This is a genomic window from Streptococcus ictaluri 707-05 (assembly GCF_000188015.2).
In the GTDB taxonomy this organism is placed as follows: domain Bacteria; phylum Bacillota; class Bacilli; order Lactobacillales; family Streptococcaceae; genus Streptococcus; species Streptococcus ictaluri.
Genome location: NZ_AEUX02000003.1, coordinates 57,672 through 114,561, shown reverse-complemented (window position 1 = coordinate 114,561; position 56,890 = coordinate 57,672). Strand labels below are relative to the sequence as shown.

Below are 56,890 nucleotides of genomic sequence, written 5' to 3'. Positions count from 1 at the left end.
TATGAACTGGTTGCACTTGACTTGACAACTTGCGAAAAAATTGAATAAATTGCTTAAAGCTAAATTTCAAGTCCAAGTTAGCCATTTTGCAAAAACACTCTAGGAGATTTGTAATCAAGTATTTTCTTAGGATAATTGTTAATCCAATTTTCAATAATGCGATTTGTTTCTGAGTCGCATTTTTACTTCCCTTTGGTAAACAACGTCGGATCAGTCTATTATGATTTTCATTGGTCCTCCTCTCCCAAGAGGAAAAAGGATGAGCGTAATAGATGTTATCAGGGTCAAAAACCTCAGATAAACGACTAAATTCAGTACCGTTATCTGCTGTAATGGAACTTGATTTGATAATATTGTAAGATGGCTCTCAAAGCGGTATTCACCGAAGAAGCCAACTTATCAGGAATGAGACGAATAATCTAATAGCGGCTCTTACGATCTGTCAGAGTCCAGAGACACTCATGTTTAACCTTTGTCTGAATGACAGTATCAATCTCAAAATCGCCGATATTTTCCCAATTATTGATGTCCCCGGGTCACTCTTGAATGGACTTACCAGAAGGCATAAAGTTGGGACTAGCTTACTTTTTGGGAGTTTTTTTCAGTCTAAGATAAAGCATAGCTTTTGCTAGTAACACCGAGGTAACCATGATGAATCCAGTAGTAGATGGACGATCTATGAGCCTCCACACCTTTGGCTTTTACCATCATCTCCGGCGAGTATTTCTGCTTCAGATAATGCAAAATCTTGTCTTTTAGGGCTTTCGTTAATTTAGCTGGTTTGACAGACCTCTTACGATTATTCTCATAAACTTTTTGAGCATAATCCGTTGAATAGACCAACTCAAACTTACCCTGACGTACTTTTTGTCTGACTTGCCCACGTTTAATCTCATTGTGAATCGTTTGAGGAGCTTTCGCTAATCTTCTTGCTATTTCACGGTTGGAGTATCCTTCTCGAAGCCAACGTTCTATATTTCTGCGGTCGGTTAGTGTTAAATGCTTCCCTTTTGGTGTATAATAGTCTTGCATTTCAGAGTCTTTCTAATTGTTCTTGTCGTGATTACAATTATATCTCTCTGAGATGTTTTTTCATACACTCAAGTGGCTAACTTCATTTTAGAACTTTCGATAAATTGTTTAAATAAAAAAACTTGAAATAAAATTATCAAATTGAAAGCCATAAAAATAGATTAAAGAGATAGGACACAAACATAATTAGAAGTGTTTTCAGATATAAAGTTATTATATTTTAAAAGAAAAATAATTAACTTCTTCCGCTTATAGGCTACCTGTAAAAACGTAAAATTATTTGATATCACTCAGTTTATCATTTAGCTTTACTAACTAAAAAAATTGAAGTCTGTCTTCTGATACACTCTAGATAATCTTTAAGGTTCATTTTAGCACTTTAGAGTCGTTTTCTGCTTAAGAACATAATAAGACTTGTTCCGTCTGTTAGTCTCCTTAAATAGGTGTTTAAACTCATTTAACTCTTCTTATTTCAGGAGTGCTTGATATATCTTTAAAGATAAAGAAGTACTCTGACGAGCCTATAGACAAGTTTTAAGAAGCATATAATCGCCTTTGACAAAATTAATCACTAAAACACCAAAAAACGCCTGCTTACGAAAAGTTTCTATGCTTTAGAGACATTTCGTAAACAAGCGTTAGCTTCATTTTTAACATGTTTAACATGATGAGTGTTACCGCTAGAGAAATTCTCTAGCGGTAGACCAGAGCTAGACTAAGAATAGGTAAAACCTACTCCATCATCATAACACTCAACAAAATTGATAAAAATTATACTAATTCAATGATTGCCATTGGAGCAGCATCTCCACGGCGTGGTTCTGTTTTAAGAATACGTGTGTATCCACCGTTACGTTCAGCATAACGAGGTGCGATTTCAGAGAATAATTTTTGAAGTGCTGAAGTTGAAGTATATTTATCAGTAGCTTCATCATAATTTTCTGATGCGATTTCATTACGTACGTAAGCTGCTGCTTGACGACGTGCGTGAAGATCACCACGTTTACCTAAAGTAATCATTTTTTCAACTGTTTTACGGATTTCTTTTGCACGTGCTTCAGTTGTAACAATTGATTCGTTGATTAAAAGATCAGTCGTTAAATCACGAAGCATTGCTTTACGTTGTGAGCTAGTGCGTCCTAGTTTACGGTAAGCCATTCTGTCCTCCTATATTATTTATCGTTTTTAAGTCCAAGTCCTAAATCAGCAAGTTTTACCTTAACTTCTTCAAGGCTCTTACGTCCAAGGTTACGGACTTTCATCATTTCAGGCTCAGATTTTTCTGTTAAATCAAATACAGTGTTAATTCCTGCACGTTTCAAACAGTTATAAGAGCGTACGGATAAATCAAGTTCCTCGATAGTTCGGTCAAGTACCTTTTCATCGTTCACTTTTTCCGTTTCTTTCATTACTTCAGTTGCTTTAGCAACTTCTGTTAAATCAGTAAAGAGATTTAAGTGTTCGATTAAAACTCGAGCAGATAGACCTAGCGCATCTTCAGGAATAATTGTTCCGTTTGTCATGATTTCAATAGTTAATTTATCAAAGCCATCATTACTACCTACACGGGCAGGTTCTACTTGATAATTAACTTTTTTCACTGGCGTATAGATTGAATCTACTGCCAATGTTCCCACAGGTGCATCATCTTTTTTGTTACCTTCTGCTGGCACATAACCACGCTTTTTAGCAACGGTCATTGTAGCTCTCAAGGAATGTCCTTCAGCAATTGTAAAAAGATAATGATCCGGGTTAACAAGTTCGATATCACTATCTGTAAGAATATCACCAGCTGTAACTTCTGCCGGTCCTTCTACTTCAAGCTCGATAATCTTTTCGTCTTCGACGTATGATTTCACAGCAAGTCCCTTAACATTAAGGATGATTTGCATGACATCTTCACGTACACCTGGGATTGTATCAAATTCGTGTAGTACTCCATCAATTTTGATTGATGTAACAGCTGCACCTGGAAGTGAAGACAAGAGTACACGACGAAGTGAATTACCTAGAGTTGTTCCGTAGCCACGTTCTAGTGGTTCGATTACAAATCTACCGTAATCTTTATTTTCATCAATTTTTGTTATTATTGGTTTTTCAAACTCAATCATCTTTTCACCCCTCGAAACGAAACTTGTGTACTATTTGTTTTATGATTATACACGACGACGTTTGGGAGGACGAGCACCATTATGCGGTACAGGAGTCACATCACGAATTGCAGTTACTTCAAGACCAGCAGCAGCTAGGGCACGAATAGCAGATTCACGACCTGAACCAGGACCTTTTACAGTGACTTCAACAGTTTTAAGTCCGTGTTCTTGTGCAGATTTCGCAGCAGCTTCAGCAGCCATTTGGGCAGCAAAAGGAGTTGATTTACGAGAACCTTTGAAACCAAGAGCACCTGCTGATGACCATGCAAGAGCGTTACCATGCACATCTGTAATCATAACAATAGTGTTGTTAAATGTAGCGTGAATATGTGCAACACCAGATTCAATGTTCTTTTTCACACGACGTTTACGTGTTGGTTTAGCCAATTTTTTTACCTCCTATTTTATTTTTTCTTACCTGCAATCGCAACAGCTTTACCTTTACGAGTGCGAGCGTTATTTTTAGTGTTTTGTCCACGGACAGGAAGTCCACGACGGTGACGGATTCCACGGTATGATCCGATTTCCATCAAACGTTTGATGTTCAAGTTTACTTCACGACGAAGGTCACCTTCAACTTTAATTGCATCAACTTCGCGACGGATTGCATCTTCTTGATCTGATGTTAAATCTTTAACACGGATATCTTCTGAGATACCAGCAGCTGCTAAGATTTTTTTAGATGTTGCAAGACCAATTCCGTACACATAAGTAAGTGAAATTACTACGCGTTTATCATTTGGAATATCAACTCCAGCAATACGAGCCATTTTGTCTCCTTTCTATATTATCCTTGACGTTGTTTGTGTTTTGGATTTGTTGGACAAATCACCATAACACGACCGTTACGACGAATTACTTTACAGTATTCGCAAATTGGTTTAACCGATGGTCTTACCTTCATGTTTTAATCCCTCCAATTATTTCGACTATTTAAAGCGGTATGTGATTCGTCCACGTGTTAAGTCATACGGACTCATCTCTACAGTAACACGATCACCCACTAAAATACGAATGTAATTTTTACGGATTTTTCCTGATACAGTTGCTAGAATCTGATGTCCGTTTTCTAATTCAACAGTAAACATTGCGTTTGGCATGGTTTCAACAACTTTGCCTTCAATTTCAATCACGTCTTCTTTTGCCACGCAAAAGTACCCCCTAAATTTCGATTTGATGTCCTCTGAGCACAGAGGTAACAATTATAAGTCAGACTAGCCTATTATATCACTTGACTTCCAGTTTCGCAAGTTATTTATGATATTTTATTTTAGGTTTTCGATGACTTTTTTGATATCTACAAAAACATCAGAAATATCTTTATTTCCGTCAATATCATTTACAATCCCTGCTTTACGATAATGATCTAAAATTGGTTGACCTTGTGCGATATTAACATCCAAACGACGTTTAACAGTTTCTGGTTTGTCGTCCTCGCGTTGGTAAAAATCATTTTCATCGTAATCACCAGCTGGTGGGTTGAAAATTTTATGGAAAGTTTCACCTGTTTTTTTGTTAATAATGCGTCCGCTTAGTCTCTCAATCAATGACTCAGGATTAACATCGATATTGATAACACCATCCAATTGAATATTTAATGCTTTTAGCGTTTCATCTAAGGCATATGCTTGTTCAATGGTTCTTGGGTAGCCATCTAATAAAAAGCCTTTTTCTTTAATATCTTCTTGTGATAAACGTTCTTTAACAATACCATTTGTCACTTCATCTGGCACTAAATCACCTTTATCGATATAAGATTTAGCAAGAACTCCCATTTCTGTTTGGTTTGTCATTGCCGCACGGAACATATCACCCGTTGAGATATGAATGAGACCAAACTTCTCAACAATCTTTGCTGCTTGAGTTCCTTTACCTGCACCTGGTAAACCCATGATTAAAAGATTCATTTCTTTCTCCTCTTTTGAAATAAATGTGATAGGAAAGTTTTCCTTTGTTTTTGTTTTCAAATAACCATAAGAATACAATAATTCTTACAGTTATCAAAAAACAAAATAGAAGGTTGACAAGGTCAACCTATATTCTATTCTGCAATATTCATAAATCCGACATATTTTCTCTTGAGTAGGTAACCTTCAAGTTGTTTCATGCCTTCAATACCTGTTGAGATCAAAATAAGCAAACTAGTACCACCTAGAGCAATACTAGAAGAAAGGTTAAGGGCTTGTTGCGCAGCAATAGGTGCTAGTGAGATAAAGGCTAGGAAAATAGCTCCAACAGTCGCTAATTTTTTAAGCAATGATGACATAAATTCTTCGGTTTCTCGTCCAGGTCGAACACTTGGAATATAAGACGAGTTCTTCTGTAGATTTTCAGCTGTTTTCTCAGGATTTACTTGTACAAAGGTATAGAAGAACGAGAATAAAATAATCAAAACTGCGTAAACAATCATTCCTACAGGTGTTTGATAATTAAACAACTCCTGTAGTCGTGATAGCCATGGAATATCTCTACCATTTTGAAGAAACGGTATGATAGTACTTGGAATCGTTGTAATCGAGCTTGCAAAGATAACGGGAATAACGCCAGCTGGATTGACTTTGAGTGGAAGGTATGAACTTGTTGGTGCTCCCTGAACAAGTTTTGTATATTGGATTGGGATTTTATATTCCGCTTGTTGCACATATGTCGTGAAGAAGATGATTGCTAACACTGCTAAGATAAGTACTCCTACAATCAAATAAGAAGTCTGTAAATCACTCGCTTTAACGTTAACAAAATAATCTTCACGGATGGTTGCGATGGCATTTGGAATTGAAGAAATGATACCTGCAAAGATAATCATTGAGACGCCATTTCCAAATCCTTTATCAGTGATTTGTTCTCCAAGCCAAGTCACAATCACACTACCAGTTGTTAACAATGCTCCAATTAACAAGTAAGTCTTAACATCAGGTGTCTTTACTAGGGCTACACTTGATAAAGCATTGAAACCTGCAGTAATACCAATCGATTGAGCAAAAGCTAGAACTAAAGAGATGTAGCGAGTCGCTTGATTTAACTTACGACGACCAACTTCACCCTGTTTACCCCACTCAACAAATTTAGGTAATATATCCATTTGCAAAAGTTGAACCACAATCGACGCTGTAATGTAGGGACTAACACCCATTGAAAAAACTGAAAAGTTTCTCATAGCATTACCACTGACAAGGTTCAACATATTTAGAAAGGGAAGTTCACTCAGTTGCTCTAAGCTTTTTGCATTTACACCTGGTACGGTGATGTGTGTTCCAATACGGAATACGAGTATAATAAAGATTGTGAAAAATATTTTATTTCGAACATTCTTTATCTTCAATGCATCTTTAAGTATTTTTAAGAACATAATGAGTTTCCCCTCATTAGATAACTTCTACTGAACCGCCTTTAGCAGTGATTGCTGCTTCAGCAGATTTTGAGAATTTAGCTGCTTTAACAGTCAATTTTTTAGTCAATTCGCCGTTACCTAATACTTTAATACCTGATTTTTCAGCATGAACAATACCAGCTTCTTTAAGAACAACCGGTGTTACTTCTGTACCATCTTCAAAGATATTTAATTGATCAAGATTAACAAGCGCATATTCTTTTGTATTGATGTTTGTAAAGCCACGTTTTGGAATACGACGGAACAATGGAGTTTGTCCACCCTCGAAACCTAGACGTACTCCGCCACCGCTACGAGCTTTTTGTCCTTTTTGTCCACGTCCAGATGTTTTACCATTACCTGATGAAGAACCACGTCCAACACGGTTACGTACTTTACGAGAGCCTTCAGCAGCTTTTAATTCATGAAGTTTCATTTTTTCTCCTTTTGTTGTAAAATGCTAGCGCCTCTATGAGAAGAAAGGACCTCCCCTAGAAACTCGCCTATACATTATTTTAATCGTTTGAAACGATTGATTACTATATGCACTAACCGACCACTGTGTGTTGTAAAGATTATCAACTCACAAAAGTCGGTTTTATGCACTAATTAGTTTTCTGAAAATAAGGTCTTTTGTTTAAAGTCTTATTTTACTTCTTCAACAGTAACTAAGTGAGAGATTGCTGTAACCATACCACGGATAGCAGCGTTATCTTCTTTAACTACTGAAGAGTTTAATTTACCAAGTCCAAGGGCAACAACTGTTTTACGTTGCTCTGGCTTACGTCCGATTGGAGACTTAGTCAAAGTAATTTTAATTTGAGCCATGATGATCCCCTTTCTTATGCTAAGTCAGAAACTGAGATGCCACGAAGTGCGGCAACTTCTTCTGCACGTTTAAGTTGTTTCAATCCTTCAACAGTTGCACGAACAATGTTGATTGGTGTGTTTGAACCAAGTGATTTTGAAGTAATATCAGCAACACCTGCTAATTCGATGACGGCACGAACTGCACCACCAGCGGCAACTCCAGAACCCTCTACAGCTGGTTTTAACAATACTTTTGCTCCACCAAAGTTAGTGAAAACTTCGTGAGGAATTGTAGTTCCAACCATAGGTACTTCGATCATGTTCTTTTTAGCAGATTCAACTGCTTTACGAATAGCTTCTGGTACTTCTTGAGCTTTACCAGTACCGAATCCAACGTGTCCATTTCCATCACCAACAACTACAAGAGCCGCAAAACGAAGACGACGTCCACCTTTTACAACTTTTGTAACGCGGTTAATCGCAACAACGCGTTCTTCAAGTTCAACTGCATTATCTTTAAATGCCATTATTTTGTGTCCTCCCTATTAGAATTTCAATCCGTTTTCACGAGCTGCATCAGCCAAAGCTTTAACACGTCCGTGATAGAGATATCCACCGCGGTCAAACACCACTTCAGAAATACCTTTAGCCACTGCACGTTCAGCAACAAGTTTGCCGACTACAACGGCTTTTTCAGTTTTTGTTCCTTTTGAAACGTCTTTATCAAGAGTTGATGCACTTGCGAGCGTTACACCCGCTACGTCATCAATAACTTGAGCGTAGATGCCTGTATTAGAACGGAAAACGTTCAAACGTGGGCGTTCTGCAGTTCCAGAGAGTTTACCGCGAACGCGACGGTGGCGTTTTTGGCGGATTTTGTTTTTATCTGGTTTCGAAATCACAATTTTCACCTCTTAATTTTATCAGTTTGTCTAGTTGACAGTTTGTAAATAGAACCAGTTAGGTAATCGGTTAAAAGACTTAACCATCACCCAACTAAGATCATTATTTACCAGTTTTTCCTTCTTTAAGGCGTACATATTCACCAACGTAACGAATACCTTTACCTTTATAAGGTTCTGGTGAACGTAAGCTACGGATGTAAGCAGCAGTTTGACCAACAACTTCTTTGTTGATTCCTTCAACTGCAATTGAAGTTGGGTTAGCCACAGTGAAAGTGATTCCTTCTGGTGCTTCAACTTCATCCTGGTGAGATTTACCTACTGAAAGGACAAGTTTTGTGCCTTGAAGTTGAGCACGGTAACCAACACCTTTCATTTCAAGGTTTTTCTTGAAACCTTCAGAAACACCAACGATCATGTTGTTCAAGTTTGCACGAGAAGTACCATGAATTGTTTTCATTTCTTTTGAATCGTTAGGACGTACAACTGTAATTTCAGTCCCTTCAACTTTGATTTCAATATTTTTGTTGAACTCACGAGTGAGTTCGCCTTTAGGGCCTTTAACAGTAACAACGTTGTTGTTATTTGTTAATTCAACACCTGCAGGCATAGTAATTACTTTATTACCAATACGTGACATGTTTATTTTCTCCTGTTAGATTGTCAAGCCGCAAAGCGACTAGTTTTCACGGGGTGAACTAAGATACTAAGGGCGAAAAAGGCAAAGTGAAAATAGGAAACTTTACTATGAAACGAAAGTTTCTAGAAAAGTTTATCTTTTTCACACAGTCTTTAGCCCGTGTTCAATTAGCTCTTTTACGTTTGCTAGATGATTGTGCCCATATCTGAACACAGCCGACGAACTGCCATCTAAAATAGACAAACTATTTTGTTTGCAAGCAAACTACAACAGTTTTCTAATTTTAGATTGTTCGTTACGGCTTTTGTATCATAATTTTACCAAACGTAGGCGATCACTTCTCCACCAACATTTTTTTGGCGAGCTTCTTTATCAGTCAAAAGACCTTCAGAAGTTGAAATGATTGCAATTCCAAGTCCGTTAAGAACTTTAGGAACGTCATCACGTTTTGCGTAAACGCGAAGACCTGGTTTTGAAATACGTTTTAAGTTAGTGATAACACGCTCACCGTTTTGTCCGTATTTAAGGAACACACGGATGATACCTTGTTTGTCATCTTCGATAACTTCAACGTTTTTCACAAAACCTTCACGTTTAAGGATTTCAGCAATCCCTTTTTTAATGTTTGAAGCAGGTACTTCTAACACTTCGTGTTTCACTTGGTTAGCGTTACGAATACGTGTTAAAAAGTCTGCAATTGGGTCAGTCATAACCATTTTTATTTTCTCCTCTTACTAGCAGTTTGATTCTATCACTTACTAGTTAATGTTGTCCTTAAAGGACTTTGGTATCAGCTTATGCTCACACCGTTTTAATTAAGCACAAGACTTAATCTGAAAGACAAATTAAGTCTTGTGTCATATTTTTACCAAGAAGCTTTAACAACACCTGGGATTTGACCTTTGTAAGCCAACTCACGGAAGCAAACACGGCAAAGTTTGAATTTGCGGTAAACTGAGTGTGGACGTCCACATTTTTCACAGCGAGTGTAAGCTTGTGTTGAGTGTTTCGCAGGACGTTTGTTCTTAGCAATCATAGATTTTTTAGCCAATTTATTTACCCCCTATTATTTTGCAAAAGGCATTCCAAGGCCTTTAAGCAATTCACGTGATTCTTCGTCAGTATTTGCAGTAGTGACGATTACGATATCAAGACCACGTACTTTATCAACATCATCAAAGTTGATTTCTGGGAAGATAAGTTGTTCTTTCACACCAAGAGTGTAGTTACCACGTCCATCAAAAGATTTTGTTGGAACACCATGGAAGTCACGAACACGAGGAAGTGAAACGCTAACCAATTTGTCTAGGAATTCGTACATACGTTCGCCACGAAGTGTCACCTTCGCACCGATCGCAACACCTTCACGAAGACGGAAGCCAGCGATTGATTTCTTAGCTTTAGTAATAAGTGGTTTTTGACCTGAAATAAGTGCTAATTCAGCAGCAGCTTTTTCAAGGTTTTTTGCGTTTGATACAGCATCACCAACACCCATGTTAAGAACGATTTTCTCAACTTTAGGCACAGCCATTACTGATGTGTAATTGAATTTCTCTGACAACGCAGGAATTACTTCGTTAGTATATTTTTCTTTTAAACGATTTGCCATTATGCTTCTCCTTTCCTTCGTGATTAATCAAGCACTTCGCCTGATTTTTTGTTGTAACGAACTTTTTTGCCGTCGACAACTTTGTAACCAACACGTCCAGCTACACCATTTTTATCAAGAACTTGTACGTTTGACACATGGATTGGAGCTTCTTTTTCGACGATAGCTCCTTGAGGGTTTTCTGTGTTAGGTTTTTGGTGTTTTTTAATCATACCAACACCTTCAACAACAACTTTGTTTACTTTTGGAAGTGCTTTAAGAACTACAGCTTCAGTGCCTTTATCCTTACCAGCAATTACGCGAACTTTGTCGCCTTTTTTTACAAACATTCTGGGTTTCTCCTATTTTTTCTTACGCCCTTAGGGGCACCCTAGGTAAACCTAGGGGACTTAGTTCGTTTAATTTTTGAAAAATTAAAGTACTTCTGGTGCAAGTGAAACGATCTTCATGTAGCCACCTTCACGCAATTCACGTGCAACAGGGCCGAAGATACGAGTTCCGCGAGGAGTTTTATCATCACGGATGATTACTGCAGCGTTGTCGTCAAATTTGATGTATGAACCGTCTGGACGGCGAGCACCAGTTTTTGTACGAACGATAACAGCTTTAACCACGTCACCTTTTTTAACCGCTCCACCAGGAGTAGCTTGTTTTACAGAAGCAACGATTACGTCGCCGATGTTAGCGAATTTACGTCCTGAACCACCAAGAACTTTGATAGTCAAGATCTCACGAGCACCGCTATTATCAGCAACTTTCAAGCGAGTTTCTTGTTGAATCATTTCAATTTTCTCCTTTTAGTTTGATTAGATAATAACAGCTTCTTCCACAACCTCTACAAGACGGAAACGTTTTGTAGCTGATAGTGGACGAGTTTCCATGATACGAACGATATCGCCTTCTTTAGCAAGGTTCTTTTCATCATGTGCTTTGTATTTTTTAGAATAGTTGATACGTTTACCATAGACTGGGTGGTTACGTTTTGTTTCAACTACAACAGTGATTGTTTTGTCCATCTTGTCAGATACTACACGTCCAACAAGGGTTTTACGTTGATTACGTTCCATTATTAGAATTGCTCCTTTCCCAATCTATTATTTCATTTCAGATTGCACAGTTTTTACACGTGCAATTTGTTTTTTAACTTCGTTCAAACGAGCAGTTTGATCAAGTTGACCTGCTGCAGCTTGAAAACGAAGGTCGAAAAGTTCTTTTTTGAGTTCGTTTTCTTTTTTAGCAAGCTCTTCTTGAGACAAGCCACGAAGCTCAGCAACAAACTTTTTGATTTCTTCAAGTTTCATGTCTTCTCCTTATTCTGCTTCACGTTTTACGAATTTGCATTTAACTGGTAATTTGTGGCTAGCAAGACGAAGTGCTTCGCGAGCGATTTCTTCAGAAACACCAGCGATTTCAAACATTACTTTACCACGTTTAACTGGTGATACCCAACCTTCAGGAGCACCTTTACCAGAACCCATACGAACCCCGATAGCTTTAGCTGTGTAAGATTTGTGAGGGAAGATTTTAATCCAAACTTTACCACCACGTTTCATGTAACGAGTCATAGCGATACGAGCAGCTTCGATTTGACGGTTAGTAATCCATGAGCTAGTTGTAGCTTGAAGACCATATTCACCAAAATCTACAGTTTTTCCACCTTTAGCTTCACCACGCATTTTCCCACGGAACTCACGACGGTGTTTAACACGTTTAGGTACTAACATATGTTATTTGCCTCCTTTAGTGTTTTTACGAGTTGGAAGAACTTCACCACGATAGATCCAAACTTTAACACCAAGTTTACCATATGTAGTGTCTGCTTCTTCCCAAGCGTAATCGATATCAGCACGAAGTGTGTGAAGTGGAACAGTTCCTTCTGAGTAACCTTCAGCACGAGCGATATCAGCACCGTTCAAACGACCAGATACTTGAGTTTTAATCCCTTTAGCACCTGCACGCATTGTACGTTGGATAGCTTGTTTTTGAGCACGACGGAAAGCAACACGTTGCTCAAGTTGACGAGCAATGTTTTCACCAACAAGGTGAGCATCAAGATCTGGTGATTTGATTTCAATGATGTTGATGTGTACTTGTTTTCCAGTTAATTTGTTAAGTTGAGCGCGAAGAGCGTCAACGTTTGCGCCACCTTTACCGATAACCATACCTGGTTTTGCAGTGTGAAGTGAAACAATAACTTTATTTACAGCACGTTCAATTTCGATAGTTGAAACTGAAGTTTCTGCCAATTCTTTGTTAATGAATTTACGGATTGCAAGATCTTCATGAAGGTAATCCGCGTATTCTTTTTCAGCATACCATTTCGCATCCCAGTCACGGATGATACCGACACGCATACCAATTGGATGTACTTTTTGACCCACGATTTTACCTCCTTATTTTTCTGATACAACTACAGTTACGTGAGTTGTACGTTTGTTGATTGGTGAAGCTGAACCTTTCGCACGTGGACGGATACGTTTCATTGTTGGTCCTTCGTTGGCGAATGTTTCAGATACTACCAAGTTAGCTTTTTCCAAACCAAAGTTGTTTTCTGCATTTGCAATAGCTGAGTTAAGAGTTTTCTCAATAACACGAGCTGCTTTGTTTGGAGTGAATTTTAAGATTGCGATTGCGTCAGCAACTTTCTTACCACGGATAAGATCAAGTACTAAACGTGTTTTACGAGGTGAAACACGCACTGTACGAGCCATTGCTTTAGCTGAAGTAATTTCTGCCATTGTGTCCTCCTCCTATTAACGACGTGTTTTCTTGTCGTCAGCTGCGTGACCTTTGTAAGTACGAGTTGGTGCAAATTCACCAAGCTTGTGACCTACCATGTCTTCTTGGATGTAAACTGGTACGTGTTTACGTCCATCATAAACTGCGATTGTATATCCGATGAAACTTGGGAAAATCGTTGAACGACGTGACCAAGTTTTGATTACTTTTTTCTTTTCGTCTTTAGCTTGAGCTTCAACTTTTTTCATCAAATGCTCATCGACGAAAGGTCCTTTTTTAAGACTACGTCCCATTTTGTAGTTTTCTCCTTTAAATAATGTACCACAACGGCTTGTCTATTAGACTACCGAGTTGGCGGAAGTTTAATAAGCTTTAAACTAAACGATTATTTTTCGTTACGACGACGAATAATAAGTTTGTCTGATTTAGCTTTCTTATTACGAGTTTTAAGACCAAGCGCTGGTTTACCCCATGGAGTTGATGGCGCTTTACGTCCAACTGGTGCTTTACCTTCACCACCACCGTGTGGGTGATCGTTAGGGTTCATTACAGAACCACGAACTGTTGGGCGGATACCTTTCCAACGGTTACGTCCTGCTTTACCAATGTTAACAAGTGATTGTTGCTCGTTACCAACAGTACCGATTGTAGCACGACACGTTCCAAGAATCATACGAACTTCGCCTGATTGAAGACGAACAAGAACGTATTTACCTTCTTGACCAAGTACTTGCGCAGAAGCACCAGCCGCACGAACAAGTTCTCCACCTTTACCAGGTTTCAACTCAATGTTGTGAACAACTGTACCAACTGGGATGTTTGCTAATGGAAGTGCGTTACCAATTTTGATATCTGCATCTGGACCAGAAACAATACGTTGACCTACTTCAAGACCTTTAGGTGCAATGATGTAAGCTTTAACCCCATCAGTATAGTGTACTAATGCGATGTTTGCTGTACGGTTTGGATCGTACTCGATAGTTTTAACAACAGCTTCAACAGCGTCTTTGTTACGTTTGAAGTCGATGACACGGTAATGACGTTTGTGTCCACCACCTTGGTGACGAACAGTGATACGTCCGTTGTTGTTACGACCCGCTTTGTTTTTAAGAGAAACAAGCAATGATTTCTCAGGTGTGCTTGTTGTGATTTCAGCAAAATCCAAAGAAGTCATGTTACGACGGCCATTTGTCGTTGGTTTATAAACTTTAATACCCACGTTATTTCCTCCTTAGATTATTCAGCTTCAGCTGCGAACAACTCGATTGCTTTAGAATCAGCTGTAAGAGTGATGATAGCTTTTTTAGTTTTTGAAGTGAAACCTGTGTAACGACCAACGCGTTTTGCTTTTGGTTTAACGTTAACAGTGCTTACGCTTGCAACTTTAACTCCGTCAAACGCAGCTTCAACAGCTTGTTTGATCAAAAGTTTGTGTGCACGTGTATCAACTTCAAATGTGTATTTGCCTGCTTCAAGAGCAATCATTGATTTTTCTGTGATTACAGGTTTTTTGATTACGTCATACAAATTCATTATGCAAGAACCTCCTCAATTGTAGAGATTGCTTCTTTAGTAACAAGAAGTTTATCGCTATTTACAATATCAAGCACACTTGCAGTTGTTGCAGTTGCAACTTTAACGTTTGGAAGGTTACGAGCAGAAAGTGCTGCAAATTCATTACCTTCTTCAACGATAACAAGTACTTTTGAATCGATGCTTAGCGCTGAAAGAACTTTTGCAAATTCAGCAGTTTTTGGTGCTGTAAATGAAAGGCTTTCTACAGCTACAAATTTTTCATCAGCAACTTTTGCTGAGTAAACTGATTTCAAAGCAAGGCGACGAACTTTTTGTGGAAGTTTGTATCCGTATGAACGTGGAGTTGGTCCAAACACCACACCACCGCCACGCCATTGTGGTGAGCGGATAGAACCTTGACGAGCACGTCCAGTTCCTTTTTGACGCCATGGCTTGCGACCACCACCTGATACTGCTGAACGGTTTTTAACCGCGTGAGTACCTTGGCGAAGGCTAGCGCGTTGGCTGATTACAACATCAAAAACAACTGATTCGTTTGGTTCAATACCGAAGATAGAATCGTTTAACTCAACTGAGCTAACTTCTTTACCAGTTTGGTCAAATAGTTTTACGTTTGCCATTTTAACTGTTTTCTCCTTTCTTATTATTTAGCAGCTTTAACTGCTGATTTGATAGTGATAAGAGATTTCTTAGCACCTGGTACGTTACCTTTGATAAGGATAACGTTCTTTTCTGGGATAACTTGTACAATTTCAAGGTTTTGAATTGTTACACGGTTGCCACCCATGCGTCCTGCCAAGTGTTTGTTTTTGAAAACACGGTTAGGCGCAACAGGTCCCATTGAACCTGGACGACGGTGGTAACGAGAACCGTGAGCCATAGGACCACGTGATTGACCATGGCGTTTGATAACCCCTTGGAAACCTTTACCTTTTGAAGTACCAGTTACATCAACAACATCTCCCGCTGCGAATGTATCTACAGTGATTTCTGCACCAACTTCTAAGCCTTCAATGTTTTTGAATTCACGAATGAAGCGCTTAGGAGCTGTGTTAGCTTTTGCTACATGGCCTTTGGCAGGTTTGTTGCTCAATACTTCACGTTTGTCATCAAAACCAACTTGAACTGCTTCATAACCGTCTGTTTCAACAGTTTTAACTTGAAGCACAACGTTTGGAGTTGCTTCAATGACAGTAACAGGGATAAATTCACCAGTTTCAGTGAAGATTTGAGTCATTCCCACTTTTTTCCCTAAGATTCCTTTTGTCATGAGAAAATATTTCCTTTTCTTATATTATTCAAAAAGTTTTTTATGAGCGTTTTTTGTGCTCAAAAAAGTTTTTAACGAGCGTTTTTTGTGCTCAAAAATCAAATTAAAGTTTGATTTCTACGTTTACACCACTTGGTAAGTCCAATTTCATAAGAGCGTCAACAGTCTTTTGAGTTGGGTTCACAATGTCGATAAGACGTTTGTGTGTACGCATTTCAAATTGTTCGCGAGAATCTTTGTATTTGTGAGTCGCACGAATAATTGTGTAAAGACTACGTTCTGTTGGAAGTGGAACTGGTCCAGCTACAGTAGCACCTGTGCGTGTTGCAGTTTCAACGATTTTTTCTGCCGCTGTGTCAAGTGTACGGTGTTCGTACGCTTTCAAACGGATACGGATTTTTTTGTTTGCCATCTTTTCTCCTCTCGTCTATTTACGATAATAGGCTAGCTCCTCGAGAAAACCAACACGTGTCGCATGGCAATGCAGCCGAGCGTGTCGCAACCTCTCGTATCATAGCTACAGCTGTAATTTTTACAGCACCATAGTATGGTAACAAAAAACATCAGCCATTGCAAGTGATTTTATAAATTTTTAGCAAAAAAGTTTCAATCCCGCGTTGTAAAATGAAGTGCAACAAAAAAGACATGTTCGTCTGATATACTAGAATTCCCCAATTCAGTATGGAAAGCAGATGAACATGTCCAACATTAATTCTACCAGAAAATCATCCTATTCTCATCTTTCAGCCACAGAACGGGGTGAAATTGCTGCTTATCTTAAAATGGGAAAGAAACCCGCTGAGATTGCTCGACTCTTGGGTCGTCACCGTTCTACAATCTGCCGAGAAATAAAACGTGGTTCAGTAGAACAGGTAAAGGATAAGAATGGAAAACAAACCTTCTTCAACGCCTATTTCGCTGATAGTGGGCAACGTGTCTATGAAACCAATCGTCAAAAGAGTTCTTATCTCAAGTTGAATGACTGCTCCGCTAGATTCATTGAACAATTAGAATCTGCCTTGACGGCTAACATTCGTCTCCATAGTGTGGATAGTTTTGTTCAGACTTACAAAGTGAACCATCCTGAAGAAGTCGTCCCCTCTACCAAAATGATTTATCGTTATATCAAAGAGGGGGTATTAGCTATTAAACCAATCGATTTGCCTAAGATGGTTAGTATCAGAAAACGTTCTAAGAAAGTCATGAAGACGAATAAGAAGACTTTAGGTAAATCTATCGAAGAACGTCCAGAATATATTAATGATCGTTCTGAATTTGGGCATTGGGAGATTGATTTGGTTCTCGGCAAGAAAACCAAAGGTGAAGCTGTTATGTTGACTTTGGTAGAGCGCCAGACACGCTATGCACTAGGAGTTAAGCTAGAAGACAAGCAGTCCCAAACCATTAACCGTGCTGTCACGCATCTCATCAGTCAGTATCCTATTGCATCCATCACAGCGGATAATGGTTCTGAGTTTAGTTTACTCTCAAACTTAGAAGCTGTTGAAGTTTACTTTGCACATCCCTATTCTTCACATGAGAGAGGAAAAAACGAGAACTTCAATGGCCTCCTCAGAGAATATGTCCCTAAAGGAGTCTCACTTAATCCACTAACCTCTGAAGAACTTGACAATTATATTACTGCCATCAATGAGCGCCCAAGACGACTTCTTCAATATCAATCCTCAAAATTCCTGTTTGAGCTATCCCGAACAGCTTAACATCTGGAACTCTAGTTATCTATGAACTGGTTGCACTTGACTTGACAACTTGCGAAAAAGTTTCAATCTTTTATTCAAATCATTTCTCGCGCTTTTTACTATATATAAAGGAAGATACTTTTTCAAAATCTTCTTAACCTATTACTTTTTCTTGACAATGGCTCATTTTTTCAACTACAATATGCTTATGTTAACCTTTTTAATTCCAACTGCAAAAGAGATGAAAATTCTCACTAATTATTTTCCTCATCACTTATCTCAGAAAAGCAAGTCTATTTTAGAGTCAATTCTTTCACTAAGTAATCAAGAATTAGCTAAAGCTTATCACATTAAGGAAGCAGCCGTTCCCAAAGAAGTGGAACGTTTTGACTGCATGATTAAAGAAAAAGCCAAAGCATATCCTGCCTATCAGTTATTCAATGGTCTCATGTACCGTTATATTAAGGATGATACTTTTTCAGATGCTTCATTAGAGTACTTTCTAAAGCATGCTTTTATTACCTCATCCTTCTATGGTATTATTCCTGCAGATGCAAAGATTGCAGAACATCGTCTAGATTTCCAAACTAAACTAAAGGTTGAGGGACAAAGTCTAAAAAACTATTGGCGATCTGATTACGATGCCTTTGCAAAAGAACAGTCTCAACTGATTTCCCTTCTTTCTAGTGAATTTGAAGAGGTCTTTTCAAAAGAAAGCCGTCAATTGTGGATAAGTATGAAATTTTTAGAAGAAAAAGATGGTCAACTCAAATCTCACTCCACCATTTCAAAGAAAGCTAGAGGTGCCTTTTTAACGGCCTGTGCCAATCATTTGGTTGAACAATTAGATGATCTTAAAGCGCTTCAATTCAATGGATTTAGCTATTCTGAACAGATGTCTTCTCCTTCTCAATATGTTTACATTAAAAAAGAGGCTTAAGCCTCTTTTTTTAGTTTTCCCCAATCTGACAACTTATTAACAAGCTGTGGATAAGTATGAGGATAATGTGGGGAAAAACAGTCAATCTGTCTATCAGGGGCTAACAATAATCCTTGATTTATCGTTTTCATCCTTCGTTTTCAACATCTCTACTGTGGATAAGTTCCTTAAAGCAAATCATCTCGTGTCACTTGTTCAAATTGTTGATGGCCATCATTGAGCTTATCCCAAATGATAACCTGCCCTGCTGCTAAAGACTTAGGGACATCAATAATCCGTTGATTACTAGACCCTCGAAATTGTAACATGAGATTCTTTTTGGTAATATCAAAACGACCATCTACAAGTATATCAATCAAACTCAACAGTTCTAGCTTGTCAGATCTTTCTTGCATCATCTCTTCCCAAGTATAACCTGTCCAAGACCAGATATCTTTTTCAGGTAATTTCCGGCGAATTCTTTTAATTAATGGTATCAGAATACCTGTATTCAAAAAAGGTTCTCCCCCTAGTAAAGTCAATCCCTGCACATATGGCTGAGCTAAATCAGTCATAATCTGCTCTTCTAACTCTTTAGTGTAGGGTACACCTGCTTTAAAAGACCAAGTTGCGGCGTTATAACATCCCTTACAATGAAACATACAGCCCGATACATAAAGAGAATTACGGACGCCTTCTCCATCTACAAAGTTAAACGCTTTATAGTCAATGATACGCCCTTGACTAAGTTGTTCAGATTGCCACTCTTTTGGTTTTGGGGAATTCCAACAGTTACTATCCATAGTTGCCTCTTAAGTTATCCAATAACGTTCTGTTTGGTGTCGAATATCTTCCAATTGTCCACCATTTGCTAAAATGACCGCTCGACTCGCCTTATTGTCTGAATGACAAGTGACCAAAATGTCTTTAATCCCTTTATTTTGGGCTATTTGAACGGCTTCTGCCAACATAGCCTTGGCATAACCTTTGCCACGCTGACTAGGACGTACAGAGTAGCCAATATGACCACCCTTTTCTTTCAACTGCTGATTTAGACGTAATCGTAGACTGACAAAACCTAGCGCTTCTTCCTTCTCGTCAAAAGCTACTAATTGGATAGACGGTACCCAAGTAACAGGAATATTAAGTCCCATCTCCATTTGTGCATTTGAATCCAGCCAGTCTTCATACACAAAGTCTTCGGGTTCCCAAAAACTACCGTCATGCGCTGAGTCAGCTTGCTCAAACTCACGCATCATTTTCAGCACAGTCTCTTTGTCAGCTATTTGAGGTTGTCTTAATGGCATATCATACTCCTATCAAACTAATGAAGGAAGCTCAAGCTCAAGTTGTCCTGCGTTCGTCTTAGAGCGAGCTATTTGATGGCAAATCCAATGACTTAAAAGAGTAGAGTCATCGGTTACTGGATTAGTTCCACTTTTAATGCCTTCTAAAAAAGCATCAATTATAGACTCAAATCCTCTTTTAAATAAGGTCGTGTCCCAAGAATTAAATCCGATAGACTCTTTCTGAGTTCCTTTATAACTTACTAACTCTTCCAAATTTTCTAGACGTTGAGTTTCAAAAGGTGTTTGCACCTCCATAATTTCTCGGCGACTACCAGACTGTAAATTCATTGCTACTGTAATCTGACTATGTTTCGTCTCTAGATTAACCATCACTTGACTAAGCAATCCCTCCTCTAAATGATAAGAAAAAGTACCACTTAATGGAGGCTCATCACTGATAAAAAGAGCCGTGTCAAGAGGATGAATGAAAAAATCAAAAAGTTTAAAACGTAATTCCCCTGGCCGATTAATATCATTTTTCTCAACAAATACTCTACGTTTCGCTTCTAAACGAGCAAGGTCTATTACTCGAGGAGCAAAGCGACGATTAAAACCCGTCATCAGAAATGTTCCTTTGGATTGCGCTAACTTAATTAAATCCAAAGTGCTGAAAAAATCCTCTGTTAAGGGTTTATCCATATAAACAGGAACCCCCTTTTCTAAAAAAAGCTTAGCCGTTTCCATATGAGCAAGGGTAGCGACGTGGATAAAAACTCCGTCTAAAGGTACCTGTGCAAGGTCACTAAGTGAGTTGTAAATACTGGATTTGGCAAACAGTTGATCAACCTCTACCAAGACATCTCTATTTCTTGTAAAAAGGTGCCAATGTATCTCTTTTAACTGTCTCATATAAGGCAAATAAGCTTTTTGAGAAATAGCTCCTAACCCTACAATAGAAATATGAAGCATGATTAGCCAACCTCCTACCTAAACTATTTTTTCTTTTGTTTGGTTGATTTTTCGATAAATTGTGCTCGCAATTCTTGAACACGGTTCTTTTTTGTTGGTTTTTGCGTAGAATGTTTCTCATGGAATCGCTCCACTTGTTGCATTCCTTTATAGTCTAATTGATATTTTCCCATTGTTTCACCTTTCTAAATAGCATTCTCCAAATAAGAGTGCTCGTCATTAATAACTAAAAGATTGCTTGCATGAAGCAACCTTTTAAGCATATCATATTTCTCCTTAAAACAAAGCTTTTACAGCTTACAATCCTGGGTATTTGATCGTTGATCCATTCATGTGTTTCACACGCGCAGAAATCTCCTTATGGCGTCCATTAACCATTGGACGTGCTTGAGGATTACCCAAGTAACCACAGGTACGTTTGACCACATCTACTGTCTTAGGATCATTATTTCCACAGTTTGGACAGGTAAAGCCTCGTTCAGTAGGCTTGAAATCCCCTTCAAACTGACACTCATAACATTTATCAATCGGTGTATTCGTTCCCAAATAGCCTACCCTATCATAGGCATAATCCCATACAGCCTCTAAAGCTTTTGGATTTTGCTGCAAGACTGGGTATTCACAATAATGAATGAACCCGCCTGAAGCACCTGAAGCTGGGTAAACCTTCTCGAAGTCTAGTTTTTCAAAAGGGGTTGGATTTTTTCGGACGTCATAGTGGAAAGAATTAGTATAGTACTCTTTATCTGTAATATCAGTAACAATTCCAAATTTTTCCGTATCTAAGCGACAAAAACGATCAGTTAAGCTTTCTGAAGGTGTGGAATAAACAGAGAAATGATAATCATACTCATTAGACCACTCTTCACAAGCATTTTTCATTGCTTTTACAATGGCTACTGTAAAATCCTTAGCCTCTTGATTATCTTCCCATTGACCACCGTAAAAAACAGAAGCAACTTCATATAAGCCAATATATCCTAAGGAAACTGTGGCACGACGATGTTTAAAGAGATCATCCACATTTCCAGTTTTAGCTAATCGTTTACCAAAAGCACCGTATTGGTATAAAATTGGCGCATTAGCAGGACTGGCTTCTTTGACCCGCTCTACGCGATAAACCAAAGCGTCTTTACCAATTTGTAACCTTTCTTGAAAAAGTTCCCAGAACTTATCCATATCACCATTTGACTCCATGGCAATACGTGGAAAATTGAGAGTAACCACACCCAAATTCATCCGACCAGAAGTCACATCACGTCCTTGCTCATCTTTCCACCCTTGAAGGAAGGAGCGACAGCCCATTGGAGACTTGAAAGACCCTGTCAGTTCAATGATTTTATCATATGATAACATGTCCGGATACATGCGTTTAGTTGCACATTCTAAGGCCAAGGTTTTAATATCATAGTTTGGCGACTCAGGTTCTAAATTCAAACCGAGTTTAACTGTAAAGATTAATTTAGGAAAAATTGCCGTACGGTGTTCACTTCCTAAACCATTAATACGAATGGTCAAAATTGCTTTTTGAATTTCCCGCTCGAACCATGACGTCCCAAGCCCAAACCCTAAAGAGGTAAAGGGAGTTTGCCCATTTGACGTAAATAGAGTATTAATTTCATACTCTAACGATTGCATAGCATCGTAAATATCTTTTTGTGTTTTTTCAAAGGCATAGTTCTCACATAAGTCTTCGACAACCCATTTTTTGGCATCTGCCATATGTTTTTTGAAATTTAACTCCGCATAAGGGGCTAAAAATTCATCTATACGATCTGCTGTGCAGCCACCATATTGACTCGAAGCTACATTAGCAATGATTTGCGAAATCTGAGCAGTTGCTGTTTGAATGGATTTTGGACTTTCAACTTCAGCATTTCCAATTTTAAAACCATTTGCCAACATGCCTTTAAAATCAATTAAACAACAATTAGTCATTGGAGTATAGGGACTATAATCCAAATCATGATAATGAATGTCACCTTTTTGATGAGCATTGGCAACATGAGGTGGTAACATTTTAAGACCAATTGATTTACCCACAATTCCTGCCGTTAAATCGCGTTGCGTATTAAAAACATCACTATCTTTGTTGGCATTCTCATTCACAACGGTTTGGTCTTTATTGATTAGTTTATCAATCGAAAAATTAATATCCGTAGCTTGGCTGCGCTCAAAATCACGTTGCGTTCTGTAATTAATATATTCTTTGGCAATAGCATACTCATTCACAGCTAGTAACTCATGCTCAACAATATTTTGAATTTCATAAATTTTGATATTATGAGGAAAACGTTCCATAATTTCAGCAATAACCCGATCAGAAATAGCTTCTAATTTTGTTTCAACAAGCGATGACATTCGGGTCACTTTCATGCTAGCTTTTAAGAGAGCACTGTAAATTTTAGTGCTATCAAAACTCACCAAACGACCATCTCGTTTAATCACTTTGATATCTGGTTGAATAAGAACCTTGTTTTCTTCTAGTGTTATCATGTCCATTCTCCTTACTCGACTATTATAACACTCTAAACAAAAAAATCAATATATTGTGTCAAGGTTCTTTATCAGACACAATATATTGATTTTATTCTCATTTTTGACGGTAAAGGCGGAAGCCCTTAGCCACTAGTTTTTGATCCTTTTTATAATGACTTCTTAGAATTTTTTTAAATTTTTCTGGGAGTTTTTCGTGATTATTAACAACAATATAAACAGCTTCATTCTCCAAAAGTTCATCTTCTAAAATATGCTGATGGCTTTGTTTCTTCAAATTAACAAAAGGTGACGGAAATTGTGAAGCAGATTTAGCTCCTGTTTCAAGATAAATTTTGGAACTAGTATCCCAAACATAGATTGCTTGATCCTTATTGAGCTCTGACTTTAAATAATTAGCAATCTGTCCACGTACCTGATTAGTCTCAGATTCTTTAACCACTCGATAAACAGAGCAAGTCAGCGCAGCTACAAGCAACACTAAAGGTAGGTAAAGGTGTTTTTTGAGATACAAAGAAATGACACACCTTGTCCCATTTTTTCCTCTTCGACGTCGATGACTAACCTTATTTAGCACCGTTTGATAACTCTTCGCAATTGGTTGTGATGTTAGAATCAAAGCAAACGGCAGTAATGGTAAGAGATGATAAGTATGTAAGTCCTGTGCAAGCATGGCAATGACTAAGTAAGTCAAAAGCACTAAAGTAATTAACCACTTCATAAAACTATCTGAAGACTCTTTACTATTTTTTAGAAAATAAACTAAACCTGTTAGTAAACCAAAACCAACTGCTAATGCTAACTGCATACCCATACCCGCTAGCAACTCCAGCGAACCAACTTTAAAGTAAGTAAATGGATAGCCAACTGCTTGTGTGAGATAAGGCGATAAAATCTGAAGGTTTAAAATAAAATAACCAGCTGTATAAAAAATCAGAATCATTCCAAAAATAGCAGCAAGTAATTGGTAAAAACCTCTAGCAAGGTGCCCATTTTTCATATTATAAGAAATAACGGTTAGACAAGCTAGTAGCCAAAAGACAAGTGTTCTTGGCTCTAGTAACATAGCTATAGCACCAAAAAAACCAAATAAAATAAAAGCTTCATCTTGAACAAGATTGACAAAGTATTTTGTCAAAAACCAGGTCGATATAAGCACAAATGGCATCGCGAACTGAATCGGATACATGCCTCCAAATCCCAGTATGAGAGAGAAAACATAATAGAGCACAGAAAAAGCCAAGGCTACTTTTTGGAAAGCCGTTACATAATTTATCAACTTATACAGATACAATCCTGTCAGGTAAAAACAAGTCATTTGAATCAGAATCAAAAAAAGAGTGGTTCCCAAATGATAACTTAAAGCTATTAAGACAAAATATAAGAATCCCCCTGTAGTAAAAACATCACTGTAAGGAATTTGCCCTCGACTTAGCATCATACCAATATACAAATTTTGTGATTGTATACTGTTAGCCATATCCGTCAAAAAAGGAAGAGCCACTGTTAATAGACCAGCAATAAGACTCAAAGCCAAAATATAGAGCTTGTGTAAGCTAGGAACTTTTGTTTCATATTTCGTTGTATGTATAGTTGGCCCATCTTGTAGGCTTGTGTCTAAACGTTCTGAGATTTCTTTTTCACTTAACTGACTCACGATTTTTCTCCTTGAAATGTCATAAAACAAGTATAACAAAATCTAGTATTTAGTCAATTTACGAACAAGCCGAGCGTAGCGTAAAATATCACGAAAACGATGACATTTTCGTGTTTGATAATATTCTAAAAACAATCTATCACTATGCCTTAAGAAATAAATAAAATCACCCCCTAACTAATAGTTCGACAAATTTCCCTAAATTAGTCTTTAAATTCTTTCTAACAATAAAAAAAAGACCTATTGGCCCTTTTCTTTATTCTTCGTCTAAAAAGCTGTTGAAGACTTCTTCAATCATATCCCATTCTGCATCAGAGTCCTCAGGAATTGGTTGAAGGTCCCCTTCTGTGCCATCTTCATTTTCAGTAAATGAATAAGCTTGGATTTCAACTTCGCCAGATTCATCTTCTTCAGAACCAGCAGGAACTAGTAAAACATAATTTTTACCAAATTCTTCGCGTCCGTCAATCGTTAATAAAATCTCAAATAAGGTTTCATTACCTTGTTCATCAACCAAAGTAATAACTTCATGCTCGTGATCGTGTGTCATATTTTCTCCTTAATAGTTACGGTCTAAATAGTTTTGTAATATTAGTTGTGCTGCTAATTTATCAATAACTTTCTTTCGTTTCCCACGGCTAACGTCAGCTTGCTCAATCAACATGCGTTCTGCTTCAACAGTTGTTAGTCGTTCATCTTGATAATAGACAGGAAGTTGAAATAATTCTTGAACTTTTTGCCCATAAGCTTGACTTGCTTCTACCCTGGGGCCACTAGTATTGTTCATGTTTTTAGGCAAGCCCACCACAAACTTATCCACTTGATATTGTTTAACTAACTCAGTTAGACGCTCAAAACCAAAATCCTTCTTGTCTTCATCAATTGTTATGATTTCTAGGCCTTGTGCCGTAAATCCTAAAGGATCACTAATGGCAACCCCAACTGTTTTTGAGCCTACATCGAGTCCCATTATTCTCATTTAACGTCTATTCCATTTCCTTGTAAATAATAACGAACAAGTTCTTCTACAATCTCATCACGCTCATACTTACGAATCTGATTGCGAGCATCATTGTAACGAGGAACATAAGCTGGGTCCCCGCTCAAAACATACCCTACGATTTGATTAATCGGATTATAGCCTTTTTCATCTAAAGAATGGTATACGGCCGTCAGTGTCTCACTGATTTCCTTTTTGTCACCATCATCCAATTTAAAGCGGACTGTTTCATCTGTAAATCCCATACTTACACCTTCTTTCTAAAATTAAATGCTATGCTTTATTATAGCCTATTTTTTAGGAATAAACAAGAATTCAAGTAATGGGAAAATAAAAAAGCTCCTAGGAGCTTTTTTATAGAGCAGCGCGTAGACGTGCTTCCGTATTTTCAATATTACGAATAGAACGTGGCAAAAAGGCGCGAATATCATCTTCTTTATAGCCTACTTGTAGTCGTTTATCATCAATTAAAATAGGACTTTTCAAAATACGTGGATTTTCCTGAATCAAATCAATCACTTCACTAACGCTCAATTCATCAATATCACAATTAAGAGCTTTAGCATAGCGATTTTTTGAAGAAACAATGCTTTCTACCCCATTTTCAGTTTTTGATAAAATAGCTAAAATTTCTTCTCGTGTAAGAGGTTCTTTTCCTAAATTTTGTTCTTTATAAGGGAGCTTGTGTGCATTAAGCCATGTTTTAGCTTTTTTACAGCTCGTACAACTTGAAATCGTATAAATTTTAATCATGTTGTTCTCACTTTCTATCTCGTGATACCTATATTGTATCATAGTCAATTCTTAATAAATATAGGTCTTTGGACCTATATTTATTTCTTATTCAGCATTTTTTTACTTAATAAAGTTATTTTTGGGACTTTTTGTCATTTTTTTCTCTTCCCGCGTTGTAAAATGAAGTGCAACAAAAAAGACATGTTCGTCTGATATACTAGAATTCCCCAATTCAGTATGGAAAGCAGATGAACATGTCCAACATTAATTCTACCAGAAAATCATCCTATTCTCATCTTTCAGCCACAGAACGGAGTGAAATTGCTGCTTATCTTAAAATGGGAAAGAAACCCGCTGAGATTGCTCGACTCTTGGGTCGTCACCGTTCTACAATCTGCCGAGAAATAAAACGTGGTTCAGTAGAACAGGTAAAGGATAAGAATGGAAAACAAACCTTCTTCAACGCCTATTTCGCTGATAGTGGGCAACGTGTCTATGAAACCAATCGTCAAAAGAGTTCTTATCTCAAGTTGAATGACTGCTCCGCTAGGTTCATTGAACAATTAGAATCTGCCTTGACGGCTAACATTCGTCTCCATAGTGTGGATAGTTTTGTTCAGACTTACAAAGTGAACCATCCTGAAGAAGTCGTCCCCTCTACCAAAACGATTTATCGTTATATCAAAGAGGGGGTATTAGCTATTAACCAATCGATTTGCCTAAGATGGTTAGTATCAGAAAACGTTCTAAGAAAGTCATGAAGACGAATAAGAAGACTTTAGGTAAATCTATCGAAGAACGTCCAGAATATATTAATGATCGTTCTGAATTTGGGCGATTGGGAGATTGATTTGGTTCTCGGCAAGAAAACCAAAGGTGAAGCTGTTATGTTGACTTTGGTAGAGCGCCAGACACGCTATGCACTAGGAGTCAAGCTAGAAGACAAGCAGTCCCAAACCATTAACCGTGCTGTCACGCATCTCATCAGTCAGTATCCTATTGCATCCATCACAGCGGATAATGGTTCTGAGTTTAGTTTACTCTCAAACTTAGAAGCTGTTGAAGTTTACTTTGCACATCCCTATTCTTCACATGAGAGAGGAAAAAACGAGAACTTCAATGGCCTCCTCAGAGAATATGTCCCTAAAGGAGTCTCACTTAATCCACTAACCTCTGAAGAACTTGACAATTATATTACTGCCATCAATGAGCGCCCAAGACGACTTCTTCAATATCAATCCTCAAAATTCCTGTTTGAGCTATCCCGAACAGCTTAACATCTGGAACTCTAGTTATCTATGAACTGGTTGCACTTGACTTGACAACTTGCGTTTTTTTCTCTTTTTAGAAGTCCAGCAAAGAACATCCATTCCACCTAACTCTTTTATATTTTTATAGCCTTTTTTGAAAATTTTCAACTGATTCTGTTGGAATTGAACCATTTTCCTTCTTGCTAGCTTAATCAAAGAAAAGCTAATCGATTTGAAAACTTACTTAGCTATTTCCGAGCTCGTGAAAAAAGAGCCACTCCTCTGGATTTTGCTTCGCTTCCTTGTTTTCGAGCTCACGAAAAAATAGCCCACTGGGTCCGAAGACTCGCTTTCGTATTTCAAGGCTCGTGAAAAAAAGACCCACTGGGTCTTTTTTTAATCTTCAATTTCAATACCATTATCCAAGTCAAGGACTAAGTCATCTGATTCGACTGCTTCTGTTTTTTCTACAATGTCATCTTCAGTTTCTTCAAGTAAACCAAATTTAACACGCACTTTATGATCAATTTCATCAAATAATTCTGGATGATCAGCTAGATAACGCTTAGCATTTTCTGAACCCTGACCAATTTTTTCACCATTGTAAGAGAACCAGGCTCCCGCTTTTTGAATGATGTCCAAATCTGAAGCAATTTTAACTAATTCTCCGGTACGTGAAATTCCTTCACCATACATGATTTCAACTTCAGCTACTTTAAATGGTGGTGCAATTTTGTTTTTAACAACTTTAATTTTTGTTTCTTTACCGATACTGCTATCTTTTTGATCACCAGTACCTTTAATTTGTGTATTACCACGAACATCTAAACGAACAGAGGCATAGAATTTCAAGGCACGTCCACCAGGAGTTGTTTCTGGATTACCAAACATAACACCAACTTTTTCACGTAATTGGTTAATGAAAATAGCAATTGTTTTAGTTTTATTGATTGATGCTGACAATTTACGCATTGCCTGACTCATCATACGTGCTTGCAAACCAACGTGACTATCACCGATGTCTCCATCAATTTCTGCACGAGGAACTAGAGCTGCTACTGAATCGACAACAACTAAGTCAACGGCACCTGAGTCAATTAATTTACCAGCAATTTCAAGACCTTGTTCACCAGAATCGGGTTGAGACAAGAGCAATTCATCAATGTTAACACCTAGAGATGCTGCATAAGCAGGATCTAAGGCATGCTCCGCATCAATAAAGGCTGCAATGCCACCTTCTTTTTGTGCTTGAGCAACAGCATGAAGAGCAACAGTTGTTTTCCCAGATGACTCTGGCCCGTAGATTTCAATAATACGGCCTTTAGGGTAGCCACCAGCTCCTAGTGCAATATCTAAGGCAAGGCTACCTGAACTCATAACTTGAACCTTTTGTTCAGCACGTTCACCTAGACGCATTACTGCACCTTTACCAAAATCTTTTTCAATATTTTTTAAGGCATCATCAAGTGCCTTACGACGTTCATCACCAAATTTTTTAGTAATTTCTTCATTTTTTTTAACTTTTTTTGCCAATATTTTCTCCTCTTTTTAGGGTCATATTTCAGCCAAATCTTCCTTAATCCCCTAAGTAACACTACCACAATTATAACAAATTTTACATTTTTAATAAAGCTTTACGGACCAGATTAAAGGCATGTAAAGTGGCTATGTGACGGACATCTGAGCGACTTCTACCACTAATCATTACTTTAACTGATTCTACCTTATTTTCACTAGCAAGGCCAATGAAAACTGTTCCTGGTTGGTGACCTTCTAAAGAATCTGGCCCCGCTACTCCTGTAAGCCCTACTCCCAAATCAGCCCCTGTCAATTGACGTGATTTCTCCGCCATTTGCTCTGCAGTAAAAGCGCTAACCACTCCATTTTTTTCTAAATCCGATAAGGGAATACCTAACATTTTTGATTTTTCTTCCATACTATAGGTGACAAAGCCACCTGCAAAGACTTGTGAAACTCCTGAAAAATCACCCAAAGTTGCTTGGAATAAACCCGCTGTAAGACTTTCTGCTGCCGTCACTGATTTTCCTTTTTCTCGCAGCAACTTTACTGTCTCTGATGCCAAAGAATTGTCTTCACCGTAACCATAGAAAAAGTGACTCAACTCTTCTTGTTGCAGTGTTTTAGTGGCTAACAACTTTTACTCCAAGTCATCAAGTTTTGTCTTAGCTAGCTCTTGATCGTCAGACTTAGTTGACAATCGCAAAGTAACTTCTCCAATTTTAGCATAAGGGGCAATGGTTGGATCTGTCTGTTGAGTAATTAAGTCAGCTAAGACTGTTACCAATTGACTCTCTCCGATGCCAAAGAAGCGTAAAACCCTTGAGTAAAGTTTACTCCTATGGTCAGTTAAAAGAGGAAGTAACTCCTCCTTAACCATGGGTTTCAACTCACTTGGTGGCCCAGGTAAGAGGACATAAGTTACCTCTTTGTTACTGATAACACCTCCTACTGCAAGTCCTGTTTTATTTTGCAAAGGAATAGAGCCTTCAATCAGTTGAGCCTGACGCTCATTATTGGAAGTTCTATCGACTTGGGGACGATTGGAAAAGAAATCATCTAATTTTTGACTTGCTCTTTGATCAAAGACCAGCTGTTTATTTAGATAGCGGGCTAAAGTTTGCTTGGTCAAATCATCTTCGGTTGGTCCAAGACCACCACACAAAATCACTAAGTCACTTCGTTGACTCGCGATTGCAATCGTTGACAGTAGCCTATCTTGATTATCCCCAACAGCTATTTGAAAATAAACATCAATCCCAATTTCTGCCATTTTCTCTGATAAAAATTGAGCATTGGTATTTACAATTTGCCCTGTTAGTATTTCAGTTCCTACCGCAATCAGTTCAGCTCTCATTTCCTCACCTACCTATCTATTCGTAATCTGTTTACATTCTAACAAAAAAATCTCCGATTCACGAAGATTTTATGATCCTAGCTTATCATAAAGCTTTTAATGCTTAAGTAACTTTAAGGAAACTAGCGATAAAAAATGACAGATAAGAGCTACGGTAAGCAAATAGCTAAACATTAAACTAAGCCTTATCACTTCAGGAGCCATCATTTCTGATAATTTTAATATTATCGGTAAAATAGTAGTTAGGATCAGTAGCAGACGTAAAAAAATAGTCCATTTTAAAGACATAAGACGTCTTAGTTTGATCAAGAAAACTTGACTCACAAGAACATATTGTAACAGACCGAATCCTAAAGAAAGCCAAAGCATATTAGTCCTCGTCAAGGCAGTTATCACCATACCAACTAATAAAACACAGAGATAGGCATAAGCGACACTGGCCAACTCTCTTTCATTAGCTTTCTTACCTACAAGCTTAGACCGCTTGCGATTAACATAGTTTCCTTTTTTTCGACCACTTACTTTGTCTATTATTAAGAAAAGAACGAGTAACAACAAAATGCTATCAGTCAGCCACCCAGTCAGAAGGAAAAGCCAAATTAAAAGCACTACATAAGCCAAACCAACTGATAACCAATCTCTCACCTTTACTCTCTTACCAAAAAAGAGACGTTCTAAAACAAATAAAGTTTCCAATATGGCTAATACAGCCAAGCCTAGCTGTACCAAAAACAAGGCGTCTTTGTTGATCAAGTGATACCCTAAAAAAGTCAGCAGTAGTAGTCGTAACCAATCATTTCTCCAGAATGTCATTGATACCTCTCTAGCTCATTAATGAGACCCCTTTAAAATAAGATCAATACCTAAAAGAACAATCTTCCTCGTGATCATTAATCATGCCAGATGCTTGCATAAAAGAGTAAATCGTTGTAGGTCCTAGAAATTTAAACCCTCTTTTTTTCAGGTCTCTAGCCAAAACCACGGACAGAGCAGACTGTGCAGGAACTGGATTATCTTTGTTGACAAGATTATCAAGGGGTTGACCTTCCACAAACTCCCAAAGATAACTTGACAAAGTGCCGAACTCTTTTTGAATTTCCTGAACAGCTCTTGCGTTATTAACGGTTGCTTCTAGCTTTAAGCGATGACGAATAATGGCAGGATTTTTCAAAGCTGCTATCATTTCTTCTTGTGTAAAAGCTGAAACAGCTTCAATATCATCTGAAACAGCTTCAATATCATAGTGATGAAAAACTTGTCGAAAAGCTTGTCGCTTTTTCAACACAGTTAACCAAGATAAACCCGACTGGTAGCTTTCTAAACACAAGAGTTCAAATAAAGCTTGATCTTCATAAATCGGTTTTCCCCATTCCTTATCATGATAGTCACAATAAAGGCCATTATCAGAAGGGACCCAAGAACAACGTTTCATGTGAAACACCTAACCCTTCATGAGCATCTTAAGAGCTGATTTAATATATTGCTCTGAGGTTTCGTTAGTTCCTTCAAAGAAAGCTCGAATTTTTTTCAACTCACTGGCCTTATAGCCTAGCGCTAACAAAGCTTCAATAGCTTCATCTAAAGACGCGTTACCATTAGCTTTAGATTTGGCCTGACGTCCAGTGTTATCTTTTGGTGCTTCCACAAATTTTCCTGCTAAATCAAGCACCATTTGTTGGGCTGTTTTTTTTCCTATTTTAGGAAATTTCATCAAATATTTGATATCACTATTGTCAATAGCACTGACCAAGCCTTCGTTATCATCAACAGCTACAATAGCAAGAGCTGTCGTTGGACCAATACCTGAAACAGAAATCAACTTTAAAAACACGTCTTTTTCTGCTTCACTATGAAATCCAAATAACAAGTGAGCATCTTCTCGAATAACTTGATGCAGGTAAACTATTAGCTCTTGCTTGACACTATCTGTAAAGCTATAAGGATTGGCAACATGAATCATATACCCAATCCCGTTTGCCTCAATAACAATGTATTTAGCCGTTATTTTAGTCAGTTGACCTTTAATATAATCGTACATCTTAACCTTTTTCTTTCTGTTTGTCCTAAGTGAACTGACGTCTTCTTTTACAAGCTAAATCTATCTATTAATACTTTCCTAAATCTCTCAGACTAGTATGATTTTCTTGAATACGACGAAACATTTTTTCCATATCTGCCTTACTAAAATTAATCAGTACAGGACGCCCATGAGGGCAATTGTAAGGATTTTTGCACTGGGCTAATTGAAGCAACAAGTGTCTTGCGGAATAATCATCCAAACTATGATTTGCCTTAATCGAACCTTTACAACTCATCATAATAGCTAGCTCTGCTCGGTAAGTTTTGACAGAAACTTGATTGGTTAGTAAAAGCATGTCACACATTTCATAAATACCAGATTCGATTTCATCTTCTTTCATCCAAATCGGATGTTCTCTCAGTATAAAGGTATTTTGCCCATAAGCTTCTAAAAAAATACCAACCTCATTTAGTAGTGACATTTTTTCTTGTAGATTAATGAAGTCAGAGCCAGAGAATTCAAAGAGATAGGGAACTAATAGTTGCTGTAAACTAGTGTCAACTTCTTCAATCTTATCACGGTAGTACTCGTATTTGACCCGTTCTTGGGCGGCATGTTGGTCAATGATATAAAGTCCTTCTTGACCTTGAGCAAACAAATATGTCCCGTGCATCTGTCCAAAATACTCCAATTCTGGAAAGACCTTCGCCTCTTCTTTCTCCAAACGCTGAATCATCTGAGTCATTTTTTGCTTATTTTTAAAATCAATTCCTGAATGTTCTGTTTCAGCTTGCTCATGATTGGGACGACTAGCATGTTTGACACTAGGTTGACTATATTGCTCTAAAGTTTCTTCTACCTCGACCTTGTCAATCTCTTTGACAGGTCTGTCAAGATAGCTAGAAGAGTCGTTTAGGAAGGGTTCCTCTGACATAGCTGTCTCTTTGACAAAAAAATCATTTTTTTGAGCGTCATAATAAAGTTGACTACTTTGAAGAGGCAGTTTTATTTGCTCAGCCTTATCCTTGCCACGCACACTACTTTTGGCTAAATTATCCAAAGCATCTGGAATCAAATCTTGCGCACGCAAACTTTCTGAAATAGCTGTTTTGATGATTGTCATCAGTTCACGCTCTTTGGAAATACGGACTTCTTGCTTGGTAGGATGCACGTTCACGTCAGCAAGGTAAGGATCAATTTGGATATCAATAACCACAATTGGAAAACGCCCAACCATTAATTTTGAACCATATCCATCTAGAATTGCTCTATTTAATAGAAAATTCTTGATGTAACGACCATTAATTAAAATCGTCATATAATTACGATTGGCTCTGGTCAATTCGGGTAAACTAACGTAACCACTCACCTCAAAATCTAAATCAGCATTGGAGATTTCAATCATTTTTCGAGCCGTATTTAAGCCATAAATTCCTGAAATAGCCTGTCTTAAATCCCCTTTACCTGAAGTTTGTGTCAAGGTTTTACCATCACTAATCAAAGTAAAAGCTACTTCTGGATGAGCTAGACTGAGGCGATTAATCACATCGACAATATGAGCTAGCTCAGCCTGTAAACTTTTCATATACTTAAGGCGCGCTGGCGTATTATAAAAAAGGTTTTCGACCTTTATTTTTGTGCCAATAGGCGTTGAGACAGGCTCCAAAGTCTCAATTTGACCCCCTTTTGCTACCAATAAAGAGCCGTGTACTTCATTCTTAGTAGCCGTTTTGATGCTTATTTGACTAATAGAGGCTATAGAAGGCAGAGCCTCTCCACGAAAGCCAAGTGTTCTGATACGAAAAAGATCACTTTGTGTTTTAATTTTACTAGTCGCATGGCGTCGCAAACTCAAAGGAAGGTCTTCTTGAGACATGCCTTCACCATTATCTGTTATTTGAATCAATTTTAAGCCAGATTCTTCAATTTCAACAGTGATTTGACTGCTGTTTGCATCTATGGCATTCTCAACTAATTCTTTTACAACACTGGCCGGTCTTTCGACTACTTCACCTGCTGCAATCTGGTTAGCTAAAACCTCTGGTAATTCAATAATGTTTGTCATAATGACTGCTTATCTCTTTCTAAAAGGTGACTGATCTGCACCTTGCCAAATGGTATCTGTCCTTTTTAATAGTGGTTTAACTGACTAGTGAATACTTTTTTGAGCAGCATCTGTCTAGCTTTTATTGCTTAGTGGCCTCAGGGGTTTTCCATTTCTCATAAATTGCTTTAACTATACTGATTGTTAAAGCAATTGGTAAAATCCAAGACCATTGTGTCAAGGTAATAGTTACTTTATTCTCTCCCAATGCAAACTGAATACTGATAAAACAAGCCAATAAGGTACAAAAGAGCTGAAATGTGGTATCAAAAATAAAGGCAATTACTTTTTTAAAAGCTTTCATGACGTTTTCCTACTTCTTTCTATTATAGGTAAGGTTAAAAACAATAAATCTTAAAATAAAATACGCAATAGCAAGGAAACTAATAAGAAATGCTAAGCCATTAATCACTTGCAATAAATGATACAGAGGAGGGATAAACCGCCGTGTAAGCTGTAAGACAGCAAAATAAAATGGGAGAAATAACCAAGAAAAACGCGACCAAGACAGTTTCATAAAAACCTCTCTTATCATCTGCTAATTATCAGAAAAACTATTACTAGCTTTTGACAACATGCTTGTAACTCATCATTAGATGATTCAATCCTTTTAAAAGTGAAACTGCAATTCACCTTATCGCAATTGTCATCACCTACATAAATTCTAAACGAATCATTTTTATTATACCATTTCTGCTTCCTTTTTAGGACTTTTGTCCAGTCTACTAAGAGCAAAATCATCCTTTTTGAAAAATAAAAGGTCCTACAATAAAAGAGATTAGTTAATTAACATACTATTATTTATTGATCTAGACAACGATGATAAAGTCTCAGAAAATAAAAGAAAGACTTGACGCGAACGACAGGCCTTTCCTTTATTTGTAGAATATCCGTTTTTATTGTTATAAACGTTTTTTCAAGTCATATAGAGTTGTCATTGCTTGCATTGGCGTCAAATTCATAATATCCAGCGCTTCTAATTCTTGAATAATAGCTGTAACTTTATCCTCTGTATCAAACAACGATAATTGTGCTTTACTGTTAGTAGCAGAAGAGTCATCCTTATCTGTATGTGATGTCATAGCTAAAGGTTGTTTGGATTCAAGTTCCTGTAATACGGTATCAGCACGTTTCAACAAAGAGTTAGGCAAGCCAGCTATTTTAGCCACATGAATACCGTATGACTTGTCAGCAGGTCCTTGAGCTATTTTATGTAAAAATGTGACATCACCATCTTTTTCCAAGATAGCTACATGCACATTGACAAGGCTTGTCAATATAGTTGACAGCCCTGTCAATTCATGATAATGCGTTGCAAACATGGTCTTTGCTCCTACCTGATCATGAATGTGCTCAATAATGGATTGTGCCAGTGCCATACCATCATAGGTAGCTGTTCCTCTTCCCAACTCGTCAAACAAAATTAAAGAATCTTGAGAGGCCCTCTTAATAGCATGATTAGCTTCCATCATTTCAACCATAAAGGTTGATTGACCAGAAATTAAATCATCTGCTGCCCCTATACGAGTAAAGATAGCATCAAACAAGGGAAGGTCAACTGACTGAGCTGCCACAAAAGAACCCATTTGTGCCATAATGACGGTTAAGGCTAATTGTCTCATATAGGTGGATTTACCACTCATATTTGGTCCTGTTATTAACTGGATAGAGGTTTGACCGTCAAAAATAATATCATTAGAAATATATTCTTGAGCTCCCATTACTTTCTCCACCACCGCATGACGACCTTCTTGAATGTTTATCTGATGCTTTTGATTAAACTGCGGGCGGATGTAGTGGTTTTTTTCAGCTACAAATGAAAGACTTTGTAAGACATCGATAGTTGCAAGAGCTTTGGCAAGAGCTTGTAAGCGATCAATATAAGTTTCCACTTTTGCTCGAATACGCATAAAAATATCGTATTCCAGACTGGAAGATTCTTCTCTAGCTTCCAACATTTGACCTTCTATTTTAGCAAGTTCAGTTGTTCCATAGCGTTCTGAATTTTTTAAAGTGGCTTTTCTAAAGAAATAATCAGGAACCATGCTTAAATTAGAGTTGGTGACATGAAAATAGTAGCCATCTTTTTTATTATAATCAATTTTAAGATTATTAATACCACTATTTTGTCTCTCTTTAGCCTCAATATCAGCAATCCAACCAGTACCTTCACGCATGACTTTTCGGTAATGATCTAATCGCTCATCAAAGCCTGTCCTTATAATATTTCCTTCGTTAATAGTGGCTGGCGCATCCGGGTCAATAGCACTTCTAATTAATTGCTCTAATTCAGGAATTGTGTCAACCTGATTGACAAGTTTGTCAAGATAAGGACTGTTAAAACTTTCTAAAATAGCTTTGATCAGTGGTACTTGTCCTAAGGTATGCCCTAATTGCAACAAGTCCTTTGGATTTGCTTTTCCAAAAGAAACCCTACTTGAAAGTCGTTCAATATCATAGACACCCTTTAGACTGTCACTTAAATCGGTTCGTTCGATAAAGGCATCTAAAAATACTTGAATGATATTTTGCCGCTCAAGAATCGCTTCTTTATTGACCAGAGGACGATCAATCCAGGTTTTTAACAAGCGCATTCCCATAGCCGTTTTGGTTTCATCCAACAACCAATACAAACTCCCATGTTTCTTACCAGTCCTTGCATTTTCCACCAAATCTAAGCTGGACTTAGTAGCATAAGACATTTGCAAATAATCTTTTATCTCATAGTGGACCAACTCTTGTAAATGACTGAGCTCACGCATTTGCGTCGTATGAACATAATTCAGGAGTTTAGCTGCAACAGAGCGTTCAATTGGACTAAAGTCAGCTTTTATCAATCGCTCATCTTCGTAGAGAGTGTCTTCAAAAGAAAGCAGAAGGTTCATTTGCTTTACTAATACTGTCTGTTCTTCATCTGAAAGTTCAAAACCAAGTAAGACTTCACGCGCTTTAAGGTTTTGAATCTCACTTTTAACACTCAAAAAATCAGCTAAATCGGTAACACGAAACTCTCCTGTAGACAAATCCATATAAGATAAACCGTAATGAGTCCCGTCAAAATCAACTGCTACTAAAAAATTATTAGCATTATCAGGCCTTGTTGAATCAACTGCTGTACCGGGGGTAATAACTTGAACCACTTCACGCTTTACCACTCCAACAGATTGTTTAGGATCCTCCATTTGCTCTGCAATGGCTACCTTATAGCCCAAGTCAATCAGAACATCAATATATTGTTGAGCGGAGTGATGAGGCACTCCTGCCATGGGAATTGGATTCTCAGCGTTTTTATTGCGGCTCGTCAATCCTATTTCTAAAATCTGAGCTGCCTTAACAGCATCTTCATAAAATAACTCGTAAAAGTCTCCCATCCTAAAAAGCAAAAAAGCATCTGGATAATCTTTTTTAATGTCCAGATACTGTTGCATTCCAGGAGAAATGTTAGCTTTTGCCATTATTTAACTCCTTATTTAACTTATCTTCTATAGTTCCGGTGATGTATTGAATCAGATCACTAGCATCTTGCATTTTGCAACGATAGGCTTCAATGATTGGCTGACAGTCAAGTTCTTGTTTAAGAGCATTTGCCTCTTGATTAGCGGAAGCTGCAGCTTTTTCTTTATCTATCTTTTGAAAAAGGTAAAAATCTTGTTGCTGACGTTTCATATCATAAGACTTCTTCTCATAATCTGTCATATCCATCAACTCTTGTCGTGCTTCTTGATAGCTTTTTACACTTGGATGAGTCGCAATGCCTATCTTTAACTGGTCGAGCGCTACTCGGTAATCTGTCATATGCCTGCCGCTAAATCTTTTTCAAAACGTTTTGCGATTTCTTCGTATCGGCAAATGACTAGCAAAGTATCGGCACCTGCAATGGTCCCCAAAATATCTTCGATACTGTCATTGTCGATTAAGTTTGCTAGCACATCTGCCTCCCCCAAATTTGTATGCAGAACTAACATAAAACCCGCACGATCAACCTTCAGCACATAAAATCTCACGTCTGGACTAAAAGGTGTTGCGACGGGTTCAGAAAGGCTATAATAGAGTTTCCCTTCTTCATTTCGCAACTTTAAAAGCCCGATTTCACGCAAATCACGAGATAGGGTAGCCTGAGTCACCTCAATGCCTTCTTTTTGTAAGTATTTTTTGATTTCTTCTTGCGTCCCGATGTGTTCTGCCTGAATAATCTGCTTAATCTGATTTTGTCTCTCCATTTTATTCATGATATATCACCCCAATTGTATAATTATCCTCTTAGATTATACCAAAAAAAATGTATTTTTTCATGCTTCTGATGGGATTTTAATAAGATTTATCCCTCTTTGATACCTATTTTGATGTTTAATAAGAGCCAATGTAAGCCATTTGATTGATTAATTCTTTTTTCAGAAAATATAAGATAAAATATTTGAAATAAGATTTAATTTTTCAGTATAATTTCTCAATTCTCATCTCGTTTATTTTGCAGAAATGTGTTAGAATAAGATGACAAACTATTTTTAGGAGAAACAATATGGATACTAAAACTCTAATTGCAAGTGAGATTGCTAAAGTAGTTCCTGAACTCGAACAAGAAGCCATCTTCAACTTGCTTGAAACACCAAAAAATTCAGATATGGGAGACTTAGCTTTTCCAGCATTTAGCCTTTCCAAGATTCTTCGCAAAGCACCTCAAATGATTGCTAGCGAATTAGCAGAAAAGATTGAAGCTAGCCAATTTGAAAAAGTGGTAGCTGTAGGCCCTTACCTTAATTTCTTCCTAAATAAAGCAGCTATTTCAGAACAAGTCTTAAAACAAGTTATTACAGATGGTTCTGATTACGCGCAACAAAACGAAGGACAAAATCGTCATGTTGCCATTGACATGTCAAGTCCAAATATTGCTAAACCATTCTCTATTGGCCATTTACGTTCAACCGTTATCGGAGATAGCCTTGCAAATGTCTTTGCTAAAATGGGCTATGAGCCAGTTAAAATCAATCACTTAGGAGACTGGGGCAAACAATTTGGGATGTTGATTGTTGCCTATAAAAAATGGGGGGACGAAGAAGCCGTTAAAGCACACCCTATCGATGAACTTCTAAAACTTTATGTACGTATCAATGCAGAAGCTGAAACAGATCCTACCGTTGATGAAGAAGCCCGTGAGTGGTTCCGTAAATTGGAAGACGGCGACCAAGAAGCGACTAGCTTATGGCAATGGTTCCGTGATGAAAGCTTGCTTGAATTTAACCGTCTCTATGATCAAATGAAAGTGACTTTTGATAGCTACAACGGAGAAGCTTTCTATAACGATAAAATGGACGAAGTCCTAGAACTACTTGAAGCAAAAGGTCTCTTAGTCGAGTCCAAAGGAGCCCAAGTGGTGAATTTGGAAAAATATGGTATCGAGCATCCTGCTCTAATCAAAAAATCTGATGGTGCTACACTTTACATCACCCGTGACCTTGCTGCTGCCCTTTACCGTAAATGTACTTATGATTTTGCTAAATCAATCTACGTTGTTGGTAACGAACAAGCTGCCCACTTCAAACAACTAAAAGCTGTTCTTAAAGAAATGGGTTATGACTGGTCAGATGACATGACTCACGTGGCTTTTGGATTAGTCACAAAAGGTGGTGCTAAGCTATCTACCCGTAAAGGTAATGTTATTTTACTAGAGCCAACTGTAGCTGAAGCTATTAACCGTGCAGCTTCTCAAATTGAAGCGAAAAACCCTAACCTTCCTAACAAAGAAGATGTGGCACACGCGGTTGGTGTCGGAGCTATCAAGTTCTACGACTTAAAGACTGACCGAATGAACGGTTATGACTTTGATCTTGAAGCTATGGTATCCTTTGAAGGGGAAACTGGACCTTATGTTCAATACGCACACGCGCGTATCCAATCCATCTTGCGTAAAGCTCAGTTTGAACCATCTACACAAGCTCAGTATAGCCTTAATGATGCTGAGAGCTGGGAGATTATTAAACTAATCCAAGATTTCCCACGTATTATCAAACGAACAGCTGATCATTTTGAGCCATCTATTATCGCAAAATATGCTATTAATTTGGCACAAAGCTTCAATAAATACTATGCCCATACTCGTATTCTTGAAGAAAATAATGAACGTGATAGCCGACTAGCACTTTGCTATGCAACAGCTACTGTTCTAAAAGAAGCCCTTCGCTTACTTGGTGTTGAAGCTCCAAATGAAATGTAACCAAAAACCTTCCTCAAAATTGAGGAAGGTTTTTTAGGTAAGCTTTTGCATCCTACATTGGTCAATTTCATAATGTACTGAAGCCACTTTTTGACAAAAAACTTCATCATGTGAAACCAGTAAAAGAGCTCCTAGGTATTCTTTTAAATAAACTTCTAAAGCTTCAATCGCAACTAAATCAAGGTAATTGGTAGGCTCATCTAAAATTAACAGATGATGTGGTCTCAACAGCATGAGAACTAGTGATACTCGAATGCGTTCACCTCCTGATAGACATGTTATTTTTTGTTTAGCTTTATGGTAGTCAATACCCATCATAGCTAAGCTATTAAAAATAATATGTTGACTTTGATTGCTTTGCTTCTGAATGATATCAAACGCACTTAAGTCCAGGTCTAGATTAAGTTGATCTTGTCTGAAATAACTAATCTCAAGTCCTTGAGCATAATATCCTGGCAATTTGTGATCAACTAGGGCTTCTAAAAAACTACTTTTTCCAGCTTTATTGCGCCCTTTTATCACTACTTTATCATGACCTCTATTGATGAAATCCGGGTAATCAAACAGGTATTCTTCTTTTCGAAAAAGCTGTCCTTCTGTTAGTCTTATTAAAGTATTTGGTGTAGCTTGCTTATCTGAAGAATCTTTTAATTTTGCCCATTGCTTTTTGGGAATATCCTTAACTTCTGGTAAGTTAGCTAATCGTTTCTCCATCACTTTACTTGTTTTGGCAACCGCTTTTGCTTGAGAATCATAACTACCAGCAAATGCATTAACTTTCCAATCAGAAGATGAGACGTTTTTCTTTTTGCGTCGAGACATCTTCTTAGCTTTCTCCTTTTTCATCAAAATGGCATGTTCTAACTGAGCGACTTTTTGACGATAGGACTTCAATTCTCGTAACCGACGGGCTTCTTCTCTAGCCCTGAGCTCTTGAAAATCATGGTAATTTCCTGGATAGACCTTTATGGTTTTGTCTTCGATTAGCCAGATTTTTTGACTAACATCATTAATTAACTTCCTGTCATGACTAATCACTACTGCGGTTCCTTTAAAAGCTAAAAGTTGAGAGATCAACCACTGTTGATTGTTGCTATCTAAATGGGAGCTAGGTTCATCTAATAATAAAAGAGTAGGTTTTTTCTGAAAGGCCTTTTTTAGATAAGCCATCATTTGCTCACCACCTGATTGTTGACTAGCTTCTTTTATCTGAGGAACATAAACAAAATCACTGTTTAGAACAAGCCTTCCCTCATAATCGTCTATTTGTCCAATAAGGGATTTAAAGAAACTGGTTTTCCCGACCCCATTCTCTCCAAGGAGAACGATTTTTTCACCTAAATGCAAACTCAAATCTTTAATAGCTAATAAATCTCTATCTTCTATTCTTAACTGATAATCAGAAATACGTAATATCTCCATCATGATTCCTTTCTATAATATAGAAAGGTTTGAAAAAGAGCACACAAAAAAAGCTTTGATTTCAAACCTCAAAGTAGACACTAACTCCTTGTGTTAAAGGAAATTAGTTAGCAACAATGAGTTATTTGTTAATCATAGCTGTTTTTCAACCTCTGCAATCATTTGATTGTCTTCATTTTAGCATCCTTGGCTTTTTCTGTAAAGCCTTCTCAATAGGTTTGTCAAAATTTTTTCGTCTAATTTTAAAATCAGAACTAATGACTTCATCAACATCAATAATAGAGATAAAGGCATCAGGATCAAGTTCCGCTAGAATACGTTTGACCTCTCTTACCTCACTGGGGTTAAGTGTGACATACATGATATTGTATTCATTGCCAGAATAGGCTCCTTGACCCTTCAGATAAGTAACCCCACGATTGATTTCTGTCAAAATCGCTTGTGCCGCTGCTTCTGATTGTTTAGTGATAATAATCATGCCACGAATCGTATAGCCACCATTTTGGACAACGCTAATCATTTGACTGAATACAAAACTAGCTACCAGGGTATAAAGCATGTGTTTTAAATCCACATAAGTCAAGGAAGCTAATAAAACCAAGGTATCAACCAGTAGCAAGGTTTGCCCAAGCTTAGCTCCAAATTTTTCTTCAGCAATACGACCAATAATATCCGTGCCACCTGTGGTAGCCCCGTAACGAAAGACAATACCACTACCAATACCTGAAAAAAGACCCGCAACTACAGCCACTAACATCATATCATGTTCAAGGCCTAAAGCTATTGGCATCTTTTGCCAGATCCAAATAAAACTTGACATTAAAACTGTACCATAAATGGTCAAAGCTAAAGAACGTCTCCCAAAAATTCTAGCTCCCAAGATAAACAAAGGGAGATTAAACAGGAGGGATGAATAGGCCGGATTAATACCGAAGTGCGCGTGCAAAATTAAGGTAATTCCTGCAACGCCACCCTCAGCCAATTTATTGGCCATATTAAAATTAACAAATCCAAATGTATAGATAGCAACACCTATAGCAATTAAAAAAAGTTCTTTCACCCGAGACATTCTTTCATGACTTGCCATTCACATACCTCCATATTTCTTTTTATTCTTTTTTATTTATCACGTAGAGACTTCATAACTGATTTCTAGCTTTTTGCTTTGTTCTTCTTTATCATTTTTCTTTTAGAAGCAATAAATTCGGGACTATTAACTTCATCCACATCAAAATAAGAGACAAAGGCCTTTGGATCTACTTGAACAATAAAAGCTTTGACTTCTCGAATATCTGTACGACTTAAAGCTACATAGATAACCTTTTTTTCTCGTCCTGAATAAGCTCCCTCACCATGCAAATAAGTAACGCCTCGACCCAGTTCTTCCATAATAAAAGTCGAAATAGCCTCCGCATGATCAGAAATAATGAAAATACCTCTAGCAGAATACCCACCATTTTGGACCAGGTGAGCAATGCGTCCATACATGAAACTAGCAATCAAAGCATACATCATTTGAGGCAGAGAAATATAGGTCAAGGAAATAAGCATGACAAAAATATCGGCTTCTCCGATAGTACCCCCATTTCGAAAGACCAAACCACCACCAAGTCCACCGATGATACCTGCCATCAGAGAAACAACCAAACTATCATGATCTAAGTCAACAACAAGTGGAATTTGCTGAAAAATCCAGACAAATAAATATAAGGATAAAATGCCAGTGACAGTATAAATCATAGATCTCTTACCAAACATTTTTGCTCCCAAAACAACCAACGGAAGATTAATGAGATAGCCACTGATAGAAGGGTTAATATCAAACAGAGCTTTAGCTACTAACGTTAGACCTGCCAAGCCATTGGCTGCAATCTGATTGGCCATATAAAAATAGACAAAGGCAAAGGCATAAGTAGCCGCTCCAAGAATTATGAAAGCAAAATTTTTCAGTTTTAGGCTTTGATCAACTGGCATTCCAACTCCTTTATTAAATGTCTTCTTCAACAAAGCGACCTATAATACGAACGTTTTCTGCCACAGACACAAAAGCATTGGGGTCTGTTTTTAGCATCAACCATTTAAACTCAGGGTATTCTTCTCTGGTTAAAATGGTAATCAAAACAGCTTTTTGCTCGTGTTTATAGGTCCCTTCTGCTTCATTGATACTGGTGACCCCTCGATGTAACTTTTTATGAATCATCTGAATAACTTTGTCTGGGCAACTGGTCACAATGGTTGCTTGCATTTTCTTTTGTTTAGTAAAAATAGCATCGGTAACACGACTGGACACAAAAATAGTTACCATTGAATAAAGGGCATACTGCCAACCAAAAAGCAGCCCTGCAAAAATCATAATAACACCATTCACCATTAATGATAAACTACCGACATCTTTTCCAGTTCGTTTTCTAAGGGTTAAGCTAATAATATCTGTTCCCCCACTTGAAATACGTGATTTAAGACCCGTGCCAATTCCCATCCCCATAACCAGTCCCCCAAAAATAGCATTAATAAGGGGATCAGTCGTTAAGGTCACCTGAGGCATAATCTGGATAAAAAACGAGCTCATCGTAACTGTTATAAAGGTAACAATCGTAAACTTATGTCCAATTTTATACCATGCCAAAACCAATAGAGGAATATTAATAACATAAAAAGCTAAGGCAACTGGTATATCAATCGCAAAAAAGCGGTGGCTAACTGCTGTAATAACCTGAGCAAATCCTGTCGCGCCACTAGAGTAGACATGACCTGGTTGAAAGAAAAAATTAACAGCTATACTGGATAGAATGCCATAAAGCAGAGAAGCGGAAATCTTCTCTGCATATTTTTCTTTGGAAATACTTCTTAGGGCATGAAGTAAGCCGATTTTCTTGGCCCCTCTACTAATCACGTATTTTACTTTTTTCTTGTAGGTTGTTTTTTTAATCATGACTTTCTATCTGAAGACTAAGTTCTTCTAATTGTTTTGATGACACCAAACTTGGTGCTTGAGTCATTGGATCTGAAGCCTTGTTATTTTTTGGAAAAGCAATGACTTCACGAATATTATCTTTATCAGCTAACAGCATGACAAAACGGTCAAGTCCAATAGCTAATCCACCATGAGGAGGGAACCCAAAGTCCATAGCCTCTAACAAGAAACCAAACTGTTCATTAGCTTCTTCTGCTGTAAAGCCAAGGGCTTTGAACATACGCTCTTGCATATCTTTTTGGTTAATACGAAGGCCTCCACCGCCAAGTTCGTATCCATTCAAAACAATGTCATAAGCCACCGCACGAACTTGAGCTAATTGACCTTCTAGCTCATGAGCTGATTCTTGAGTTGGTAGTGTGAATGGATGATGCGCAGACATATAGCGGCCTTCTTCTTCAGACCATTCAAACATTGGCCAATCAACAACCCAAAGGAAATTAAACTTAGAAGGGTCAATCATGTCAAGTTCTTTAGCAATACGATTTCGAAGAGCCCCCAAGGTATTGTTGGCAACTTCAAGCTCATCTGCCACAAATAAGACCAAGTCATTTTCTTCTAATTGTAAAGCTTCTGTCAAGTTAGACTCGATTGTTGTCAAGAATTTGGCAACTGGTCCAGCTAAGTTACCTTCTGCCACCTTAGTCCATGCAAGTCCCTTCGCTCCAAATTGTTTAGCAAATTCTGTTAGTTTATCAATATCTTTACGAGAATAACGGTCTGCATTTCCCTTAACCACAATAGCTTTAACTGCCTTAGCTTCTGAGAAGACCTTGAAGTCAACTTCCTTGACAAGTTCTGTCAAGTCTTGTAAAAGCATGTCAAAGCGAGTATCTGGTTTATCTGAACCATAGGCGTTCATGGCATGATCATACGCCATGCGCGGAAATGGCAAGGTTACTTCAATCCCTTTTGTTTCCTTCATAACTTTAGCAATCATTCCTTCAACGATATCTTGGATTTCTTTCTCAGATAAAAAGGACGTTTCTAAGTCAACTTGTGTAAACTCAGGTTGACGGTCTCCACGCAAGTCCTCATCACGGAAACATTTAACAATCTGATAGTAACGATCAAAGCCAGCGTTCATCAATAATTGTTTTGTGATTTGTGGACTTTGCGGTAAGGCGTAAAAGTGCCCTTGACTGACACGACTTGGAACTAAATAATCACGCGCTCCTTCAGGTGTTGATTTTGATAACATAGGAGTTTCAACATCTATAAAGCCAAGCTCATCAAGGTAATTACGGATAGCATGAGTTACCTTGGCACGTAATTTAAAATTCGCTAACATCTCTGGGCGACGAAGATCCAAATAACGATAGCGTAAACGTGTCTCATCACTGACTTCCACTCCATCCTTAATTTCAAATGGCGTTGTTTTAGCTGTATTGAGAATCGTTAAAGCTGTTACCTTTAATTCAACTGCACCTGTCGCTAGTTTGTCATTGGCTTGTTGACGCGCTTCAACAGTCCCTTCAACTTCAATGACATACTCGCTTCTTAAACTTTCAGCAGTTGCCATTAATTGACTTGAAACCTCTTCAGGATTAATGACCAATTGCATGATGCCTTCACGATCTCGTAAATCAATAAAAATAAGTCCGCCCAAATCTCTGCGGCGACCTACCCATCCTTTTAAAGTTATAGTGTTTCCAATATGTTCTTCACGAACACATCCTGCATACATGCTACGTTTCATATCATATCTCCGTTACTTTTTATATTCTTTACTATTATAGCAAAAAGGCACTAAAAACCCCACCCATTGAAAGGAGTTTTTAGGAAATAGTAGAACTGATTTCAGAAAAGATAAAGCTCTTGAACAAAAGATAAGAAAAAAACGTGAATCATCACGTTTTTTAACTTAATTTGGTTAAAATGGCTTCAAAATTGGTCATTATCTCTTCAAAAGAAACCTTAAGTTCTTGTCGGGTTTGATTATTTTTAATTGTTACCTGACCTTCTTCAACTTCTGTCTCACCAAGCGTTAAAACGACCTTTGCTTTAAATAAATCAGCCGATTTAAATTGGGTTTTAATTTTTCTGTCTAGGTAATCGCGTTCTGCTGTAAAACCTTGTCTTCGAACAGCTTGTACGAGTTGTAATGCTTTTTGATTAGCTCCTTGTCCAAGTACAGCGATATAGGCATCCATCTCAGACTCAACTGGTAATGCAATACCTTGCTTGTCTAAAATCATTAAGAGTCTTTCCAAGCCTAAACCAAAGCCAAAGGCTGGGGTTTCAGGTCCATCAAAGTAAGACACAAGACCATCATAACGACCGCCAGCACATACGGTTAATTCTGAGCCGTCTATTTCTGTAATCACCTCAAAAATGGTGTGATTATAGTAATCTAAACCACGTACCATGTTAGTATTAATCACATAAGGGATTCCTAGATCCTCAAGCATTTCCTTAACGGCTTCAAAATGCGCCTGACTCTCTTCATAAAGATATTCTAATATAGAAGGAGCGTTTTTAACTGCCTCTTTATCCACAGCTTCTTTTGAATCCAAAACACGTAATGGATTTTCATCTAAACGGCGTTGGCTATCTTTTGATAAGCCATCACGTAAAGGTGTTAAGTATTCAATAAGCGCCTGACGATAAGCAAGACGGCTAGCAGGACCGCCCAAGCTATTTAAATGTAGCTGAAGATTGTTAAGTCCCAAATTTTCAAACAAATCATAAGCCATAGCAATGGTTTCGACATCTGTTGCTGGGTTCCCAGATCCAAAGCACTCTACGCCGGCCTGATGAAACTCACGCAGTCTACCAGCCTGTGGGCGTTCATAACGAAACATTGATTCTAAATAGTAAAGTTTTACTGGTTTTTGCACCTCAGGAGCAAATAATTTATTTTCGACATAAGAGCGTACAACAGGAGCTGTTCCTTCCGGACGCAAGGTGATGTGTCGGCCACCTTTATCATGAAAATCGTACATTTCTTTTGAAACAATATCCGTTGTATCCCCTACTGAACGGCTAATGACTTCATAATGTTCAAACATTGGTGTTCGAATTTCACCATAATGATATTTTTTAAACGTATCGCGTGCAACTTGCTCCACATATTGCCATTTGGCAGCTTCAGCAGGAAGGATATCCTGTGTTCCTTTAGGTTTTTGTAATTTCATAACATTTCATACAAGCATATTTCAGAAATGCCTAACATAAAAAGGATAGGGGTAAAAACTCCATTTGCTATTCTTTCTATGATAAAAGCTCACTCTCATCAGCCAACTAGGTCACTTCAACAGCTTAAACCTTTCCTTCAATTTTCATTACTAATATTTTACCACAAATTCACCAAGGCAACACTGGCAATAGGTGAAAATTAAGCATCCGTATCACCTCAAAAGAAAAATCAAAAAAATTGTCAAGTAACTTTACTTTACATAAAAGATGTGTTACTATATTAAAGTTGGCGAGAGCCATAACATAAAAATCAAAGAATCAGGGTTGAAAATCTACTATCACTATTAGTGATAACCAAAATGTTTAGTCATTGAAGATTTTCGCAAGACTCTAACTATTTTAATCGGAGGATAGAAAAAATGGCAGTTCCTGCACGTCACACGTCTAAAGCTAAAAAGAACAAACGTCGTACACATTACAAATTGACAGCTCCATCTGTACAATTCGACGAAACTACTGGAGATTACTCACGTTCTCACCGTGTATCACTTAAAGGATACTACAAAGGACGTAAAATCGCTAAAGCTAACGAAGCTAAATAATAGAAGGGAGATACCATGCGCGTAAATATTACACTTGAACACAAAGAATCTGGTGAACGCTTGTACCTTACTTCAAAAAACAAACGTAACACTCCAGACCGACTTCAATTGAAAAAATACTCACCAAAATTACGTAAACACGTAACTTTTACAGAAGTTAAATAATTGAGATATAAAAAGCCTATGAAATGAACGTTTCAAAGGCTTTTTTCGTGCTTAAAAAAACAAATGAAAAAACAAAATAGAGAGTAAGGTTATTAACACTGTCAATCCTGTGTACGCAATAACAATCCATGCTTTTTGATAAGGGTATTTTGCTTTTTCTTTAATCTTATCAATCTGATCTAAGCTCTCACCCTTTGCTATAGCTTCAAGTTCTCGGTAAGTCTGAACATCATATGTCTTTTTAAATCGCTCAATTCTTAAGGCGCTACGCATGATTATCAACCATAAGATAGCAATCGGACCATATCCCCACCAACCTAACCAAGACATTATGGGATAAATACTGATAGCAATTAGGAGTGTCCCAAATAACATAATATGCGTATCCCTATCACATTGTTTAATCTCCTCATCCTTAATACTTAAAGTCATTTTTTGGATATCTTCTGCTATTAGTTGCTCTAAAGGAACCTGTAAGGACTTACTTAACATCAAAAGATTTTGCAGGTCTGGATAGGTTTTACCGTTTTCCCAGTTTGAGATAGTCTGCCTGGAAACATAAATCATTTCAGCAAGCTCTTCTTGTGACATCTGTAATTTTTTTCGATAATAAGGTAACTGGTTTTTAAAGCCCATAATAAATCTCCTTTTTAATAGCTACTATAATCCTTCTTCAATAAGTTTACTATCAAAAGTCTTTGACATAAGCTTTTTTTCGTTTATCTTTTTGATAATTGTCGTAAGGTTTACAGTTTTTGTAAATTTTCTTTATAACTTTGACAACCAAACTTGACTTGATCACAAAGACACGGTATTTCATGGTATTTAAGAAAAACATCTTCAAAATGGAATGTCCTATTAGGAACAATTATTTTAGTAGGGATAAGCAGCTTTGTGTCAGCAATTCTTTAAATTTATGATACAATAAAATCATTCTTTTCAGGAGGCAACAATGGTTTCATTTATTTCAAGAGTTTTTAAGGGCATGATTATTGCACTAGGTTTTATTTTACCTGGTGTATCCGGTGGTGTTCTCGCAGCCATTTTAGGAATCTATGAGCGAATGATTTCCTTCTTAGCTCATATGAGGGATAACTTTATTGAAAATGTCTTATTTTTCTTACCAGTAGGAATTGGTGGTATTTTAGGTATTGCTCTCTTTTCTTTCCCCGTTGAGTTTTTACTTAAGCACTATCAAGTTATCGTCTTATGGGGATTTGCTGGTGCTATTGTCGGCACTATTCCTAGTCTGATTAAGGAGTCAACCAAGCAGTCTCAAAGAGACAAAGCTGACTGGCTATGGCTAGTCCTTACCTTTGTTATTTCGGGACTAGGTCTATACTTCTTAAATGATTTAATCGGTACCTTACCAGCTAACTTTTTAACCTTTGTTTTAGCAGGTGCCTTAATTGCTTTAGGAATACTTGTCCCTGGACTAAGCCCGTCAAATCTCTTACTTATCTTAGGACTCTATGGTCCTATGTTAATAGGGTTCAAATCTTTGGATTTATTAGGGACTTTCTTACCTATTGCTATCGGAGGAGTCCTAGCAATCTTGGCTTTTTCTAAAAGTATGGATTATGCTTTACAGCACCATCATTCAAAAGTCTACCACTTTATCATTGGTATTGTATTATCCAGCACGCTATTAATTCTTATCCCAAATAGTAGTAGTCCGGAGTCTATTTCCTACAGTCATGCAGGTATCTTAACCTGGCTTATGGCCCTTGTGTTATTTGCTCTTGGTATTTGGCTCGGACTTTGGATGAGTCAATTAGAAGAAAAATACAAATAACCTTTACAGGTCGTTGACAAAAAGTTGACGCCAACAAACTAGTGCTCTATCTCCCCTTAGATTTTTCAATATCTAAGGGGTTTTTCTTTGCAATTGATTCATCATTTAGAATATCGGTTAAACATTTGGTAAACTGTGCAGTCATTCCCCAGATCAGATGATCAAATTGTTCATAAAAGGGAATCGCATACTGCTGATTTTTAAAAGGGTATTTGATGCCATTTCGAATACGATCAAATGGAAAACTAGGCGTTTTTATGGGTTGTGAGTGTAGGTCATAATAAACGGGTTTTTGTTTTCTTAGTTGTGACAATGGCACCGTAAAAAAACATTCTACTTCATCGTTTGATTTGAGTAAACGCCAATCATCAATCATTAATTGGCCAACAAAGCAGTGAATCGTTCTTTGACTCTGGACTGAATAATCAATCTCGCCCCAAAGGTCAATCGCATCTGATGAAATAGCTAATTCCTCCATCGTTTCACGAACAGCCGCTTCTTGATATGTTTCTCCTACTTCTACACGTCCCCCTGGAAAAGAGACCTCACCTGGTTGTGAGATCTGCTGACTCCTGATTTCATATAGAAGATGCCAATCATTATTTTCCCAAATCAAGGGAATAAAAACCGCATAGCGCCTTTTTTCTCCTATGGGTTTAGGTTGATATTTCTCAATTAAGTTGCGCATCTGTTATCCTCTTTACATATGATTTGATTAATCTTCTTTATAGTATAAAATTAAGTTCTTTTGGTCAACTAAGTATCCTAGTGTTTAATCACCTTCTAAAACAAATTTTTTAACGATAAGCATTGACAAGTCAAATGATAAGGCATATACTTTATATGTAAAATAATTATATATAAAGGAGTAAGATATGTATTTTCCAGTATCAGCTACCTTGATTGAATTTTTGATTTTATCTATTGTTCAAAAAAACGATTCTTATGGTTATGATATTAGCCAAACAATTAAATTAGTAGCCAATATCAAAGAATCTACCCTTTATCCTATTTTAAAAAAATTGGATAAATCAGGTTTTTTAACAACTTATAGTCAAGAACATCAAGGTCGTAAACGTAAGTACTATGCTATTACCTCCCTAGGACAAGCTCAGCTTGTTTATCTGAAAGAAGAGTGGAATAGCTATAAAGAAGCCCTAGATGGGATAATTGAAGGGAGTTTGAGACATGACAAGGATTGAATACCTAGCTGAGCTAGACAAATACTTACGAAAATTACCAAAAGAAGATTACCAAGAAGCCATGGACTATTATATCGAGTATTTTGACGAAGCAGGACCAGAACGTGAAGAGCATGTTATCCAAGAATTGGGTAGTCCAAAAGAAGCTGCAAGTGAGATTATTTCCAATGTCTTGGGGAAACATCTGGCCAACAACGATAAAACACCCAAGAGTCGAGCAACCATTATTGGTTTAACCATTTTATCTCTTTTTGCGGCACCCTTGGCCTTACCGCTATTACTTTCATTAATTGTTTTTCTTCTAGCTTGTTTAGCAGCTGGGCTTATGCTCATCTTTGCCGCTTATCTTTTTGGTTTGGGTGGCATTCTTGTAGCTGCCATTACCTTATTTGAAAGTTTTACCCTACTAGGCTTATCTCTTCCTGCTCTATCCATGGGAATCGGTGCATCTCTCTTAAGCTTTGGTGGCGGCATTCTTATTTGGATTATTGCCACTACTATTCTTCGCTATTCTGGAAGAGGCTTTGTAGCCTTTGTTAAATGGATTAATCACAAAAGAGGTGAGTACGTATGAAAACAGCAACCTTAACCAAACGATTTTTTATGATTAGCGTCACTTGTATTGTCTTTGGTGCCATCCTATTAGGTGGTGGATTTGAAGCCATTAAACAATAAACTGCTCCTAAAAAAGTGACTCAAACCCTTAATAAGATTGACGATATTGACCTTGCGATTTCTAATTATGAGGTCGTTATTGAAACAAGTGAGATAAAACAACCTACTGTCTCTTACTATACCCATCCTAAATTTCTTGATCCTATCAAAGTAAGTGCTACAAATGGAACCCTAAACATTAGCCAAAAGTATCGAGATTTTGTTGTTACTGGTGCCATAGAGATCATGGGCTTTACATTCAATGATCTTCAAAGACATGCTAATCGACGTCAAATCATTATTACCTTACCCAAAAATACTGTTTTAAAAGAACTAAAAGGACATAATTTCTTCTATGTTAGTCTAAATAATATTACCATCAAAAAATTCGAGTTAACAGCTCCTTTACAGTTGATCGATAGTCGGATTGAACAAGGTGACATTCAAGGTCCACTCACTGCTACTAGAAGCAACTTAAAACAGATTACTGCTAATTCAGGAGACAATCTTGTCACACTAACCGATTCTATCTTAGAAAATAGTGATATTACAATTGCTTCTGGAGGGTTCACGACTTATAACTCTCAATTAAGTCATGTCAGCATTCACACCATTAATCCTGGAGGAGTTGAATGTAATGATGGCAGTATTTACACCATTCAGTTTACAACACCTGCTGCAAAAGAAAATGACGAATACTCTTCTCAACCCGTGTCACTTGTCGCTTTTAATAAGGTCAAACTAACTGGAAAAAATAAGTTTCAGGGAGGTAATATTGACATGGACTTGACACTAGTTAATAGTGAAGCAATTCAATACCAAGCTGAAACTGTAAATGGCACTATCCGATTAGGAGATAAACTTGCCTCTACTCCTCTATCTAAAGAGTCTAGCTCAGGAAAAACCATTTTTAAAACAGACAATGCATCCGACCATCTCGTTGACATCTCTGTCAACACCGGAAATATTGACATCCATTAAAAATAAACCATTAACAAAAAACTTCTAGAATTTAGTCTAGAAGTTTTTTATAGTTTCAAAAAATCTGTCTCACTTCTTTTTTAAGCATTTGATTTTGGACGGTAAATCACTAGACCTATCAGCATAAAGGCAATTAAGAACCCTGTTAATATGCTAACCTCTGTTCCAATATGCCCACGAAGTGAAATAGTCTGACGAAGTCCTGAAACAATATAAGACATTGGTAAAAAGGGATGTAAATATCTGAAGAAGGCTCCGCTTAATTCGATAGGATAAGAACCTCCCGAAGCACCCACTTGTAATAAGAGCATAATAAGAGAAGCAAAGGAGCCATAACGATCGTCCCATCCAACTAAGGCTGTCACAAGTGCCATCAAGGTCCATCCACTAAGGACAATGAAAGCTAAGGTTTTAATGCTATGATTGGCCTCAAATCCTAATAATTGAATAGCAAAATAAAGAATAAAGGAGCTCACTGTTGAAATAAATCCGTTAATGACAAGTTTTTGCTTAGCCCAATCCCATTTGCTATTGACCGGACGACCAGATAAAGAATTAGCAAAAATAACATTTGTGGATAAAGCAACTACCATCAAGGATACAGCTATCATGTATGGCGCCATCGCAATCCCATTCGTTTTTACCTTATCGGTATCTGACTTAGATAAAGTTAGAGGTTTTGCCACTTTTTTCGCATTATCTTTAGTAACAGAAATCAGAGATAATTGTTGAGAAGCTTTTGATAGTGAATGATCTAGTTCTGTCAACCCTGTTGACAATGCTGTTAATCCACTTGTCAAGCTTTGACTGCCATCTGCTAATTGAATAGAGGCTCCTGATAACTGATGAGAACCCTCCAGAAGTTGCTTATTCCCAGATAATAGTTGTCCTGTGTGATTGTTTAGTTGAGATGCTCCATTAGAAAGGTTAGAAATACCAGATAAGACCGCCTCATTCTTACCATCTAGTTGAACTAAGCCATTGGCTAGCTGGTGTGTTGCGGGCAAAGCTTGATCAGACAAACCTGTATGTACTTTTGTGAGACCCTGAGATAATTCTAGCAAAGCAGTACTTGAGGCTGGTAAAGCCTGATTCGATTGGCTAGCTATCTGAGCTACACTCTCTTTTAATGTGACAAACGGAGCTGTAGCATCTTGTGTTGACAAACTTGTCAACCCTTCTTTTATCATCTGTAGATTAGTCAGGATCTCCTTAGCAGCTAGTGTGGCATTTGATGTTTGACTAGTTAAAGCTGAGCTAAGCTCATTTTGTTGTTCTGGAGTCAAACTTTGATAAGTAGTCGTTGATTGGAGAGCCTTAAGCTCATTCTGATTTTAGATGTTAGCGTCAACAATAACCTGTTTTGCTTGTTCTCCTATAGCCGCTAGTCTTTGACTAATATCTCCTTGATCAACTGATGGCATACCCGTCTGAGATAAGCTCATATTTAATTGTTGAATAGCCTGGTTTAATTGAGGTAAACCATCAATTAAGCTTTCAATTGCCTGTTTTTTTCTGGTGGTAATTGAGTAGCCCCTTCCAGTTTCCTAATCCCATCTGACAATTGATTAGCTCCCTTGGCTAATTGGGTCACACCATTTAGGTAACTAGGCATGCTTTCAGAAAATTGTCCTAATCCATGGTGTAATTGACCAACACCATCTGTATAAGACACTAAACCATTAGAAAATTGAGAAGCTCCTTGATCGAAAGTTTGAGTAGAACTTGCGAATCGATTTAGACCATTGGTTAAAGTTTGACTACCATCTTGTGCAACCTGTGCCCCTTCATTTAACTGACTGGCTCCATTACTTGCTTTTTTAAGCCCTTTTTGCAGATGCCTCATGTTTTTAAAGACAGAGGCAATATAACTTTCTGTCAGATTTGTAGCAATCTTTTCTTTAAGTTGATGCATGGCCGTGTCTGCCATCTTAGAGGCAACCATACCATGACCTTTACTGGTTTGATAAGAGACGACAAGTTTTTCAGGCTCTTTCTCTAATAAGGTTGTGGCTTTTTGAGAGAGATTTTTTGGTAACGTTACTACCATATAATAGTCACCCTGTCTTAAACCATTTTTAGCTACCTTCTCGCTGACAAAATGATAGTCTAAGTCTTTATTTTTAGACATCTTGTCCACCATATTGTCACCGATTTCAAAGGTTTTACCTTTATATTTTGTTGGCCGATCTTTATTGACAACAGCGATAGGTAGATGATTTACTTGACCATAAGGATCCCACATAGAACCTAAAAAGGCTAAGTTATATAGGGCTGGAACTAGGGCAACTCCAATCATAGTAATAATAAGTTTTGGATTTTTAATAAGTGCTTTTAGTTCTTCTAACATTTTTTCTCCTAAATTGGACATGGTGTTCAAAAATTATGATAAAATATATTATACAAGTAAATCAAAAATTTAAACACCGATTACCTCAATAATATGGAAAAGGAATACAGCGCAGTTTACTTTGCTTATGCTTTTTTTGGGATCTGTCAAGCATGGATTGCCAGTGGTAAAAAAGAATCGCCAGAGCAGCTAACTCAGTTTGTCCTCAAAATGTTAACGAACTCCAACTAATTTAAACAGAAAAAAACTAGATTGCAAAAGCTGTTCTAGTTTTTTGTTAATATGTATTTTCTATTTACTTAACATACTTAGCTGATTGCTCAC

66 protein-coding genes and 5 pseudogenes (1 of these 71 running past the window's edge) are annotated in these 56,890 nt (G+C 37.5%); 11 read left to right on the top strand and 60 right to left on the bottom strand.

From position 1 onward, the window contains the following. Positions 1-77 precede the first annotated feature (77 nt). The 30 genes and pseudogenes from STRIC_RS11715 to rpsJ form a co-directional block, all read right to left on the bottom strand. Positions 78-1,032: pseudogene (locus STRIC_RS11715) on the bottom strand (IS30 family transposase). Between the two features lie 771 nt (positions 1,033-1,803). Further along, on the bottom strand, positions 1,804-2,190 hold the full coding sequence (gene rplQ / locus STRIC_RS02615; RefSeq protein ID WP_003104597.1) for a 50S ribosomal protein L17: 387 nt from the start codon (positions 2,188-2,190) through the stop codon (positions 1,804-1,806). Positions 2,191-2,204: 14 nt separating this feature from the next. After that, entirely contained in the window at positions 2,205-3,143 is a 939-nt protein-coding gene (locus STRIC_RS02610) for a DNA-directed RNA polymerase subunit alpha (protein ID WP_002986607.1), read from the bottom strand. Between the two features lie 45 nt (positions 3,144-3,188). Then, positions 3,189-3,572, bottom strand: coding sequence for a 30S ribosomal protein S11 (gene rpsK, locus STRIC_RS02605; protein ID WP_001118387.1), 384 nt, complete (start codon positions 3,570-3,572; stop codon positions 3,189-3,191). A gap of 17 nt (positions 3,573-3,589) precedes the next feature. After that, a complete protein-coding gene (rpsM, locus tag STRIC_RS02600; protein WP_003046081.1) occupies positions 3,590-3,955 on the bottom strand; it encodes a 30S ribosomal protein S13 in 366 nt (121 codons plus the stop codon). Between the two features lie 17 nt (positions 3,956-3,972). Continuing rightward, on the bottom strand, positions 3,973-4,089 hold the full coding sequence (gene rpmJ / locus STRIC_RS11710; RefSeq protein WP_000868345.1) for a 50S ribosomal protein L36: 117 nt from the start codon (positions 4,087-4,089) through the stop codon (positions 3,973-3,975). A 25-nt stretch (positions 4,090-4,114) separates the two neighbouring features. Then, positions 4,115-4,333: a translation initiation factor IF-1 gene (gene infA, locus STRIC_RS02595; RefSeq protein WP_001040189.1), complete on the bottom strand. Its 219-nt coding sequence runs from the start codon at positions 4,331-4,333 to the stop codon at positions 4,115-4,117. Between the two features lie 117 nt (positions 4,334-4,450). Further along, positions 4,451-5,092, bottom strand: a complete 642-nt coding sequence (locus tag STRIC_RS02590) for an adenylate kinase (protein WP_008087750.1) — start codon at positions 5,090-5,092, stop codon at positions 4,451-4,453. 134 nt (positions 5,093-5,226) lie between these two features. Beyond that, complete coding sequence (gene secY / locus STRIC_RS02585; RefSeq protein ID WP_008087779.1) at positions 5,227-6,531, bottom strand: preprotein translocase subunit SecY; 1,305 nt, start codon at positions 6,529-6,531, stop codon at positions 5,227-5,229. Between the two features lie 16 nt (positions 6,532-6,547). Beyond that, complete coding sequence (gene rplO / locus STRIC_RS02580) at positions 6,548-6,988, bottom strand: 50S ribosomal protein L15 (RefSeq protein ID WP_008087543.1); 441 nt, start codon at positions 6,986-6,988, stop codon at positions 6,548-6,550. A gap of 209 nt (positions 6,989-7,197) precedes the next feature. Then, the gene (rpmD, locus tag STRIC_RS02575; protein ID WP_008087762.1) at positions 7,198-7,380 is read right to left on the bottom strand and encodes a 50S ribosomal protein L30; all 183 of its coding nucleotides are present in this window, start codon (positions 7,378-7,380) and stop codon (positions 7,198-7,200) included. A gap of 14 nt (positions 7,381-7,394) precedes the next feature. Continuing rightward, complete coding sequence (gene rpsE, locus STRIC_RS02570) at positions 7,395-7,889, bottom strand: 30S ribosomal protein S5 (protein ID WP_008087683.1); 495 nt, start codon at positions 7,887-7,889, stop codon at positions 7,395-7,397. A gap of 18 nt (positions 7,890-7,907) precedes the next feature. Further along, the gene (gene rplR / locus STRIC_RS02565) at positions 7,908-8,264 is read right to left on the bottom strand and encodes a 50S ribosomal protein L18 (protein WP_008087784.1); all 357 of its coding nucleotides are present in this window, start codon (positions 8,262-8,264) and stop codon (positions 7,908-7,910) included. 103 nt (positions 8,265-8,367) lie between these two features. Next, entirely contained in the window at positions 8,368-8,904 is a 537-nt protein-coding gene (gene rplF, locus STRIC_RS02560) for a 50S ribosomal protein L6 (protein WP_008087560.1), read from the bottom strand. A gap of 317 nt (positions 8,905-9,221) precedes the next feature. After that, positions 9,222-9,620, bottom strand: a complete 399-nt coding sequence (rpsH, locus tag STRIC_RS02555; RefSeq protein ID WP_008087598.1) for a 30S ribosomal protein S8 — start codon at positions 9,618-9,620, stop codon at positions 9,222-9,224. 149 nt (positions 9,621-9,769) lie between these two features. After that, entirely contained in the window at positions 9,770-9,955 is a 186-nt protein-coding gene (locus tag STRIC_RS02550; RefSeq protein ID WP_002987746.1) for a type Z 30S ribosomal protein S14, read from the bottom strand. Between the two features lie 15 nt (positions 9,956-9,970). Further along, complete coding sequence (gene rplE / locus STRIC_RS02545) at positions 9,971-10,513, bottom strand: 50S ribosomal protein L5 (RefSeq protein ID WP_008087625.1); 543 nt, start codon at positions 10,511-10,513, stop codon at positions 9,971-9,973. A 23-nt stretch (positions 10,514-10,536) separates the two neighbouring features. Further along, a complete protein-coding gene (gene rplX / locus STRIC_RS02540; RefSeq protein ID WP_003046059.1) occupies positions 10,537-10,842 on the bottom strand; it encodes a 50S ribosomal protein L24 in 306 nt (101 codons plus the stop codon). Positions 10,843-10,926: 84 nt separating this feature from the next. Continuing rightward, the gene (rplN, locus tag STRIC_RS02535; protein WP_000615920.1) at positions 10,927-11,295 is read right to left on the bottom strand and encodes a 50S ribosomal protein L14; all 369 of its coding nucleotides are present in this window, start codon (positions 11,293-11,295) and stop codon (positions 10,927-10,929) included. A gap of 24 nt (positions 11,296-11,319) precedes the next feature. After that, complete coding sequence (gene rpsQ, locus STRIC_RS02530; RefSeq protein ID WP_003049116.1) at positions 11,320-11,580, bottom strand: 30S ribosomal protein S17; 261 nt, start codon at positions 11,578-11,580, stop codon at positions 11,320-11,322. A gap of 27 nt (positions 11,581-11,607) precedes the next feature. Then, positions 11,608-11,814 carry a 50S ribosomal protein L29 gene (gene rpmC / locus STRIC_RS02525; RefSeq protein ID WP_003046054.1) on the bottom strand — a complete coding sequence of 69 codons (207 nt, stop codon included), beginning with the start codon at positions 11,812-11,814 and terminating at the stop codon, positions 11,608-11,610. 9 nt (positions 11,815-11,823) lie between these two features. Beyond that, entirely contained in the window at positions 11,824-12,237 is a 414-nt protein-coding gene (rplP, locus tag STRIC_RS02520) for a 50S ribosomal protein L16 (RefSeq protein WP_008087732.1), read from the bottom strand. Positions 12,238-12,240: 3 nt separating this feature from the next. Beyond that, positions 12,241-12,894: a 30S ribosomal protein S3 gene (gene rpsC, locus STRIC_RS02515; RefSeq protein WP_008087545.1), complete on the bottom strand. Its 654-nt coding sequence runs from the start codon at positions 12,892-12,894 to the stop codon at positions 12,241-12,243. Between the two features lie 12 nt (positions 12,895-12,906). Then, complete coding sequence (gene rplV / locus STRIC_RS02510) at positions 12,907-13,251, bottom strand: 50S ribosomal protein L22 (protein ID WP_008087720.1); 345 nt, start codon at positions 13,249-13,251, stop codon at positions 12,907-12,909. A gap of 15 nt (positions 13,252-13,266) precedes the next feature. Continuing rightward, a complete protein-coding gene (rpsS, locus tag STRIC_RS02505) occupies positions 13,267-13,545 on the bottom strand; it encodes a 30S ribosomal protein S19 (protein WP_008087547.1) in 279 nt (92 codons plus the stop codon). 92 nt (positions 13,546-13,637) lie between these two features. Further along, positions 13,638-14,471, bottom strand: a complete 834-nt coding sequence (rplB, locus tag STRIC_RS02500; protein WP_008087711.1) for a 50S ribosomal protein L2 — start codon at positions 14,469-14,471, stop codon at positions 13,638-13,640. 17 nt (positions 14,472-14,488) lie between these two features. Further along, positions 14,489-14,785: a 50S ribosomal protein L23 gene (locus tag STRIC_RS02495; protein ID WP_008087634.1), complete on the bottom strand. Its 297-nt coding sequence runs from the start codon at positions 14,783-14,785 to the stop codon at positions 14,489-14,491. Continuing rightward, entirely contained in the window at positions 14,785-15,408 is a 624-nt protein-coding gene (rplD, locus tag STRIC_RS02490) for a 50S ribosomal protein L4 (protein WP_008087739.1), read from the bottom strand. Before rplD ends, STRIC_RS02495 begins: the two co-directional genes overlap by 1 nt. Positions 15,409-15,431: 23 nt before the next feature. After that, positions 15,432-16,058, bottom strand: a complete 627-nt coding sequence (rplC, locus tag STRIC_RS02485) for a 50S ribosomal protein L3 (RefSeq protein WP_008087626.1) — start codon at positions 16,056-16,058, stop codon at positions 15,432-15,434. Between the two features lie 103 nt (positions 16,059-16,161). After that, on the bottom strand, positions 16,162-16,470 hold the full coding sequence (gene rpsJ, locus STRIC_RS02480) for a 30S ribosomal protein S10 (RefSeq protein ID WP_003046044.1): 309 nt from the start codon (positions 16,468-16,470) through the stop codon (positions 16,162-16,164). Positions 16,471-16,756: 286 nt separating this feature from the next. On the opposite strand from rpsJ, the gene STRIC_RS02475 reads away from it, so the two are divergent. After that, entirely contained in the window at positions 16,757-17,779 is a 1,023-nt protein-coding gene (locus STRIC_RS02475; protein WP_200857364.1) for an IS30 family transposase, read from the top strand. A gap of 187 nt (positions 17,780-17,966) precedes the next feature. Then, positions 17,967-18,698 (top strand): peroxide stress protein YaaA, encoded by a 732-nt coding sequence (yaaA, locus tag STRIC_RS02470; RefSeq protein ID WP_040831862.1) that lies wholly within the window; start codon positions 17,967-17,969, stop codon positions 18,696-18,698. A 167-nt stretch (positions 18,699-18,865) separates the two neighbouring features. Here yaaA and nrdG read toward each other — a convergent pair whose 3' ends face one another. The 10 genes from nrdG to spx all read right to left on the bottom strand — a co-directional run bounded on the left by nrdG (position 18,866) and on the right by spx (position 26,841). Further along, positions 18,866-19,480, bottom strand: coding sequence for an anaerobic ribonucleoside-triphosphate reductase activating protein (nrdG, locus tag STRIC_RS02465; protein WP_008087758.1), 615 nt, complete (start codon positions 19,478-19,480; stop codon positions 18,866-18,868). A gap of 9 nt (positions 19,481-19,489) precedes the next feature. After that, entirely contained in the window at positions 19,490-19,984 is a 495-nt protein-coding gene (locus STRIC_RS02460) for a GNAT family N-acetyltransferase (protein WP_008087741.1), read from the bottom strand. 12 nt (positions 19,985-19,996) lie between these two features. Continuing rightward, on the bottom strand, positions 19,997-20,935 hold the full coding sequence (locus STRIC_RS02455) for a Gfo/Idh/MocA family protein (protein WP_008087565.1): 939 nt from the start codon (positions 20,933-20,935) through the stop codon (positions 19,997-19,999). Between the two features lie 23 nt (positions 20,936-20,958). After that, positions 20,959-21,108 carry a hypothetical protein gene (locus STRIC_RS12370; RefSeq protein ID WP_008087715.1) on the bottom strand — a complete coding sequence of 50 codons (150 nt, stop codon included), beginning with the start codon at positions 21,106-21,108 and terminating at the stop codon, positions 20,959-20,961. A gap of 124 nt (positions 21,109-21,232) precedes the next feature. Then, positions 21,233-23,431, bottom strand: a complete 2,199-nt coding sequence (gene nrdD, locus STRIC_RS02450) for an anaerobic ribonucleoside-triphosphate reductase (RefSeq protein ID WP_008087551.1) — start codon at positions 23,429-23,431, stop codon at positions 21,233-21,235. A gap of 97 nt (positions 23,432-23,528) precedes the next feature. Then, on the bottom strand, positions 23,529-25,088 hold the full coding sequence (locus STRIC_RS02445; RefSeq protein WP_008087585.1) for a glycosyltransferase family protein: 1,560 nt from the start codon (positions 25,086-25,088) through the stop codon (positions 23,529-23,531). A gap of 256 nt (positions 25,089-25,344) precedes the next feature. Then, a complete protein-coding gene (locus STRIC_RS02440) occupies positions 25,345-25,638 on the bottom strand; it encodes a DUF1292 domain-containing protein (RefSeq protein WP_008087607.1) in 294 nt (97 codons plus the stop codon). Between the two features lie 9 nt (positions 25,639-25,647). Further along, complete coding sequence (ruvX, locus tag STRIC_RS02435) at positions 25,648-26,067, bottom strand: Holliday junction resolvase RuvX (protein WP_008087757.1); 420 nt, start codon at positions 26,065-26,067, stop codon at positions 25,648-25,650. After that, entirely contained in the window at positions 26,064-26,333 is a 270-nt protein-coding gene (locus STRIC_RS02430; RefSeq protein ID WP_003045720.1) for an IreB family regulatory phosphoprotein, read from the bottom strand. Before STRIC_RS02430 ends, ruvX begins: the two co-directional genes overlap by 4 nt. A gap of 109 nt (positions 26,334-26,442) precedes the next feature. After that, complete coding sequence (gene spx / locus STRIC_RS02425) at positions 26,443-26,841, bottom strand: transcriptional regulator Spx (RefSeq protein WP_008087675.1); 399 nt, start codon at positions 26,839-26,841, stop codon at positions 26,443-26,445. 236 nt (positions 26,842-27,077) lie between these two features. Between spx and STRIC_RS11705 the strand changes: the two are divergent. Continuing rightward, positions 27,078-28,100, top strand: a pseudogene (locus STRIC_RS11705) (IS30 family transposase). 369 nt (positions 28,101-28,469) lie between these two features. Here STRIC_RS11705 and recA read toward each other — a convergent pair. The 10 genes and pseudogenes from recA to argR form a co-directional block, all read right to left on the bottom strand. Then, on the bottom strand, positions 28,470-29,606 hold the full coding sequence (gene recA / locus STRIC_RS02415; RefSeq protein ID WP_008087574.1) for a recombinase RecA: 1,137 nt from the start codon (positions 29,604-29,606) through the stop codon (positions 28,470-28,472). Positions 29,607-29,688: 82 nt separating this feature from the next. Continuing rightward, positions 29,689-30,948, bottom strand: a pseudogene (locus STRIC_RS02410) (competence/damage-inducible protein A). Between the two features lie 96 nt (positions 30,949-31,044). Further along, on the bottom strand, positions 31,045-31,761 hold the full coding sequence (locus STRIC_RS02405; RefSeq protein ID WP_008087727.1) for a hypothetical protein: 717 nt from the start codon (positions 31,759-31,761) through the stop codon (positions 31,045-31,047). Positions 31,762-31,804: 43 nt separating this feature from the next. Continuing rightward, positions 31,805-32,380 carry a DNA-3-methyladenine glycosylase I gene (locus tag STRIC_RS02400; RefSeq protein WP_008087798.1) on the bottom strand — a complete coding sequence of 192 codons (576 nt, stop codon included), beginning with the start codon at positions 32,378-32,380 and terminating at the stop codon, positions 31,805-31,807. Between the two features lie 9 nt (positions 32,381-32,389). Next, complete coding sequence (ruvA, locus tag STRIC_RS02395; RefSeq protein ID WP_008087747.1) at positions 32,390-32,986, bottom strand: Holliday junction branch migration protein RuvA; 597 nt, start codon at positions 32,984-32,986, stop codon at positions 32,390-32,392. Between the two features lie 67 nt (positions 32,987-33,053). Continuing rightward, positions 33,054-35,033: a DNA mismatch repair endonuclease MutL gene (gene mutL, locus STRIC_RS02390; RefSeq protein ID WP_008087802.1), complete on the bottom strand. Its 1,980-nt coding sequence runs from the start codon at positions 35,031-35,033 to the stop codon at positions 33,054-33,056. 121 nt (positions 35,034-35,154) lie between these two features. Then, positions 35,155-35,376, bottom strand: a complete 222-nt coding sequence (locus tag STRIC_RS02385) for a hypothetical protein (protein ID WP_008087610.1) — start codon at positions 35,374-35,376, stop codon at positions 35,155-35,157. A gap of 598 nt (positions 35,377-35,974) precedes the next feature. Next, on the bottom strand, positions 35,975-38,527 hold the full coding sequence (gene mutS, locus STRIC_RS02380) for a DNA mismatch repair protein MutS (RefSeq protein ID WP_008087700.1): 2,553 nt from the start codon (positions 38,525-38,527) through the stop codon (positions 35,975-35,977). Then, positions 38,514-38,867 (bottom strand): YlbF family regulator, encoded by a 354-nt coding sequence (locus STRIC_RS02375; protein ID WP_008087579.1) that lies wholly within the window; start codon positions 38,865-38,867, stop codon positions 38,514-38,516. Before STRIC_RS02375 ends, mutS begins: the two co-directional genes overlap by 14 nt. Further along, on the bottom strand, positions 38,864-39,301 hold the full coding sequence (argR, locus tag STRIC_RS02370; protein WP_008087744.1) for an arginine repressor: 438 nt from the start codon (positions 39,299-39,301) through the stop codon (positions 38,864-38,866). Before argR ends, STRIC_RS02375 begins: the two co-directional genes overlap by 4 nt. 290 nt (positions 39,302-39,591) lie before the next feature. Here argR and argS point away from each other — a divergent pair, with 290 nt between their 5' ends. Continuing rightward, positions 39,592-41,283 (top strand): arginine--tRNA ligase, encoded by a 1,692-nt coding sequence (gene argS, locus STRIC_RS02365; protein WP_008087773.1) that lies wholly within the window; start codon positions 39,592-39,594, stop codon positions 41,281-41,283. 33 nt (positions 41,284-41,316) lie between these two features. Here the strand turns inward: argS and STRIC_RS02360 are convergent, their stop codons facing one another. From STRIC_RS02360 to hisS, 6 genes are all read right to left on the bottom strand, one after another. Continuing rightward, the gene (locus STRIC_RS02360; RefSeq protein WP_234944183.1) at positions 41,317-42,708 is read right to left on the bottom strand and encodes an ATP-binding cassette domain-containing protein; all 1,392 of its coding nucleotides are present in this window, start codon (positions 42,706-42,708) and stop codon (positions 41,317-41,319) included. A gap of 169 nt (positions 42,709-42,877) precedes the next feature. Continuing rightward, positions 42,878-43,792, bottom strand: a complete 915-nt coding sequence (locus STRIC_RS02355; protein ID WP_008087745.1) for a YitT family protein — start codon at positions 43,790-43,792, stop codon at positions 42,878-42,880. A gap of 65 nt (positions 43,793-43,857) precedes the next feature. Continuing rightward, positions 43,858-44,679 carry a YitT family protein gene (locus tag STRIC_RS02350; protein WP_008087562.1) on the bottom strand — a complete coding sequence of 274 codons (822 nt, stop codon included), beginning with the start codon at positions 44,677-44,679 and terminating at the stop codon, positions 43,858-43,860. Between the two features lie 13 nt (positions 44,680-44,692). Then, entirely contained in the window at positions 44,693-45,637 is a 945-nt protein-coding gene (locus STRIC_RS02345) for a YitT family protein (RefSeq protein ID WP_008087616.1), read from the bottom strand. After that, a complete protein-coding gene (gene aspS, locus STRIC_RS02340; protein WP_008087677.1) occupies positions 45,630-47,378 on the bottom strand; it encodes an aspartate--tRNA ligase in 1,749 nt (582 codons plus the stop codon). Before aspS ends, STRIC_RS02345 begins: the two co-directional genes overlap by 8 nt. Positions 47,379-47,538: 160 nt before the next feature. Beyond that, positions 47,539-48,816 carry a histidine--tRNA ligase gene (hisS, locus tag STRIC_RS02335; RefSeq protein ID WP_008087734.1) on the bottom strand — a complete coding sequence of 426 codons (1,278 nt, stop codon included), beginning with the start codon at positions 48,814-48,816 and terminating at the stop codon, positions 47,539-47,541. 420 nt (positions 48,817-49,236) lie between these two features. On the opposite strand from hisS, the gene rpmF reads away from it, so the two are divergent. Continuing rightward, positions 49,237-49,419, top strand: a complete 183-nt coding sequence (rpmF, locus tag STRIC_RS02330) for a 50S ribosomal protein L32 (RefSeq protein ID WP_000290414.1) — start codon at positions 49,237-49,239, stop codon at positions 49,417-49,419. A gap of 15 nt (positions 49,420-49,434) precedes the next feature. Beyond that, the gene (rpmG, locus tag STRIC_RS02325; RefSeq protein ID WP_002982147.1) at positions 49,435-49,584 is read left to right on the top strand and encodes a 50S ribosomal protein L33; all 150 of its coding nucleotides are present in this window, start codon (positions 49,435-49,437) and stop codon (positions 49,582-49,584) included. A gap of 51 nt (positions 49,585-49,635) precedes the next feature. On the opposite strand, the gene STRIC_RS02320 is transcribed toward rpmG, so the two are convergent. Beyond that, complete coding sequence (locus STRIC_RS02320; RefSeq protein ID WP_008087557.1) at positions 49,636-50,220, bottom strand: helix-turn-helix transcriptional regulator; 585 nt, start codon at positions 50,218-50,220, stop codon at positions 49,636-49,638. A 316-nt stretch (positions 50,221-50,536) separates the two neighbouring features. Here STRIC_RS02320 and STRIC_RS02310 point away from each other — a divergent pair, with 316 nt between their 5' ends. Continuing rightward, positions 50,537-51,379 carry a DUF368 domain-containing protein gene (locus tag STRIC_RS02310; protein WP_008087546.1) on the top strand — a complete coding sequence of 281 codons (843 nt, stop codon included), beginning with the start codon at positions 50,537-50,539 and terminating at the stop codon, positions 51,377-51,379. Between the two features lie 46 nt (positions 51,380-51,425). Here STRIC_RS02310 and STRIC_RS02305 read toward each other — a convergent pair whose 3' ends face one another. Then, on the bottom strand, positions 51,426-52,067 hold the full coding sequence (locus STRIC_RS02305; protein ID WP_008087737.1) for an NUDIX hydrolase: 642 nt from the start codon (positions 52,065-52,067) through the stop codon (positions 51,426-51,428). Between the two features lie 187 nt (positions 52,068-52,254). Here STRIC_RS02305 and STRIC_RS02300 point away from each other — a divergent pair, with 187 nt between their 5' ends. The 3 genes from STRIC_RS02300 (at position 52,255) to STRIC_RS02290 (ending at position 54,216) form a co-directional block, all read left to right on the top strand. Continuing rightward, positions 52,255-52,581 carry a PadR family transcriptional regulator gene (locus STRIC_RS02300; RefSeq protein ID WP_008087764.1) on the top strand — a complete coding sequence of 109 codons (327 nt, stop codon included), beginning with the start codon at positions 52,255-52,257 and terminating at the stop codon, positions 52,579-52,581. Then, the gene (locus tag STRIC_RS02295) at positions 52,568-53,155 is read left to right on the top strand and encodes a DUF1700 domain-containing protein (RefSeq protein ID WP_008087754.1); all 588 of its coding nucleotides are present in this window, start codon (positions 52,568-52,570) and stop codon (positions 53,153-53,155) included. The genes STRIC_RS02300 and STRIC_RS02295 overlap by 14 nt, the downstream gene beginning before the upstream one ends. A 116-nt stretch (positions 53,156-53,271) precedes the next feature. Beyond that, positions 53,272-54,216: a DUF4097 family beta strand repeat-containing protein gene (locus STRIC_RS02290; RefSeq protein WP_008087789.1), complete on the top strand. Its 945-nt coding sequence runs from the start codon at positions 53,272-53,274 to the stop codon at positions 54,214-54,216. 80 nt (positions 54,217-54,296) lie between these two features. On the opposite strand, the pseudogene STRIC_RS02285 reads toward STRIC_RS02290, so the two are convergent. Further along, positions 54,297-56,566: pseudogene (locus STRIC_RS02285) on the bottom strand (YhgE/Pip family protein). Positions 56,567-56,656: 90 nt separating this feature from the next. Here STRIC_RS02285 and STRIC_RS12260 point away from each other — a divergent pair. Then, a pseudogene (locus STRIC_RS12260) lies at positions 56,657-56,797 on the top strand (TetR-like C-terminal domain-containing protein); the annotation flags it as partial. Positions 56,798-56,861: 64 nt separating this feature from the next. On the opposite strand, the gene STRIC_RS02280 reads toward STRIC_RS12260, so the two are convergent. Continuing rightward, on the bottom strand, positions 56,862-56,890 hold the 3' end of the coding sequence (locus tag STRIC_RS02280; protein ID WP_008087690.1) for an FAD-dependent oxidoreductase. The gene runs 1,366 nt beyond the window's last position; 29 of the gene's 1,395 nt are visible here — the last part of the coding sequence; the start codon falls outside the window, past its right edge — the gene reads right to left on this strand; the stop codon is at positions 56,862-56,864.

Coding starts and splice junctions, on each gene's coding strand:
- rplQ (WP_003104597.1), bottom strand. CDS start 2,190: ATGGCTTACCGTAAACTAGGACGCACTAGCTCACAACGTAAAGCAATG.
- STRIC_RS02610 (WP_002986607.1), bottom strand. CDS start 3,143: ATGATTGAGTTTGAAAAACCAATAATAACAAAAATTGATGAAAATAAA.
- rpsM (WP_003046081.1), bottom strand. CDS start 3,955: ATGGCTCGTATTGCTGGAGTTGATATTCCAAATGATAAACGCGTAGTA.
- rpmJ (WP_000868345.1), bottom strand. CDS start 4,089: ATGAAGGTAAGACCATCGGTTAAACCAATTTGCGAATACTGTAAAGTA.
- STRIC_RS02590 (WP_008087750.1), bottom strand. CDS start 5,092: ATGAATCTTTTAATCATGGGTTTACCAGGTGCAGGTAAAGGAACTCAA.
- secY (WP_008087779.1), bottom strand. CDS start 6,531: ATGTTCTTAAAAATACTTAAAGATGCATTGAAGATAAAGAATGTTCGA.
- rplO (WP_008087543.1), bottom strand. CDS start 6,988: ATGAAACTTCATGAATTAAAAGCTGCTGAAGGCTCTCGTAAAGTACGT.
- rpmD (WP_008087762.1), bottom strand. CDS start 7,380: ATGGCTCAAATTAAAATTACTTTGACTAAGTCTCCAATCGGACGTAAG.
- rpsE (WP_008087683.1), bottom strand. CDS start 7,889: ATGGCATTTAAAGATAATGCAGTTGAACTTGAAGAACGCGTTGTTGCG.
- rplF (WP_008087560.1), bottom strand. CDS start 8,904: ATGTCACGTATTGGTAATAAAGTAATTACTATGCCTGCAGGTGTTGAA.
- rpsH (WP_008087598.1), bottom strand. CDS start 9,620: ATGGTTATGACTGACCCAATTGCAGACTTTTTAACACGTATTCGTAAC.
- rplE (WP_008087625.1), bottom strand. CDS start 10,513: ATGGCAAATCGTTTAAAAGAAAAATATACTAACGAAGTAATTCCTGCG.
- rplX (WP_003046059.1), bottom strand. CDS start 10,842: ATGTTTGTAAAAAAAGGCGACAAAGTTCGCGTAATTGCTGGTAAGGAT.
- rplN (WP_000615920.1), bottom strand. CDS start 11,295: ATGATTCAACAAGAAACTCGCTTGAAAGTTGCTGATAATAGCGGTGCT.
- rpsQ (WP_003049116.1), bottom strand. CDS start 11,580: ATGGAACGTAATCAACGTAAAACCCTTGTTGGACGTGTAGTATCTGAC.
- rpmC (WP_003046054.1), bottom strand. CDS start 11,814: ATGAAACTTGAAGAAATCAAAAAGTTTGTTGCTGAGCTTCGTGGCTTG.
- rplP (WP_008087732.1), bottom strand. CDS start 12,237: ATGTTAGTACCTAAACGTGTTAAACACCGTCGTGAGTTCCGTGGGAAA.
- rplV (WP_008087720.1), bottom strand. CDS start 13,251: ATGGCAGAAATTACTTCAGCTAAAGCAATGGCTCGTACAGTGCGTGTT.
- rpsS (WP_008087547.1), bottom strand. CDS start 13,545: ATGGGACGTAGTCTTAAAAAAGGACCTTTCGTCGATGAGCATTTGATG.
- STRIC_RS02495 (WP_008087634.1), bottom strand. CDS start 14,785: ATGAATTTGTATGACGTAATCAAAAAACCTGTAATCACAGAAAAATCA.
- rplD (WP_008087739.1), bottom strand. CDS start 15,408: ATGGCAAACGTAAAACTATTTGACCAAACTGGTAAAGAAGTTAGCTCA.
- rplC (WP_008087626.1), bottom strand. CDS start 16,058: ATGACAAAAGGAATCTTAGGGAAAAAAGTGGGAATGACTCAAATCTTC.
- rpsJ (WP_003046044.1), bottom strand. CDS start 16,470: ATGGCAAACAAAAAAATCCGTATCCGTTTGAAAGCGTACGAACACCGT.
- STRIC_RS02475 (WP_200857364.1), top strand. CDS start 16,757: ATGTCCAACATTAATTCTACCAGAAAATCATCCTATTCTCATCTTTCA.
- yaaA (WP_040831862.1), top strand. CDS start 17,967: ATGTTAACCTTTTTAATTCCAACTGCAAAAGAGATGAAAATTCTCACT.
- nrdG (WP_008087758.1), bottom strand. CDS start 19,480: ATGGATAGTAACTGTTGGAATTCCCCAAAACCAAAAGAGTGGCAATCT.
- STRIC_RS02460 (WP_008087741.1), bottom strand. CDS start 19,984: ATGCCATTAAGACAACCTCAAATAGCTGACAAAGAGACTGTGCTGAAA.
- STRIC_RS02455 (WP_008087565.1), bottom strand. CDS start 20,935: ATGCTTCATATTTCTATTGTAGGGTTAGGAGCTATTTCTCAAAAAGCT.
- STRIC_RS12370 (WP_008087715.1), bottom strand. CDS start 21,108: ATGGGAAAATATCAATTAGACTATAAAGGAATGCAACAAGTGGAGCGA.
- nrdD (WP_008087551.1), bottom strand. CDS start 23,431: ATGATAACACTAGAAGAAAACAAGGTTCTTATTCAACCAGATATCAAA.
- STRIC_RS02440 (WP_008087607.1), bottom strand. CDS start 25,638: ATGACACACGATCACGAGCATGAAGTTATTACTTTGGTTGATGAACAA.
- ruvX (WP_008087757.1), bottom strand. CDS start 26,067: ATGAGAATAATGGGACTCGATGTAGGCTCAAAAACAGTTGGGGTTGCC.
- STRIC_RS02430 (WP_003045720.1), bottom strand. CDS start 26,333: ATGGGATTTACAGATGAAACAGTCCGCTTTAAATTGGATGATGGTGAC.
- spx (WP_008087675.1), bottom strand. CDS start 26,841: ATGATTAAAATTTATACGATTTCAAGTTGTACGAGCTGTAAAAAAGCT.
- STRIC_RS02405 (WP_008087727.1), bottom strand. CDS start 31,761: ATGACATTCTGGAGAAATGATTGGTTACGACTACTACTGCTGACTTTT.
- STRIC_RS02400 (WP_008087798.1), bottom strand. CDS start 32,380: ATGAAACGTTGTTCTTGGGTCCCTTCTGATAATGGCCTTTATTGTGAC.
- ruvA (WP_008087747.1), bottom strand. CDS start 32,986: ATGTACGATTATATTAAAGGTCAACTGACTAAAATAACGGCTAAATAC.
- mutL (WP_008087802.1), bottom strand. CDS start 35,033: ATGACAAACATTATTGAATTACCAGAGGTTTTAGCTAACCAGATTGCA.
- STRIC_RS02385 (WP_008087610.1), bottom strand. CDS start 35,376: ATGAAAGCTTTTAAAAAAGTAATTGCCTTTATTTTTGATACCACATTT.
- mutS (WP_008087700.1), bottom strand. CDS start 38,527: ATGGCAAAAGCTAACATTTCTCCTGGAATGCAACAGTATCTGGACATT.
- STRIC_RS02375 (WP_008087579.1), bottom strand. CDS start 38,867: ATGACAGATTACCGAGTAGCGCTCGACCAGTTAAAGATAGGCATTGCG.
- argR (WP_008087744.1), bottom strand. CDS start 39,301: ATGAATAAAATGGAGAGACAAAATCAGATTAAGCAGATTATTCAGGCA.
- argS (WP_008087773.1), top strand. CDS start 39,592: ATGGATACTAAAACTCTAATTGCAAGTGAGATTGCTAAAGTAGTTCCT.
- STRIC_RS02360 (WP_234944183.1), bottom strand. CDS start 42,708: ATGATGGAGATATTACGTATTTCTGATTATCAGTTAAGAATAGAAGAT.
- STRIC_RS02355 (WP_008087745.1), bottom strand. CDS start 43,792: ATGGCAAGTCATGAAAGAATGTCTCGGGTGAAAGAACTTTTTTTAATT.
- STRIC_RS02350 (WP_008087562.1), bottom strand. CDS start 44,679: ATGCCAGTTGATCAAAGCCTAAAACTGAAAAATTTTGCTTTCATAATT.
- STRIC_RS02345 (WP_008087616.1), bottom strand. CDS start 45,637: ATGATTAAAAAAACAACCTACAAGAAAAAAGTAAAATACGTGATTAGT.
- aspS (WP_008087677.1), bottom strand. CDS start 47,378: ATGAAACGTAGCATGTATGCAGGATGTGTTCGTGAAGAACATATTGGA.
- hisS (WP_008087734.1), bottom strand. CDS start 48,816: ATGAAATTACAAAAACCTAAAGGAACACAGGATATCCTTCCTGCTGAA.
- rpmF (WP_000290414.1), top strand. CDS start 49,237: ATGGCAGTTCCTGCACGTCACACGTCTAAAGCTAAAAAGAACAAACGT.
- rpmG (WP_002982147.1), top strand. CDS start 49,435: ATGCGCGTAAATATTACACTTGAACACAAAGAATCTGGTGAACGCTTG.
- STRIC_RS02320 (WP_008087557.1), bottom strand. CDS start 50,220: ATGGGCTTTAAAAACCAGTTACCTTATTATCGAAAAAAATTACAGATG.
- STRIC_RS02310 (WP_008087546.1), top strand. CDS start 50,537: ATGGTTTCATTTATTTCAAGAGTTTTTAAGGGCATGATTATTGCACTA.
- STRIC_RS02305 (WP_008087737.1), bottom strand. CDS start 52,067: ATGCGCAACTTAATTGAGAAATATCAACCTAAACCCATAGGAGAAAAA.
- STRIC_RS02300 (WP_008087764.1), top strand. CDS start 52,255: ATGTATTTTCCAGTATCAGCTACCTTGATTGAATTTTTGATTTTATCT.
- STRIC_RS02295 (WP_008087754.1), top strand. CDS start 52,568: ATGACAAGGATTGAATACCTAGCTGAGCTAGACAAATACTTACGAAAA.